Genomic DNA, 46822 nt, shown 5'->3' on the forward strand with positions numbered 1-46822 from the left:
GCTCGGACGCCGCGCGCAGCACCCGCTCCTTCGTGGCCTCCGAGACGGGGCCGGAGCCGCTGAAGACCAGCGAGGCGGTGGAGGGGGACACTCCGGCCCCGTCTCGGAGGCCACGAAGGAGCGGGTGCTGCGCGCGCAGGTAGTCGAGCGCGGGATCACGCTCGAGCCCGGCGCCGCGCTCGCCCTGGCCGTCGCGGCGCTCGGCGCCATGGCGCTCCTCCTCGGACTCGCCCGCCTGCTCGACCGCCGCGCCGCTCGCGACGACGGCTGACCCCGGCGCGGGACGCCGGGTGCTCGCAACCCCCTGCCCCGCATCCGCCGAGAGGCGCAGACTCGTCCCGGGCGATCGCCCGCCACCCCCTGGAGACGAGACCATGCCCTTCTGCGCCCTTGAGAGCCTCCGCTGATGGAGCTGGGCATCGCCGCGATCGTCGGCGTCTCGGTCCTCGTCGCGGTCGCCGTCTTCTCGCGGCGCCTCGGCGTCGCCGCCCCGATCGTCCTCGTGCTCGCCGGCGTCGGCCTCTCGTACATCCCCGGGGTGCCGGAGGTGGTCGTCCCGCACGAGTGGGTGCTCGACGGCGTGCTGCCGCCACTGCTGTACGCGGCGGCGCTCAGCGTCCCGTTCATCGACTTCCGCCGGAATCTGACCACCATCACCGGCCTGTCGGTCGTGCTGGTGCTGATCTCGGCGGCCGGCGTCGGCGCGCTCCTCTTCCTCCTCCTCCCCGAGCTCGGGCTGGGCCTGGCGATCGCCGTGGGCGCGATCATCAGCCCGCCCGACGCCGTCGCCGCGACCTCGGTCGGCCGGCGGCTCGGCCTCCCGCCGCGGCTGCTCACCCTGCTCGAGGGCGAGGGGCTGATCAACGACGCGACCGCGCTGGTCCTCCTCCGCTCGGCCCTCGCCGCCGCCGCGGGGACGCTCGCGACGCCGTGGGCCGCGATCGGCGACTTCCTCTACGCGGTCGTCGTGGCCGTCGTGGTCGGGTTCGTGGCCAGCGTCGTCACCGTCTTCGTCCGCTCGCGGCTCGAGGACCCGGTGCTCAACACCGTCCTCTCCTTCATCGTCCCCTTCGTCGCGTTCATCCCCGCTGAGGGCCTGGGCGCCTCGGGCGTGCTCGCCGTGGTCGTCGCGGGCCTGCACACCGGGCACGCCTCCTCCCGCGCCTTCACCGCCCAGTCGCGGGTGAACGACCGGGTCAACTGGCGTACCGTGCAGTTCCTGCTCGAGAACGGCGTGTTCCTGCTGATCGGTCTCGAGATCCGCTCGCTGATCCACGACGCCGACAGCGCGCGCCTCTCGGTGCCCGGAGCGGTCGGGATCGGGCTGATCGCGGTGGTCGGGCTGATCGTCGTGCGCTTCCTCTGGGTCGGGCCGGTCCTCCTCGGCGAGCGCTGGCAGACCCGCTGGGCCGAGCGCCGGGCCCGCGAGCAGAAGGAGCTGCTCGAGTCGCCCGAGGCGCAGGAGCTGCCGAAGGAGGAGCGCGGCCGGGCGAAGCGGCGCTACCTGCTGCGGCGCAGCGACTACCGGCACTTCAGCCGCAACGGCATCGGCTGGCGCGGCGGTCTGGTGCTCGGCTGGTCCGGGATGCGCGGAGTGGTGACCCTCGCGGCCGCGCAGTCGCTGCCCGAGGACATCCCGTACCGTCCGCAGCTCGTGCTGATCGCCTTCACCGTGGCCGTCGCGACCCTGCTGATCCAGGGCAGCACGCTGCCGCTGCTGATCCGGGCGCTGGGCATCCGCGGGATCGACGTGCCCGAGGACCAGCGCGCGCTCGCGGGTCTGCTCGACGAGATCACCGAGAAGGGCCTCTCGGTGCTGGAGCGCCCGGGCGACGCCGTCGAGGGCGCCGACGGCGTCGCTCCGGACGTCCTGGAGCGGGTGCGGCAGACGTCGTTCCTCCGCTCCGAGGCCGCCTGGGAGCGCTCGCGCGGCACGGAGAGGTCGGTCGCGGACACTCCGCACCGCCTCTACCGGGCCCTGCGGCTCGCCGTGGTCGCCGCCGAGCGGGAGGCCCTGCTCGACGCGCGCTCGCGCCGCGCCTACCCGCAGCGCATCCTCCGCGACGCCCAGTCGCTGCTCGACCTCGAGGAGACGCGGCTGCGGGTCCGGCGGGGCTCCGAGTCCTGAGGGCTCGGGATCGTGACGATCGCTCCCGGGGATGCCCGCGCTGATCCGCGCCCTGTGGAGGAGCGCCGAACTCCTCGAGTGCGCCATCCGGATCGACCCCTCGGACCACGGCCGTCCGGCCTCCCCGGCATAGCCCGCCGATGCGTCACCCCCCGTTAAGCCCGCGCTCCCCGCTTCCTCTGGCACTGCCGTCGCCCCGCCCGTAACCTGCGGATCGCCTGAGAATCGGAAGCTCGATTCGCCCGCACTCGAAGAGGGGTGGCGGGCCGGGGCGGATCCCCTCGGGGGATATCACGAGGGCCGATCCGCGCGCCAGCCCTCGCAGAGAGGGCAGACGGGGCGCTGAGAGGAACGCTATCCCGTGCGGCGCCGGAGCGCACGCACCACTTCGTTCGAGTGCTCTCAGGTCCAGTCGAGAGCGGAGCGCTCGGCCCAGTAGCGGGCCGGATCCACGGCGAGCGCCGGGAGGTCCGCGAGCTCCCGGGGCTGTGCGCGCAGGTTGGCCCGCAGCTGCTCCGGAGTCGCCGCGCCGCTCAGCACGACGTCGGCCCAGGGCTGCGCGAGGGCGGCCCCCAGGGCGACGACGTCCGGCGCGGCGCCGGCGTGCTCGATCGGGTGCGCCACGAGCCTCCCGTTGGCGAGGGCCTCCTTGACCACCACCAGCCAGCCGTCGTCGTGCGCGGCGGCGAGCGCCCGGCCCGCGGACTGCTCGAGCGGGTTCCAGGTGCTCTGGACCGCACTGAACGGCGACTCCGGGATCGCGCGGGCGAGCTCGATCACGCGCGCCTGCTCGGGTCCGCTCGTGGAGAGGCCGACGCGCACTCCGGAGCCGGCGAGGCCGCGCAGTCGGTCCAGCAGCGGGCGGTCGGTGAGGGCCGGGCTCTCGGGAGTGATCGAGTGGACGAGGTAGGAGTCGGGCGCCGAGCCGAGCGCGTCGAGCGTGAGCGGCCACTGGCGGTCGAGCATCGCGACCGAGTGCTCCTTGCGCTCGTGCACCGGCGCGTCCATCGCCCACCCGCCGACGTACTCGTAGCCCCACTTCGACTCGATCGTGAGCGCCGCCCGCCGCTCGGGGTGCCGGGCGAGCCAGCCGCCGAGGAACTCCTCCGCCCGCCCGTAGGAGCGCGCGGCGTCGAGGAAGCGGACGCCGGCGTCCCACGCCGCGTCGAGCAGCAGGTGCGTGCGCTCGCGCAGCGCGTCGACGCTCCGCTCGGCCGCGGGGCCGAGGTCGTCGTCGCGCCCTGCCGTGATGTACGCCGGCCGGCCCACGGCCGCCAGCCCGATCCCGAAGCGCTGCATCCCGCCCACGGTACGCCGGTCCCGGAGCTGCGGCGGCCGCTAGCGTCGAGCGGTGACCTCCGCCCTCGACCGCAGCATCCTCCGGCTCGCCGTCCCGGCGCTGGGCTCGCTGGTCGCCGAGCCGCTCTTCCTGCTCACCGACTCCGCCCTGGTCGGCCATCTCGGCGCCGTCCCGCTCGCCGGGCTCGCGCTGGGCGGCACGGTGCTGCAGACGATCGTCGGCCTGATGGTCTTCCTCGCGTACAGCACCACTCCGCGGGTCGGCCGGGCCCTCGGCGAGGGCGACGAGCGGAGGGCCGTGGCGGCCGGGATCGACGGCGGCTGGCTGGCCCTGCTCCTCGGCGCCGGCATCGCCGTGGTGGGCGCGCTCACCGCTCCGGCCGTCGTGGCGCTCTTCGGCGCGGAACCGGCGGTGGCCGAGGCGGGCGTGCGGTACCTGGCGGTGAGCATGGCCGGGATCCCCGCCATGCTCGGCGTCTTCGCGCTCACCGGGCTCCTCCGCGGCTTCCAGGACACCCGCACTCCGCTGGTGATCGCCGCCGGCGGATTCGCCCTCAACGCCGCTCTCAACGCCGTGCTGATCTACCCGGCCGGCCTGGGGATAACCGGCTCCGCACTGGGGACGGTGATCGCGCAGTGGGCCATGCTCGCGGCCTACGCGGGAGTCGCGCTGCGGCTCGCCCGGAGGGTCGGCGCGCCGCTGCGGCCGCACCTCGCGGGCCTGGCCTCGTCCGCGGGATCCGGCGGCTGGATGCTGCTGCGCACCGCGAGCCTCCGCGCGGCGATCCTGCTCGCGGTCGCGACCGCCACCTCGCTCGGGGCGGAGGAGCTGGGCGCCTTCCAGGTGGCGATGACGCTGTTCTCGACGGTCGCCTTCGCCCTCGACGCGGTGGCGATCGCCGCGCAGGCGCTGCTGGGCCGCCTCCTCGGCGCGGGCGACGCCGAGCAGGCCCGAGCCGTCACGAAACGCTGTGTGACCTGGGGAATCGGTGCAGGAGTAGTGCTCGGAGCGCTGGTCACCGGTCTGAGCGGTGTCCTGCCGTACGTCTTCTCGAGCGACCCGGAGGTGCTGCGGCTGCTGCCCGCGGCGATCGCCGTCGTGGGCCTCACCGCTCCGCTCGGCGGCTACGTCTTCGTGCTCGACGGCGTGCTGATCGGCGCCGGCGACGGCCGCTACCTGGCGCTCAGCGGCCTCGCGAACCTCGCCGTCTTCGTCCCGCTCGCCCTGCTCGCCCCCGCCGAATGGCGCCTCCTCGCGCTCTGGCTCGCCTTCGCCGTCGGCTTCCTCGGCGCCCGCGCGGTCACCCTCGGGCTCCGGGTCCGCAGCGACGTCTGGCTCCGCTGACCGCACTCCTCCCCTGTGGAGAAGCCTGTGGACAACTCCGGTCAGCGCGGCGGTGCGCTGGTGTTCCCGCGGTGGAAGACGGCGTGGAAGCAGACCGCCTCCGCCTCCTCGTCGGCCAGGAGCGCGACCGCGGCCCGTCCCGCCGCACGGCCCTTCTCGACCGCGGGCTGGGCCATCGTCGTGAGGTCGTACTCGGCCGCGAGACCGGGCACCTGCACGCCGTCGAAGCCGACCACCGAGAGGTCCTCGGGCACGCGCAGCCCGCGCTCCTCCGCCGCGAGGATCACGCCCGCGGCCAGCAGATCGCTCTGCGCGACGACCGCGGTCGGCGGCTCCGCCCCCTCGAGCAGCGTGCGGCCCGCGGCGACGCCCTCGTCGACGGAGCTCGCCGCGGCGGCGACGACCGACGCCTCCGGGAAGACGTCCTGCACGCCGAGGAGGCGGTCGACCGGAGTGATGCTGGGGCTCGAGCGCCAGCCGGCCGGGATCGCGCCGCGGCGGCGGTCCTTCGCGAACGGGAGCGCGACCACCGCGACCCGCTCGTGGCCGAGCTCGCGCAGGTGCTCCGCGATGGTCCGGCTGGCCTCGCGGTTGTCGAGCGAGATCACGGCGCCGCCCAGCTCCGAGAGGCCCTCGACCACGACGACCGGCACCCCCCGGCGGCGCAGCACGGCGACGGAGTCGTCGACCGACGGGCTGCAGCCGACCAGGATCATCGCGTCGACCGGGGCCGTCGCCAGCAGGCCCGCGCCGTCGCCGGTCTCGGTGAGCAGCAGGATCCCGGCGTCGACCCCGCCGAGCACGTCGGCGATCCCGTCGAGCATGGCGATCTTGATCGGGTCGCGGAACGCGTGCAGCATCCGCTCGTCCACGACGACCCCCACGATCCCCGAGCGGCCGCGGCGGAGCGAGCGCGCCCGCGGGTCGGGGCCGGCGTAGTCGAGCTCGGACGCCGCGCGCAGCACCCGCTCCTTCGTGGCCTCCGAGACGGGGCCGGAGCCGCTGAAGACCAGCGAGGCGGTGGAGGGGGACACTCCGGCCCGGCTCGCGACGCGGGCGAGCGTCGGCCGGGGGCTCTTGCGGGGTTCCACGTTCCTCCTCGTGGGGGCGGCGCGCTCGTCGTCGGTTGACCGTCCCCGGGGTTCCGGATAGCTTAGACCGGCTCGCTTCGAATCGATTCGACCGTGCCTCTCGATCCGGTGTCCGGATCCCGCCCGCACCAGGAGAACCGCCATGACCTCGACGTCCGCGCTCACGCGCCCGCAGCTGGTCGCCTGGCGCAACGCCGTCTTCACGATCTTCGTCCTCAGCGGGATCTCCATCGCCACCTGGGTCTCGCGCACCCCCGCCATCCGCGACGAGCTCCAGCTCTCGACCGCCGGAGTGGGCCTGCTGATCCTCTCGATGTCGATCGGCGCGATCGTCGGACTCGCGTTCTCGACGCCGGTCATGGGCGCGATCGGCGCCCGGCGCGGCATGGCGCTCGGCCTCACCGTCTCGGCGGCGGGCCTCGCGGTGCTGGGCGTCTCGGCCGACGTCATCGGCGTCCTCCCCGCGGCCTTCGCCGGCATGGCGATGCTCGGCTTCGGCAACGGAGCGGTCGACGTGATGATGAACGTCGAGGGAGCGGCCAACGAGAAGGCCTTCGGCAAGACGCTCCTGCCGCTGTTCCACGCCTTCTTCAGCCTCGGCACCGTGGCCGGCGCGCTGATCGGCGCGGGCGCCTCCGCCCTGGCCGTGCCCGTCGCCGTCCACCTCGGCGCGATCGCCGTGGTGATCGTTGTGACCGCGGTGATCGCGATCCGCTTCGTCCCGGTCCGCGAGGAGCTCGACACCTCCGGCGCGGCGACCACGGTGAAGCCGCCGGTCCGCGAGCGCGTCGCCGCCTCCCTCGGCGTCTGGCGCGACGGCCGCCTCGTCCTCATCGGCCTGATCATGCTGGGCATGGCCTTCGCCGAGGGCTCCGCGAACGACTGGCTGACCCTGGCGATGGTCGACGGCCACGGCACCGACAAGACGACCGCCGCCGTCGTGTTCGGCGTGTTCGTCGCCGCCATGACCGTCGGACGCGTGATCGGCGGGCCCGTGCTCGACCGCTTCGGCCGCGTCCCGGTGCTGCGCGCCTCCGCCGGGCTCGCGATCGTCGGCATCCTGCTGTTCATCCTCGCCCCGGTCGACGCGCTCGTCGTCGTCGGCGCGGTCGCCTGGGGTCTGGGCTGCTCGCTCGGCTTCCCGGTGGGCATGTCGGCCGCGGCGGAGGGGCCGCACTCGGCCGCCCGCGTCAGCGCGGTGGCGATGCTCGGCTACGTCGCGTTCCTGGTCGGACCGCCGGCGATCGGCTTCCTCGGCGAGCACTACGGACTGCTGAACGCCCTCTTCCTGGTGCTGGCCCTGGTGGTCGTGGCCGGGCTCGCCTCCCCCGCCGCCCGCAGCCGGCGGAGCTGACCGCCCCGCTCCACGCGCCTCCGCAAGCCCCCGTGGGGCCCGGGCGCCCCGGCGCGCCTCCCCCTAGGCTTCCCAGGACGGCGGTGGAGGGGGAGCGGATGCGGTACCGAGCGCGCGACGGCGCCCTGCTCCACGTCGACGAGCACGGAGCCGGTCAGGGGCGGCCCCTGGTAGTCGTCCCCGGTGAGCCGGAGCGCCACCCCTCCTACCTCGGCTCGTTCGCCTCGATCGCCTGCACGCGCCGCGTCCTCGTGCTGCACCCGCGCGGAGTGGGCGGCTCCGCGGAGCTGCCTCCCGCTCCCCCGGCCACGACGGCCGCCGACGTGGAGGACCTCCGCCGCCACCTCGGCGTCGACGAGCTCGATCTCGCCGCGCACGACTCCGGCTGCCGCGCCGTCCTGCTCGCCGCCGTGGGCGCGCCCGAGCGCGTCGCCCACCTGCTCCTGATCGCCCCCGGCACCGCCTGGCTCGGGATCGACGACCGGGCTGCCGGTCCCACGACTCCCGCCGGCTCCGACGACACCGCGGCGATCCGCGACGCTCTGCAGCGCCTCGACTGCCCCGCGGTCGTCCTCGGCGGCGAGGACGATCCGGTGACGGGCGTCGCCGCTCTGGAGGCGCTCACCGCGCTCCTGCCGCAGGCGAGCCTGGCCGTCATCGAGTCGAGCGGCCACCACCCGTGGGCGGAGGCGCCGGCCGAGTTCGCGGTCGCGCTGCGCGCCTCGCTCTCGGTGCCGCCGCCCGCTCCTCCGCTCGGCCGCCGGCCTCCCGTCGCCGCGCGCTGAGCCGGGAGCCCGCCGGAGCCGCGCCGTCTATCCTCGACGGGTGCGTCTCGTCATCGCGCGCTGCTCCGTCGACTACACCGGCCGTCTCAGCGCCCACCTCCCGCTCGCCACCCGCCTCCTGCTCGTCAAGGCCGACGGGAGCGTCCTCATCCACTCCGACGGCGGCTCCTACAAGCCGCTGAACTGGATGAGCCCGCCCTGCACGCTGATCACGGGCGAGCCCGACGAGGAGGCGCGCGCCGCGGGAGTGACGCAACAGTGGACCGTCGCGCACCGCAAGACCGGCGACGCTCTCGTCGTCTCGATCCACGAGGTGCTGCACGATTCGGCGCACGAGCTCGGCGTCGATCCGGGACTCGTGAAGGACGGAGTGGAGTCGCATCTCCAGCGCCTTCTCGCTGAGCAGATCGGCCTCCTCGGAGAGGGGCACACTCTCGTCCGGCGCGAGTACATGACCGCGATCGGCCCGGTCGACATCCTCGCCCGCGATTCCTCGGGAGCCGCCGTCGCCGTCGAGATCAAGCGCCGCGGCGAGATCGACGGAGTGGAGCAGCTCACCCGCTATCTCGAGCTGATGAATCGCGATCCGCACCTCTTCCCGGTGACGGGAGTCTTCGCCGCTCAGGAGATCAAGCCGCAGGCGCGGACTCTCGCCGAGGACCGCGGAATCCGCTGCGTGGTGCTCGACTACGAGGCCATGCGCGGCACCGACGACTCCCACACCCGCCTGTTCTGACAGGCGCGGCGACAGGCACGGCGAAGGCCCCCGCGATCGGATCACGGGGGCCTTCCGCTCACCGGGCGCGAGGCCCGGGAATGCGGCGTCTCACCGGGCCGAGAGCCCGGCGGCCGCTACTTGTGGGCGGCCTGGTAGGCGGCCTGGACCTCGGAGGGGATGCGTCCGCGGTCGGAGACGGGGTGGCCGTTGGCGTTCGCCCACTCGCGGATGGCCTTGAGCTGCTTGGGGTCGCTCTTGGAGGCGGTCGCGACGCTCGTGGCGGCCGCGGGGCGCGAGCCGACACGGCGGGCGCTCGAGACGAACTTCTCGAGCGCCGAGTGGAGCTCGGCGATGTTGTCGGGGCCGAGATCGATCTCGTAGTTGGCGCCCTCGATGCTGAAGCGGACGGTACCGCCGTCACCGGAATCGATAAGGGTTCCGTCGATATCGTCGACAAGCGTGATCTTCTGGGCCACTTTTCCTCCTGGAGTTCGCGGGACCGGACTGTCTCGACCCGGACCGGGAGAGACATTACCCCCTTTCACAATCGAGTGCGCCATGAATGGCGCCATTCGTCCCTTTCTCGCGCCATGTCGAGGGGAATGTTCAGGATAAGCGGAGGCAATCACGGCTGAATCGAGCTGTTCGCCACCAGCCGTCGAATAGAGGACACGGTGTCCGCAGACGGCCGTAACGATTCCGGACACCGATCGCGCGCATTCCCGGGAACCGGTCCCGGCGATTCCGATCACGCCCCGGTCTTCGTTAGCGTGGAGCCATGGCACGACGAGGCGGACCCCCTGCACGCCCGGCGCGACCCGGTCCGTACCGCAATGCGGAGGCTCGGGAAGCACTGGAGGCGCTCGTCGCCGCTCCCACCGCCGAGGCCGTCGACCGGCTGCTCGAGGCCTGCCTCGACGGCTCCCTCGTGGTCGACGTCACGGGCTCCCAGCCCGGAGGCGTGCCGCACGTCCGCACCGTCGCGACGACCACCGGGGAGCAGGTCCTGCCGCTGTTCACCTCCACGGACGAGGTGCGCACCGCGGTCCCCCGGCAGCAGCATCCGCGGGTGCAGATGCTGGTCCTCCCCGGACGCGAGGCCTTCGCGCTGATCCGCACCGCCGACTTCGTCGCCGTGCAGCTCGACCCCGGCTCGATCGCCCAGGTCGTCACCCGTTCGTTCGTCGAACGGGCTCTGGACGCCGAACGGCCGTAGAGTGTGGCCCCCGGCGGGGCAGCGCCGGCGTCACCCCGTCCTCCGAGGTCAGGAGCCCGCCATGTCCGACACGACCCTCGCCGCCACCGGCCTCGACGCGCGAGCCGGCACCTGGTCCTGCATCCTGTTCGACCTCGACGGCACGATCACCGACTCGGCCCCCGGCATCACCGGCACCCTCGTCGAGACCTTCGTCGAGCTGGGCCGCCCCGTGCCCGCTCCGGCCGAGCTGCTGGCCTACGTCGGCCCTCCGCTGCTCGAGGCGTTCCGCGAGCTCGGCGGGATGACCGTCGAGGAGGCGCAGGCCGCGCTCGTGGTCTACCGCCGCCGCTACAACGCGGGCGGGCTGTTCGACTCCTCGGTCTACCCGGGGCTGCCCGAGGTGCTCGCGCGCATCGCCGAGGCCGGCGTGCCGCTCTCGCTCGCGACCTCCAAGCCGGAGTCGGCGGCCACGCGCATCCTCGAGCACTACGGACTGGCGCAGTACTTCACGGTGATCTGCGGCGCCTCCGAGGACGAGGTCCGCAGCGCCAAGGCCGACGTCGTGGAGGAGGCGCTGCGCCGGCTCCGCGAGCTCGGCGTCGACCTCTCGGCGCCGGTGATGGTGGGCGACCGCGAGCACGACGTGCAGGGCGCCGCCGCCCACGGCGTGCCGACGATCATGGTCGAGTGGGGCTACGGATCGCCGCTCGAGGCGGTCGGGACGATCGCGCTGGTGTCCGGCGCCGAGGAGCTCGCGGACCTCCTGCTCCCGTGACCTGCGTACGATGAGGGCATGACTGGTCTGGGCGTCGTCCTCTCGTTCGTGCTGTTCCTCGGCGGGATCCTCGTTCTCGGCAACTCGTTCCTGCTGCCCGACATCGCCGGATTCCTCTTCGTCGGCGGCATCCTGATGATCTCGGGATCGCTCGCCGTCGCGTTCCACGTCCTGCCGAAGTCGCAGTAGCCGGGTCGCTCCGGGCGGCCGCCTCCGCGGCTCGCCGCTCCGCTCAGCCCAGCGTGCTCGCGTCGAGGTTGATGACTGCATTGATGTAGACCGCCTCGCCGGCTCCGGCGATCGTCGGGTTCATCCGGAGCAGCTGCTGCACCGGGATCCCGAAGCGCTGCGCGATGTCGAAGAACGTGTCGCCCTGCACCACGGTGTAGCTCACGATGTCCCCCTCCCCGTCGCGGGTCGGCTCGCCGTTCGCCCCGGGAACCGCGCCGTTGTCGACCGCGAAGGCGGTCTCGGGGATGTCCGGTGTCGCGTTCGGCGTGAAGGTGACCGTCGCCTCGGGGACCGGCGCGAAGACCGTGGCCGTCGCCTGCGGGAGCGCCGCCGTGACGGTCGGGTCCGGTACCGGAGTCGGCGTCGCCGTGGCGAACACGGTGACCGTCACCGTCGGAGCCGGAGCGGGCGCCGAGCACCCCGCGAGCGCGAGCACACCGGCCAGTGCCGTTGCTCCGATGACCGTCCTGCGCATGTCCCCCGCCCTCCGCACGCCCCGCGGCGCCCGCTCCACCCTAGGAGACGGGGCGGCCGGGGGCACGTGCGCTGTCGCAGGAGGCCGGTGCTGCTGATCCACCGTCGTGCAGGGAGCTCCGCGGTCGCCGGGGCCGGGTCGGCCTCACCGGGACCGGGTCAGGACGGGGGCTCGGTGAGCAGGCGCAGCCCGCCGCCGCTGTTCGCCGCGTCCATCAGGAGCTCGACCCAGGTCGGGTTGATCGTCGGCTGCCGGCTCCCCGCGAAGTGGAACTGCAGGGCGATGTTCGGGTTCATCCAGAAGGAGTGGCGGCCCCGCGCGCCCTCGGGCATCGAGTCGAGGGTGAGGCTGAAGCGCTCGTCGCGGCGGAACTTCGCGTAGATCACGATCTGGAGGTGGGCCAGGGTCCGGTCCTCGATCTCGATGACGGCGGGAGGAGTGCCGTAGAGGAATTGACCCATGCCGCCAGACTATAGGCCCCTCGGCTTATTACTAGTCCGTCTAGCTATTTGGCTGCGGAGGGTTCCGCGTCGTCCGCTTCGTCCGTATCGTGCCCGTCGCCGTGCTCCGAGTCGATCTCGTCGACGGCCGCGCTCATCCGGCGGAGGAAGTTGACGACGACCTCGGCCTCGGGTGCGTCCAGGTCCTCGGCGATCTCGAGCATCCGGCGGTGCATCTCCTGGAGCGTGGCGCGCACCTCGTCGTCGCTGTCGACGGTCGCCTCCACGACGATCCCGCGCCGGTCGGTCGGGTTGGGCTTGCGCACGAGGTGGCCGCTGCGGACCAGGCGGTCGATGAGGACCGTGGTCGACGCGGACGAGATGGAGAGGTGCGAGGCCAGGTCCTTGCCGGTCACCAGCTCGCCCTTGCGCTGCTGGCGGAGCAGGTACTGGATGGCGATCAGGTCCGTCTCGCCCATCGCCATCCGCTCGCGCGTGCGGCGGCGCATCGAGACCTCGGAGACGCGGTACGTGCGCATGGCGCTCAGCACCTCGACAGCGCGGCGGGTGGACGACTCGTCCGGGTACCAGTACCCGGCGCCGCTCCGCAGGCTCGTGTCGCTCATCCGAACATCCTAGACCGGCTGATCACCAGGCCGTCTAGCGAGTCGCCCGCGCCTACGCTGGACCGGTGACCGCCACCCTCGTCGCCAAGGGCCTCTCCGGAGGCTATGCGCACCGCACCCTGTTCGACGGACTCGACCTGACGGTCGCCCCCGGGGACGTGGTGGGCGTCGTCGGGGCGAACGGAGCCGGCAAGTCGACGCTCCTGCGCATCCTCGCGGGCGAGACGGCTCCGCTCGAGGGCTCCGTCGTGCTCTCGCCGGGCGACGCCTTCGTCGGCTGGCTGCCGCAGGAGCACGAGCGCCGCGAGGGCGAGACCGTCGCCGGCTACATCGCGCGCCGCACCGGCTGCGCCGAGGCCTCCGCCGAGCTCGACGCCGCCGCCGCCGCCCTGGCCGACCCCGATCCCGACGGCTCGATCGCGGACCGGTACGCCCTCGCTCTCGACCGCTGGCTCGCGAGCGGCGCGGCCGACCTCGACGAGCGCACCCCGGTCGTCCTGGCCGACCTGGGCCTGTCGCTCGGCGCCGCGGCCGCCTCCTCGACGATGACCTCCCTCTCCGGCGGGCAGGCGGCGCGGGTCGGCCTCGCGGCACTGCTGCTCTCGCGCTTCGACGTGGTGCTGCTCGACGAGCCGACCAACGACCTCGACCTCGACGGCCTGGAGCGCCTGGAGGCCTTCGTCCGCGGGCTCCGCGGCGGCGCGGTCCTCGTGAGCCACGATCGCGAGTTCCTCGCCCGCAGCGTCACCCGCGTGCTCGAGCTCGATCTCGCGCAGGGCACCAACCGGGTCTACGGAGGCGGCTACGACGCGTTCCTGGAGGAGCGCGAGACCGCGCGCCGCCAGCGCCGCGAGAAGTACGAGGACTTCGCCGAGCAGAAGGCCGACCTGGTCTCCCGCGCCCGCACCCAGCGGGAGTGGTCGAGCCAGGGCGTGCGCAACGCGATGAAGAAGGCCCCCGACAACGACAAGATCCGCCGCAAGGCCTCGGCGGAGTCGAGCGAGAAGCAGGCGCAGAAGGTGCGCCAGATGGAGAGCCGGATCGCGCGGCTCGAGGAGGTCGAGGAGCCGCGCAAGGAGTGGCAGCTCGCCTTCACGATCGGCAGCGCCCCGCGCTCGAGCTCGGTCGTCTCGACGCTGAACGGCGCGGTCGCCCGCCGCGGCGCCTTCACGCTCGGGCCGGTGTCGCTCCAGGTCGACGCGGGCGACCGGATCGGCATCACCGGGCCCAACGGCGCCGGCAAGTCGACGCTGCTGTCGCTCCTCCTCGGCCGCGCCGAGCCGGAGGAGGGCGGCGCCTCCCTCGGAGCGAGCGTGGCGATCGGCGAGATCGATCAGGCCCGCGGGATGCTCGCCGCTGAGGTGCCGCTCGCGGACGCGTTCGAGGCGCTGGTGCCCGAGTGGCCGACCGCCGAGGTCCGCACCCTGCTGGCGAAATTCGGGCTGAAGGCCGACCACGTCGGCCGCCGCGTCGGCGAGCTCTCGCCGGGCGAGCGGACGCGGGCCGCCCTGGCGCTCCTCCAGGCCCGCGGCACGAACCTCCTGGTGCTCGACGAGCCGACCAACCACCTCGACCTCGTCGCCATCGAGCAGCTGGAGGAGGCGCTCGAGGCGTACGAGGGCACGCTGCTGCTGGTCACCCACGACCGGCGGATGCTCGAGACGGTGCAGCTGACGCGGCACTGGCACGTCGAGGCGGGCGTCGTCACGGAGGCGTGACGCCCGCCGCCGCGTCAGTCCCCGGAGGCCCGCGCCGCCTCGTCCTCGCGCCAGCCGGCCTCCTTCTGCACGTACTCGTTGTCGGCGAACTCCGCGAAGTCGCTCTCGTCGGTGATCCGGCGCACCTCGAGGCGGTTGCCGGGCACCAGCGGGCAGCGCAGCGCCCACTCGCGGGCCTGCTCCTTCGAGTCGACCCCGATGATCCAGAAGCCGTTGAAGAGCGACTCGGTCGGGCCGTAGGCGCCGTCGACGACGGTCGGCGGCTCGGAGGAGAAGTCGACCACGAAGCCGGAGGAGGCGATGTCGTCGGCCAGGCCGTCGCCCGAGAGCAGCACGCCCGCCTCGATCATCGCCTCGTTGTACTGCCCCATCCGGGTGATGATCTCGTCGAACGGGATCGAGGCGTATGCCTCCTTCGCCGCATCGGTCGCGCGCATGATCAGCATGTACTTCATCGGGTCTCCCTGGGGTCGGTGCGCGGGGGCGCAGGGCCTACTCTGGCCCATCCGGGGTGCCGGCGGAACGGTGGGTCCCGAGCGTCTGCGCCACGGGGGCGAGCGCGGAGCGACGGACCTTGCCCGCGTCGCTCCGAACGGGCTCGTGCACGATCCGGAGGGCCCGGAGGCGCCGCTCAGCGCCCAGCTCGGCGTTCGCCCGAGCGAGCAGACCGGCCGGGTCCACGCCCGCGTCGCCCACGTCGACGACCGCCTCCACCGCCTGCCCCAGCTCCGTGTCCGGCACGCCGAAGGCGACCGCCCCGCGGACTCCGGGCAGGGCCTCCAGCACCCGCTCGACCTCGGCCGGCCAGACGCTCGCTCCGCCCCGGAGGATCAGATCGTCGGCGCGGTCGACCACCCAGAGCCACCCGTCCCCGTCGACGCGGCCGACGTCGCCGAGGGTGTCCCAGCCCTCCTCCGTCCGCCGCGAGCCCGCGCCGAGGTAGCGGTAGGCGGGGGCCTCGCCGCGGTGCAGCCAGATGCGGCCGAGCTCGCCGGTCGGAGCCTCCGTGCCGTCCTCCCGCAGGATGCGCAGGGTCGTCCCGCTGATCGGCCGTCCGACACTGCCCGGGTGCTCCAGCCACTCCCGGCCCGTGATCATCGTCAGTCCGTTCGACTCGCTGCCCGCATAGACCTCGACCACCCGCTCCGGGCCGAGCCAGCCGATCAGCGCCCGCTTGTCGGCGGGCGCGCAGGGCGCTCCGAGGTGCAGCACCGTCGCGAGCGAGGACACGTCCGCCCCCGACCGCTCGGGCGCAGCCAGCAGGCGGCGGATCGTGGTCGGGACGAGCAGGGTCCAGGTGACGCGGTGCTCCTCGATCGCCGCGAGGACCCGGGCGGCGTCGAACCGCGGCAGCAGCACCAGGCGCTGCCCGGTCATCAGCCCGCGGAAGGCGTAGGTGAAGGTCGCCGAGTGCATCAGCGGGCCGCTCACCAGCTGCACGCCCTCGCGCGGCAGGAACGGCGCGACCGGCGCGTCCGGATCCAGCAGCGCCGGGCCCGCGGCCAGCACCACCTTCGGCCGCCCCGTGCTGCCGGAGGAGGTGGGCGCCTTCCAGGACGAGGCCCACCGGTCCTCGAGCGAGCCGGCCGGCACCTCCGGCCCGGGCCGCCAGTCGCCCGCGCGCCACGGGACAGCGGAGGAGGAGGGCGCGCCGATGACGAGCGCCGGCCGCGCGATCCGCTCCACCTCGGCGCGCTCCGCCGCCGACAGCCCGGTCGAGACCGGCTGCGGCACGGCGCCCGCCTTCCAGACCGCCGCGCAGACGACGAGCGCGTCCAGCGCGTTCGAGAGCGAGACGGTGACGAGGTCGTCGGTCCGGACGCCGAGATCACGGTAGGCGCGGGCGAGGCGGGTGCTCTCGCGGTCGAGCTCCCCCGCCGTCAGCGCGCCCTCGTCGGCCACGGCGACGATCCGGTCGGGATCGGCGTCGGCGAGACCGGTGACGATGCGCGAGATCGACCGGCGGGTCACCGGCGGCGCCCGATCGTGTCCAGGCGGCAGGACGGAGTCATCCGGGCACGCCTGCTCGCGCGGATCCCGGCCCGTCCGGAGGAGTTCCTCCTGAGCTCTGAACCGAGCCGTCGAGCACCCGCTCGTAGAACCGCAGATGCGCGGCCGCGACGTCGTCCCAGGAGTGCGAGGCGGCCAGGGCCCGGCCGTCCGGCGAGGGCAGCGTCAGGGCCTCCTCCAGCGCGTCGGCGAAGGAGGCGGGGTCCCGCCCGTAGCGGACCGCGTCCCCGAACACCTCGTGGATCACCGGCAGCTCCCGCGCCACGACCGGCACCCCCGCGGCGAGCGCCTCCATCGCCGCCAGCCCGAACCCCTCCTTCACCGAGACGAAGCCCAGCGCGGAGGCGCCGGCGACGAGCGGAGCGAGCCTCTCCTCCGGAACGGTGCCGAGGATCACCGGAGCGATCCCGAGCTCGGCCGCCCTCCGGTCGAAGGCGGCCCGGTACTCGCGGTAGTCGAACAGGGTCTCGCCGCCGCCGAACACCAGCGCGACGTCGTGGCCGCGCTCGCGCAGCAGAGCCCACGCCTCGAGCAGCTCGATGCTGCCCTTCCGCGGCTCGATGCCGCCGAGGGCGAGGAGGTACGGGCCGAGCTCGGCCCGCCACCCCCCGGTCAGCGGATCGTCGACGGCGGCCGCGAACCGCGCCGCGTCGACACCGTTCGGGATCACGTCGGGCAGCAGCCCCCAGCCGGCGCGCACCTCCTCGGCGACCGCAGCGGACACGCACAGCCGGGTCAGGGGGAGCCGGACGGCGCGGTCGTGGCAGGCGCGCAGCTCCGGGGTGGTGAAGTCGTCCAGGTGGTGGATCGTGCGGATCGGCGCGAGTCCGGCGGCGAGCGCCGCGTTGGCCGAGATGCAGTCCTGCGCGTGGACGACCGGGGCGTCCTCGCCCCGCAGGGCCTCGGCCATCGCGGCGATGGACCGGACGATGCGGGCGCCGACCGGCTCGCCCTCGCGGTGCGGAAAGGGCACCACCCGCACGGTCACGCACGGATCGACGGGGCGGAAGAAGGAGTCGTCGCCGCCCCGGGCGAGCGTGCGCACCGTGACGTCGTGTCCGGCGCGCGCGAGCGCCTCGGCGAGGGCGAGGGTGTGCACCACCCCGCCGCGCGGCCGGGTGGAGTAGGTCAGCAGGCAGATCCGCATCTCAGCTCCGGTAGGCGTGCTCCGCGCGGTCGCGGAGGTGGTGCATCGTGCGGCGGGCGCGGGCGACGGAGCCGGCGACGTCAGCGGAGGCGAGCGCGAGCCCGCCCTTCGCCCAGGTCTTCGCGATGATCTCTCCCGCCGGATCCACGACCTTCGCCTGCCCGAGGAACCGCAGGCCGCCGAGCACGCCGGTCTGGTTCGAGGAGACGAGGTAGACCTGGTTCTCGGCGGCGCGGGCGCAGTCGTAGAGATCGAACAGGTGGGCCTGGCGGTCGTTGCGGATCCGATCGGAGCGGTCGGTCACGCTCGCGGGCCACGCGCTGAGGCAGGCCAGCACCTCCGCGCCGTCGAGGGCCAGCGAGCGCGAGGACTCCGGGAAGGTCTTGTCGAAGTCGATCAGCATCCCCATCCTCCCGATCGGCGAGTCGAAGGCGGCGAAGCCGCGACCCGGCAGGTACGCCTCGGACTCGCCCAGCGGCAGGTGGACCTTGCGGTGCGTGCCGATCAAGCGCCCGCCGTGCACGCAGACCGCGGTGTCGTAGCGGACCTCGCGACCGCCCTCGAGCGCGCGCTCCGCGATCCCGAAGCACACGGTGAGATCGCCCGCCAGCTCGGCCACGCGGGCGACCTCCGGCCCATCGAGCTCGAGGCTCGGCGGCAGGTCCGGCCCGGGGTGCTGGAGGTCGAGCAGGTAGCCGCCGAGGGTCGCGTCCGGGAGCACGAGCAGGTCGACCGAGCGCTCGCGGGCGTGAGCGATGATGCCGGCGAGCTTGGCGAGGGTGCGGTCGATGTCGCGACCGAAGTGCGCTGCGACCGCACCCATCACCGTCTCCGTCATGCGAGGAGGCTATCCGGCGAGATCCGGCTCGCGCTCCCGAGCGAAGCGCCCCGCCTCGCGCACTCGCCGGACCTCCTCCGCCAGGTGCCCCGCATCGCGGGCGATCGCCTCGAAGCGGCCGGACCCCCAGGTGTGCAGCCACGGCAGCCCGAGGAACGACAGGCCCGGCACGCTCGTCACTCCGCGCTGGTGGGTGGGATGGCCGGCGCCGTCGAACACGCCGATCTCGACCCAGCGATAGTCGGAGCGGAACCCGACCGCCCAGACGACGCTGCCGATGCGCGCGAGGTCGAGCCCGGTCGCCTCGGACTCCGGCCGCCAGACCGGACGGCAGCGGTCCTCCTCGGGAGCGTCGATGCCGTGCGCCGCGATGTAGCGGTCGATGTCGTCCTTGATCGACTCCGCGACCGAGTCCGCGTAGTCGAGCGACGCCTCCGCCGTGGGGGCGAAGCGCAGCCGGGACCCCTCCACCCCGGCCAGTCGGCCGTAGAGGTGCATCCCGTCGCGGGCGAAGGCGCGCAGGTCGATGTCCCGCCCGCCCCCGCGCCCCGTCACGTAGTGGTTGGTCGACTCCCGCTTGGTGAGCCCGCCGACCTGCGCGTGGACGGGCACGTCGTACACGCCCATGTCCTGGAGCCAGGCGACGCAGTCGCGGCCCCGGTAGAAGCGCGCCACCCGCGGCGCGCTGCCGAGGGCGAGGTGGACCTCGCGCCCGGCGAGGAAGAGGTCCTCGGCGATCTGCGCGCCCGACTGCCCGGAGCCGACGACGAGCACGCCGCCGGGCGGGAGCGCCTCCGGCGAGCGGTAGTCGGCGGAGTGGAGCTGCAGCACGTCCGACGGCAGCCGCGCGGCGACGGCGGGGAGGACCGGGCGGTGGTAGCCGCCGGTCGCCACGACGACCTGGTCGGCCGTGATCGCGCCCGCGCTCGTGATCAGCTCGAACCCTCCCCCGGCGCGCTCGCGGAGCCGGCTCACCTCCACGCCCTCGACCACGGGGGCGTCGAAGCTCTGCGCGTAGCGGCGCACCCACGCGTGCACCTCGTCGCGCGTCATGAATCCGTCCGGGTCCGGCCCGTCGTAGGGGTACCCGGGGAGGCGGCACTGCCAGTTCGGCGTGACGAGGGTGAAGGCGTCCCAGCGGCGGTCGATCCAGTCGTGGCCGATGGTCGCGCGCTCGAGCACGACGTGCTCGATGCCGTCGTCGACCAGGTGCCGGCTGATCGAGAGCCCGGCCTGCCCGCCTCCGACCACCGCGACCTCGACGTGGCGCCCGGGCTCGATAGCGGCGCTCACGGCCGCACCCGCTGCCCGGCCGGAGCGGGCGGCTCCATCGCGAGCACCCTGACCGTGCCGCCCTCGAAGCGCTGCGCCGTGCGGAGGATGTCGGACTCCTGCTGCATCGCGGAGGTGCAGGCGAACCCGAACCGCTCCCGCACCCGGTCCGACGCGATGCGCAGCGCCTCACTCGAACGGGCGACGAAGTCCTCGAGCGAGTAGGCGGTCCCGGTCCCGAGGAACTCGTGCACGACCAGGCTCGGCGAGTAGCAGCGCTCCTCCGAGCCGTCCGGCCAGCGGACGTGGAAGGTCATCTCAGGCATGGACGAGTCCTCCGTTCCAGACCCGGTCGATGTCGTAGGCGCCGGGCCGCCGGTCGCGCAGGTGGAACATCCCGTCGCGCATCGCCTCGAAGGCGCCGCGCACGTCGATGTCGGCGACGGCCATGCCTGCTCCGAGCAGCGTCGTCGCGAGCACGTTGCCGCCGGGATCGACGACCTTCGCGTTCCCGACGTAGCGGAGCGAGCCGAAGGTCCCCGACTGGTTCGAGGCGAGCCAGAACACCTGGTTGTCGAGGGCGCGGGCGATGTCGAACTGATTGAACCGGTACGTCCAGCGGTCCTCCTGCAGGTTCTCGGCCGTCGCCGTCCGAGCGGCCGGCCACGCCGAGAGCGAGGCGATGATCTCGGCGCCGTCCAGCGCCATCGACCGCGCCGCCTCGGGGAACGCCTTGTCATAGCAGATCTGCAGGCCCACCCGGCCGACCGGCGTCTCGAAGGTGCCGTAGCCCGGGCCCGGCGAGTACGAGAGGTGCTCGCCCAGCGGCTGGTGCACCTTCCGGTAGCTGCCGTAGACCTGCCCGCCGTCCAGGAGCGCGGCCGCGTTGTAGCGGGTCTCGCCGTCGTCGTCGAGCTCGCAGAAGCCGATCGCCACCACCAGGTCGCCGACGATCTCCTGCACCCGCCGCAGCTCCGGCCCGTCCAGGCGCACCGCCGGCGGGAGGGAGCGGCGGGTGGTGGCGACCGTGTCGCCGTGGTTGCCGAGCGAGGAGAGGTAGCCGCCGATCGCGGCCTCGGGGAGCACCAGGAAGCGCACTCCCCTCTCGCGGGCCTCCTCGGCCAGGGAGGCGATGAGCGCGTAGTTCTGATCCAGGTCGCGGGTGAAGTTCGCCGCGACCGATCCGACGAGAGTCATCGCGATCGCCTACAGGTTGTAGGTGGAGTTGATGATCGCGCCCTTGCGGGCGTAGTGGATGAGCGCGTCCTGCACGTCGAGCGGGTGGCAGGGGATGCAGCCCTCGATCAGGTCCTCCTCGCGGAGGCCGTGGAGCGCCATGCCGAACCGGCAGACGAAGACGCGGTTCCCCTCCTGGATGAAGGTCTCGATGGCGTTGTTGAGGTTCTGCTCGCCGGGGAATCCGGAGTCGCCGACCGTCGGGAAGCCGCGGGTGGCCATCGCGTTGATGGTGCCGGGCCCGTAGAAGTAGAGCGCGGACTCGTAGCCCTTCCGCGCCGCGCGGGTGGCCTGGAGCACTGCGACGAAGCTGACCGAGGACTCGTGGGCGATGCCGTGCACGAGGGTCAGGTACGACTCCCCGGGCTCGGCCTGGTAGTCGGGGAAGACCTTGGTGGAGCCGTAGAGGTTGCTGCCCTTCGGGAGCGCCGGGTGGGCGATCTCGGAGCGCGACATCTCGATGTTGGCGCTGACCTGGTCTTCGATCTCCTGGGAGACGGACATGGTTCCTCCTGGTGTCGGTCCGCCGAAGCGGCGTGCGAGTGCATGGCTCCGGCGGGATGCGCTGAGACGACGCGGGACGACGTCCGCCGGGGTGGAGCAGTGGTGCGGAGTGGAACGCGTCCAGTCAACGGCCGGGATGTTTCGGAGTGGTTTCCACCGGAAGAAGCTCCCGTGACGGCGGATCCGTAACGAGACCGCGTTCCTCCCGTCACGAGGGCGAAACACGAGGCGCCTTGACTGGGGGGTGAGACGACCGCACCGACATCCCGGCCGCCGCTGTGCGCGGCCCGTCCGGCCCGCTCCGCGGTGCCACGAAGGAGTCCTCGTGACCGATCTCCGCAGTCCCTCCCCCGCGTCCTCGCCGCCGGCAACCAGTGCGGCGCACCCGGCCGCCGGCCCGCACCCGGTCGGCGGGGCGCACTCCCCGGGCGGGGCGCACTCGACCGGGATCCGCCGCACCGGCCCCTCCGCCCTCCGCACTCGCGTCGACATCGCCCTGCAGGGCATCCGCGTCGAGGCACCGGTGCACCGCGAGGCCGGCGCCGGCCCGAGCGACGACGGGCACGTGATGCTCGGCGGCCTGGGCGCCGCGATCCCGGTGAACCCCGACAGCCCCTACGTGGTGAGCGGGAACCGCCTCCTGCTCGAGGGCGCCGACATCGGCCTGGACGTGACTCCCGTCCGCCGCCCGCGCTTCTACGATCTCGACACCGCCGACGGCGTCTCCTACGAGAAGATCGCCCGGCTGCACGGCCGTGACATCCTCGCGACCACCGTCGTCCAGACCTGCATGCGCTACGACGAGGCGGAGCGCTGCCGCTTCTGCGCGATCGAGGCCTCGCTCGAAGCCGGTGCGACCATCGCGGTCAAGACCCCGGCCCAGCTCGCCGAGGTCGCGGAGGCGGCGGTCCGCCTCGACGGCGTGCGCCAGATGGTGATGACCACCGGCACCTCCAAGGGCCGCGACCGCGGAGCGGCCCACCTCGCGCGCTGCGTCCGCGCGGTGCTCGCGGCGGTCCCCGGGCTGCCGATCCAGGTGCAGTGCGAGCCGCCCTCCGACGTCTCGGCGCTGCAGGCGCTGAAGGACGCGGGCGCCGTCTCGATCGGCATCCACGTGGAGTCGATGGACGACGCGGTGCGGCAGCGCTGGACCCCGGGCAAGGCGCGGGTCAGCCTGGACGAGTACCGCTGGGCGTGGCGCGAGGCAGTGCGGATCTTCGGCCGCAACCAGGTCTCGACCTACCTCCTGGTGGGCCTCGGCGAGGACCCGGACGAGCTGGTCACGAGCGCCCGCGAGCTGATCGGGATGGGGGTCTACCCCTTCGTGGTGCCCTTCCGTCCGCTGCGCGGGACCCTGGCGACCGAGGTCGACCACGTGCTCCCGCCGGCCGGGTCACTGCTGGAGCGGGTCAGCGCCGAGGTCGCCGCGCTCCTGATCGAGGCCGGGATGCTGAGCAGCGGCCAGAGTGCGGGCTGCGCGGCGTGCGGGGCCTGCGGCGTCCTGAAGACGGCCGGCGCCTGATGGTGGAGCTCTCGATCCTCGAGGGTGTTCGGGTCGCGCCTGCGTTCACGGTGGTGCGGGCGGAGGAGCGCGAGCTCGCCGCGCACCGGGCCCTGCGGCGCGAGGTCTTCGTCGCCGAGCAGGGGCTGTTCGCGGGCGACGACCACGACGACGCCGACGACGATCCGCGCTCGGTGGTGCTCGTCGCGGTGGCTCCGGACGGCGCGGTGCTCGGCGGGGTCCGGATCGCGCCTGTCGGCGGCGGACGCGATCTGGGCTGGTGGACCGGCAGCCGCCTGGTGGTGGCGCGCGAGGCGCGGGGCGGCTCCGGGATCGGTGCCGCCCTCGTGCGCGCGGCCTGCGCGGAGGCGGAGGCGCGCGGAGTGCTCCGCTTCGAGGCCTCGGTGCAGCTGCGCAACGAGGTGCTGTTCCGGCGGCTCGGCTGGCGGAGGATCGGCACGAGCACCGTCGCCCGAGTCGAGCACGCCCGGATGCGCTGGCCGGTCGACCGGCTCGACCGGGCGGCCACCGCGGCCAAGGCGGCCCTCGGCGCCCTTCTGGCTCCGCTGGCGGCCGAGGGGGGCCTCGGTGGGGCCGGCTTCGTCGGCGACGACGGAGCACCGGTCCCGGGCAGCGACCTGATCGCCGTCTGCGACGCGATCGTCCCGTCCATGGTGGAGCGCCACCCGGAGTGGGCGGGGTGGTGCTCGGTGCTGGTCAACGTCAACGACCTCACCGCGATGGGCGCGACCGGCATCGGGCTGATGGACGCGATCGGCGCTCGCGACGCGGCCGCCGCCGCGCGCATCGTGAGCGGTCTGCGGGCCGCCTCCGCAGCCTGGGGCGTCCCCGTGCTCGGCGGGCACACCCAGCTCGGAGTGCCGGCGGCCCTGAGCGTCACCGGTCTCGGCCGTACCGCGGCGCCGGTGCCGGGCGCCGCCGCTCCGGGCGACGAGCTCTCGCTGACGGCCGACCTCGGCGGCGGCTGGCGGCCCGGCTTCGCGGGCGCCCAGTGGGACTCGACGTCGTCCCGGCGCGCGGAGGAGCTCCGGGCGATGGCCGCCTCCGTCGGACTCGCGCGGCCGAGGGCGGCGAAGGACGTGAGCATGGCCGGGCTGGTGGGGACGGTCGGCATGCTCGCCGAGGCCAGCGGAGGAGGAGCGGTGATCGACCTCGCGGCGGTCCCCGTCCCCGAGGCGGCCGGCACCGCCGACTGGCTCGGCTGCTTCCCCGGCTTCGCGATGATCACCGCCGACCGGCGGGGGGAGTCGAGGATGGGCACACCCTGGACCGCGACGGCCGCGGTGGGGAGCGTCGTCACGGAGCCGGGCGTGCGGCTGCGCTGGCCGGACGGCGAGGAGACGACGGCGATCGCCGGTGCGGTGACGGGGCTCGGCGCAGCGGGCTGACGGGCCGGGCCGGAGGCGCATCGTCCTCGGCGCGGCCGTGAGACGCAACCCCCGCGCAGACCCTCGCCGAGCGGCGGAGAATGGCGACGGCCCGTTGCTCGACGGGCGCTCATCGACGGAAGGAACGACCCCATGGTGGATCTCGGAGGACTCGCGGACAAGGCGAAGAACGCCGTGAACAGCGACAAGGGCGAGGAGCTGACCGACAAGGGACTCGACAAGGCGGGCGACGCCGCCGACTCCGCGACCGGCGGGAAGTTCGCCGGCCAGGTCGACAAGGCCCAGGAGGCCGGCGACCAGCACGTCGGCAACGACTGACCGCCGGGCGGCCCTTCCGCGCTGTCGCGGAGGGCCGCCCGTCCGTCAGTCCCGGTCGCCGAGCCCGCGCAGCAGCGCCCGCACCACGGCGACGGAGCGATCGGCCGCGTCGTCGACGTGCGCCTCGAACTCGCCGGGGGCGCAGAGGTCCGAGATCCCGCGGACCGAGACGAACGGCAGCCCGTGCACGTGCGCCGTCTGCGCGAGGGCGACGGACTCCATGTCGGTGGCGAGCGCGCCGGGGAAGTCGTTCCGCACGCGGTCCACGCGGGCGCTCGAGACGAAGACGTCGCTCGAGACGATCAGGCCGCGGCGCACCGGCGGCCCCTCCAGCAGCTCGAGCTCCGCGGCGAGCGCCGCGTCGTCCCCGGAGTAGCGGGCGGGCATCCCCGGGACCTGCCCGAGCGCGTAGCCGAACGCCCGCGCATCGGCGTCGGTCTGCACGTACTCGGCGCCGATCACGACCTCGCCCACGCGGACGTCGGCGCCCAGGCCGCCGGCGGTCCCCGCGCTCACCACGAGCGGCCGCTCGCCGGCCGCCCGAAGGATCGCTGCGGTGAGACCGCCGGCCGCGTTGACGAGGCCGATACCGGTGCGGACGAGCAGCACCGCGCGGGAGTCGAGCTCGAGCTCCCACTGCAGCGCGTTGCCGACGGCGCGCGGCTCGGAGGCGCTGGTCGCGGCGGCGAGGAACGGCGCGGCCTCCTCGTCCATCGCGACCAGGACGATCGCCGTGCTCACGCGGTGACCGTCTCCCACTCCGAGCGGTGCGCGAGGAACGTGCGCGCCGCCTCCTGCGCCCCCTCGAGGGAGTGGTTGGCGCCCCAGCCGCACTGGGTCTCGTTGGCGGCGGGGACCTCGTCGGCCTCGGTGATGTCCTGGAGCGTCGCCTCGACCAGTCCGAGCACCTCGGAGAGCTCGGGCTCGCCCGAGAGGAGCAGGTAGAAGCCGGTCTGGCAGCCCATCGGCGAGAAGTCGATCACGCGGTCGGAGTGGTTGCGCGACTTCTCGGCGAACAGGTGCTCGAGCGAGTGCACGGTGGACATCTCGAGGTGCCCGCGGTTGGGCTGGGTGAAGCGCACGTCGTACTTGACGAGGTGGTCGCCTCCGGGCAGCGTCTTCGCGTCGGCCAGGCGCACGTACGGCGCGGCGACGGTGCGGTGGTCGAGGTTGAACGACTCGACGTTCATGCGCGGCTGATCCACGGTGGTCTCCTTCGCTGGGGGTCCCTCCATTGTCCTCCGCTCCGCGGAGCAGAGGCGGACCCCGGCGGATCCCGCTGCTTCTCCTCCGGGGCTGCGCCCGGATGCGAGGACGGAACGGAGATCCCCGATCGACCGGGCGGAGGGTGGCCGGAGCGGGGCGGCCGTACGCGGGCGGGTAGCCGAGGGCCATCGCGCCGTCGTTCGCCGTCGTCTTCCCGGTCGTCGTTCCTCCTCCTCGGCGTGCGGGGCGGCGTCCTCGGTCCACTCGACCACGGACTGGTCGGGCACGGAGAGCCAGCGTGCCGTCGCGCCCGACGCGGCGGGGACCCGGGCCCCTGAGCGGTGGAGAACGGGCCGCTCCGATCCCTGGGGAGGAGCCTCGGCCGCTCCTCAGAACAGGTCCGAGAAGCCCATCGCGACGAGGTTCGCGTGCGAGGTCCGCAGGCAGTCGAGCGCGCTCCGCCCGTAGCGCTCGTCCTGCTCGACGAGGAGATGGTCGACGCCGAGCGCGAGGCTCGTCCCGATGATCCCCGGGAAGTCGAGGTTTCCCTCCCCCACCTCGGCGAACTGCACGTTCGAGGTGAAGGCGTGCACGGACCACCCGCCGGACATGTCGGCGGGCGGCCCGACCCGGTAGTCCTTCAGGTGCACCAGGGCGACGCGCTCCCCGTACCGGCGCAGCGTCGTCACGGGATCGAGCCCGCCCCGCTGCACCCAGTGCACGTCGAGCTCGAGCCCCAGCAGCGGAGCCCGGTCGGCGACGACGTCGAGCAGGAGGCGGCCGCCGTGCCGCGCGAACTCGTGGTGGTGGTTGTGGAGCAGCAGCCGCAGCCCGTCGTCGCGGAGCCTCGCCGCGGCGGCCTGGCAGCGGTCGGCGAAGTCGAGCAGAGCGGCCGGCGAGGCCGCCGCGGAGGCGGGCAGCATGCCGATCCGGACCGTGCGCGTGCCGAGCGCGCGGGCGTCGGCGACGATCCCGGCGAGCCCGCCCTCGAGCGCGGCGCCCGGGGAGTCCCCCGGTGCCAGGCCCGCCGAGATCGCCGCGATCTCGACGCCGAGCTCGTCCCGCGCCCGCTGCAGCTCGGCCATGGTGGCCGCCGTCAGCGGGATCTGCGAGATCTCCACCGACCGGTAGCCGATCGCTCGGACCTCCCGGAGCGTCGCGAAGGCGCCCGCCGAGGCGAACGCGTCCTTCAGCATCATCGCCTGCACGCCGATCCTGGTCACGGCAGTCCTCCCGGTCGCGGTGGGGGCCGGCGTCTCCGCGGCCCGGAACGCCCCCGACGGTAGAGGCGCGCCTCCGATCTTGTCAATCGGTTGCCAATACGCGTATGGTCGTGGCACGGCGGCGCTCCTGCCCGCCGGTTCCCGACGACGAGAACGAGGCACGCACCGTGACCACCGCACCCGTGACGACCGCACCCGCGACGACCGCACCCGAGAACCCCGCGCCCTGGACCCTCTCCGGCTTCGGCGACGAGATCGACCCCGACCCGGTCGTCCAGGTCGCCGTCCTCCGAGCGCTCGGCGCGCACAGCATCGAGGTGCGAAGCGCCTGGGGCCGGAACGTCGTCGACCTCGACGACGAGCGCCTCGCCCGCCTCGCCGCCGTGCTCGAGCGCGGCGGCCAGTCCGTCTCGGCCGTCGCCTCGCCCATCGGCAAGGTCGACGTCGCCCTCGATCCCGAGCTCGAGGTCGCGCGCCTCGACCGCGTGATCCGCGCCGCGCACGCCCTCGGCACGCCGAGCATCCGCGTCTTCTCGTTCTACCGGGGCGAGGGAGTGCCGGTCGAGAGCATCCGCGACGACGTCCTGCTGCGCTTGCGCATGCTCGCCGACCGCGCCGAGCGCGAGGGCGTGGTGCTGCTGCACGAGAACGAGAAGGACATCTACGGCGACGTCCCCGAGCGGATCCTCGACCTGGTCGAGTCCGTCGGCTCGCCCGCCCTGCGCCTCGCCTGGGACAACGCGAACTTCGTGCAGTGCGGGGTGCGGCCCTTCGACGACGGCTGGACGGCGCTGCGGCCCTACGTCGACTACCTGCAGGTGAAGGACGCGGTGGCCGCGACCGGCACCGTGGTGCCCGCCGGCGAGGGCGACGGCCAGCTGCGCGAGACGCTCACCGCCCTGCGCGACGACGGCTGGACGGGCGTCGCCTCGCTGGAGCCGCACCTCGCGATCACGGACGCCCTCGGCGGATTCTCCGGCCCCGAGTCGTTCGGAGTGGCCGCTCGGGCCTTCCGGGGGCTCGCCTCCTCGCTCGGGATCGACCTGCGATGACCGTCCGCGCGGCGGTGATCGGCTGCGGCGACATCTCCTCCGTCCACCTCGCGGCGATCGGCACAGCGCCCGGCGCGGAGCTGGTGGCGGTCTGCGACACCGACCCGGGCCGGCTCGCCGCGGCCGCCGAGAGGCACGCGGTGCCGGGCTTCCCCGAGGCGGTCCGGATGCTCGACTCCGTCCGCCCCGACGTCGTGCACGTCTGCACTCCGCACAGCACGCACGCCGCGCTGGCGGTCGCGGCCCTGGACCGCGGCGTCGCGGTGCTCCTCGAGAAGCCGCTCGCCTCCTCCGTCGCCGAGGGCGAGCAGGTGATCGCCGCGGCCGAGCGGGGCGGGGCGCGCATCGGCGTCTGCTTCCAGAACCGCTACAACCCGCCCGTGCAGCGCCTCCGCGAGCTGCTGGCGTCCGGCTCCCTGGGCGCCGTGACAGGTGCGGCCGCGACCGTGCTCTGGCACCGCACTCCCGGCTACTACCTCGACCGTCCCTGGCGCGGGATGCGGGCCGAGGGCGGCGGCGGGATGCTGATGAACCAGGCGATCCACACCGTCGACCTCCTGCAGTGGCTCCTCGGCGAGGTGGTCGCGGTGAGCGGCTCCGCCTCCACGCGCCTGCTGCCGATCGAGGTCGAGGACACCGCCGACCTGGTGCTCACCCACGCCTCCGGCGCGCGCAGCGTCCTCTACGCGACCGTGGCGAACGCGTGGGACGAGCCGGTCGAGCTCCGCCTGCGCACCGAGCGCGCCATCGTCTCGCTGCGCGGTGCCCTCACCGTGCGGCGCGACGACGGATCCGTCGAGGTCGTCCCGGACACGGAGCGCCGATCCGGCGGGCGCTCGTACTGGGGCGCCTCGCACGAGCTGCTCGTGCACGACTTCTACGCCCGCCTCGGCGAGGACGAGCCCTTCTGGATCTCGCCCCGCGAGGCGGCGAGGTCGCTCGCGATCGTCCAGGCCGCCTACGCCCCGAGCGCGCCCGCGCGGATCCCCCACTCCACCCCGAACGAAGGACTCCTCCCATGACCACCGTCCGCCTCGGCATCATCGGATTCGGCGCCCAGGGCTCCTCCTACGCCCGCTTCCTCGCCGACGGCAGAGTGCGCGACCTCGTCGTCACCGCCGTCGCCGACGTCGACCCCGCCCGGGAGGCGGCGGCCGCCGCGCTCGCGCCCGGAGCGTCCTTCCACGCCGACCACCGCTCCCTCCTCGCGAGCGGGGAGGTCGACGCCGTCGTCGTCTGCACTCCGCACTACCTCCACCCCGGGATCGGCATCGACGCTCTCGAGCACGGGCTGCACGTGCTGGTCGACAAGCCGGCGGGCGTCTACGCCGCGCAGGTGGCGGAGCTGAACGAGGCCGCCGCCGCCCATCCCGGGCAGCGCTTCGCGATCATGTTCAACCAGCGGGCTAACCCGCTCTACCGCCGGCTCAAGGAGGTCGTCGACGAGGGCGGGATCGGCCGGATCCTGCGCTCGAACTGGATCATCACGACCTGGTGGCGGCCGCAGGCCTACTTCGACCAGAGCGCGTGGCGCGCGACCTGGGGAGGCGAGGGCGGAGGCGTCCTGGTCAACCAGGCGCCCCACCAGCTCGACCTGTGGCAGTGGCTGTGCGGAGTGCCGGAGTCGGTGGTCGCGAAGGCCGGCTACGGGCGGTGCCGCGACATCGCGGTGGAGGACGAGGTGACGGTGCTCGCCGACTTCGGCGGGGGCACGACCGGTGTGCTGGTCACCACGACGCACGACCCGATCGGCACCGACCGCCTCGAGATCATCGGCGACCGCGGCCGGATCGTCGTCGACGACTCCCGGGTCGCGACGATCACCCGGCTGAACGCCCCCGAGCGCGAGGTCAGCGCCGCCCTCAGCGCCGAGGACGTGGGCCTCCTGCTCGGCGGTCGCTACGACACCGCGGACCTCTCCACGACGGAGCGGATCGAGTCGGCGTCGGTCTGGGGCGAGCAGCACACGGCCGTCCTGCAGGACTTCGCGGACAGCATCCTGCACGGCACGCCGCTGCTCGCACCCGGGGCGGAGGGGATCCTCGGGGTCCGGCTCGCCAACGCCATCCACTACTCGAGCTGGACGGGACGCGAGGTACCGCTCGACCTCGACGAGGGCGTGTTCCTGGCGGCGCTCAACGAGCGCATCCGCGAGGAGGGGGCGTTCCCGGAGCGGAGCTGACGGGGCGGAGCCGCGCGGACCCGCGCTGGACGGGGCCGGAGCGGTGGGCGGCCGGCCGGCGACGGCGGCCTCCCGGAGCGCGGGCTCCCCGATCCGGCCCGACCCGGACGCGAGCGACGGGCCGGGCGGGCTTCTCGGCCCTGTGGCAGCATGGGCGGCGGACGGCGCCCCGTCCGCCGCCGTGCCCCTCGAGAGAAGACCGCGATCGTGCCCAGCGAAGACGTGCCCACCGGCCCCTCCGCCGCGAGACGCCGCGGCCGCTCCGCGACGACGATCTACGACGTCGCCCGACTCGCCGGCGTCGCCCCCTCCACCGTCTCGCGCGGGCTGAGCACGCCCGGACGGCTGAACGCCGCGACCGAGCAGCGGATCCGCGCCGCCGCCAAGGAGCTGGGCTACCGGCTCAACCCGATGGCGCGCGCGCTGCCGACGGGCCGCACCTCGACCCTCGGGCTGCTGGTGGCCGACATCACCAACCCGGCCTTCTTCCCCGCCGTGCGCGGAGCGGAGCGGGCGGCGTCGCTCCGCGGCTTCACGATGATCCTCGCCGAGTCGCAGGAGTCCGGGGAGCGCGAGGCCGAGGCGGCCGACCGCATCGCCGCCTCCACCGACGGGCTCGTCCTCGTCAGCACCCGCCTCAGCGACGAGGAGATCATCGCGCTGGCCGGGCGCATCCCGGTCGTCGTCCTCAACCGCGTGGTCCCCGGCGTCGCGGGGATCGTGCCCGATCTCGCCCCCGGGATCGACGCCGCGCTCGACCACCTCGCGGCCCTCGGCCACCGCTCCCTCGCCTTCATCGCCGGTCCGCCCGACTCGTGGATGAGCGCCGCGCGATGGGAGCTCCTCCTCGACCGCGCTCCGCAGCGGGGCATGACGGTCGTCGAGATCGGGCCGGGCGTCTCGACCCTCGAGGGCGGGAGGAGCGCGCTCGCGAGGGTGACCGCCTCCGGCGTCGGCGCGGTGATCGCCTACAACGACCTGGTCGCCATCGGACTGATGCGCGCGGCTCAGGAGTCGGGCGTCGCGATCCCGGAGCAGCTCAGCATCATCGGCTTCGACGACATCTTCGGGAGCGACTTCACCTCGCCGCCGCTGTCGACCATCAGCGCACCGCTGGGCCGGATGGGCGAGCGGGCGGTCCGCCGGGTGCTCGGCGACGAGGAGCCTCCGGAGCGGGCCGACGACCTGCCGACGGAGTTCGTCCCGCGCGCCTCGACGGGACCCCGCCGCGACTCCTGACCCCGGTCCGCGCCCGGCGCGCCATCCGGTGCGACACCTCTGGCAATCGGTTGACACTCCTCGGCACCCATACTTGGATGGCCCTGTGCCGACGAAGCTGCTGAACGATCCCGACCGACTCCTGCCGATCGACCCGACGACCCGGGCGATCGCCCGCGATCTCCACGCGAGCGTCGCCGACCTGCCGATCCTCTCCCCGCACGGGCACGTGGATCCGCGCCTCCTGCTCGAGGACCGCCCGTTCGCCGACGCGGCCGAGCTCTTCCTCCGGCACGACCACTACGTCACCCGTCTGCTCCACTCCGCCGGGATCGACCTCGGCGATCTCGGCATCCCGGGAGGCGAGCGCCTCGCCGGCCCGGAGGAGGTGTGGCGCACGTTCTGCGCGCACTGGCGGATCTTCGCGGGAACCGCCTCGGGCTACTGGCTCCAGTCGATCCTCGCCGAGCAGTTCGGCATCACCGAGCAGCCCGACGCCTCCACCGCCGACGCCCTCTTCGCGGCGATCGGGGCCCGGCTGTCGTCCGCCGCCTTCCGCCCGCGGGCGCTCTTCGAGCGGTTCGGGATCGAGGTGCTGGCGACGACCGACGATCCGCTGGACGACCTGGCCGTCCATCGGGCTCTGGCGGAGGATCCGGCGTTCCCGGGCCGCGTGCTGCCGACCTTCCGCCCCGACGCCTACCTCGATCCCTCCACCCCCGGCTGGCCCGAGCGCGTCGCCGCCCTGGCCGCCGCCACCGGAACGAAGGAGTCCAGCTTCCCCGGATTCCTCGAGGCCCTCCGCGCCCGGCGCCGGTACTTCCTCGACCACGGCGCCGTCTCCGCCGACCACGGAGTGCTGGAGCCGCTGACCGTCGACCTCGACCCCGCCGAGGCGCAGTCCCTCTTCGCCCGCGCCCGCGCCGGCACGATCGACGCCGAGGGCAGCCGCGTCCTCGCCGCGCACCTGCTGCTGCAGTCCGCCCGCATGAGCGTCGACGACGGCCTGGTGATGACCGTCCACGCCGGCGTGCTGCGCAACCACGATCGGCCGACCTTCGAGCGCTTCGGTCCCGACACCGGCCACGACATCCCCGTCGCGACCCGGTTCGCCGAGCCCCTCCGCCCGCTGCTGCAGGAGCTCGGCAACGCACCGGGCTTCCACCTCGTCCTCTTCGGGATCGACGAGAGCACCCACTCGCGCGAGCTCGCTCCCCTCGCCGGCTACTACCCGTCGGTGTTCCTCGGAGCGCCGTGGTGGTTCCTCGACGCGCCCGACGCGGTGCTGCGCTTCCGCGCCGCCGTGACGGAGACCGCCGGCTTCTCGCGGAGCTCCGGCTTCATCGACGACACCCGCGCGTTCCTCTCCATCCCGGCCCGTCACGACATGGCGCGGAGGCTGGACGCCGCGTTCCTCGCGCGCCTGGTCGCCGAGGGGCGCATCGACTCCGAGACGGCGAGCGCCGTCATCCTGGACCTCGTCGACGCCCAGCCGCGGAAGGTCTTCAAGCTGTGAGCGGGCACGGCGGAGGAGGCTCACTCGATCGCGCATCCACGGGCCTGCCGGCGGCTCCCGTCCGCATCGTCCACCTCGGCCTCGGCGCCTTCCACCGAGCGCATCAGGCCTGGTACACGCACGCCGTCGACGACGAGCACGAGTGGGGAATCGCCGCATTCACCGGCCGGAGCCCCCGCGCGGCCGAGGAGCTCACCGCGCAGGACGGCCTGTTCACGCTGATCGAGCGCGGACCGGAGGGCGACTCGGCGACGGTCGTGGGCAGCATCGTCGAGGCGGTCGACGGCGCGGACGTCGCGCGTCTCGTCGAGCTCGTCGCGGCTCCGGCGACGGCGATCGTCACGCTGACGATCACGGAGGCCGGGTACCGTCTCGCCGCGGACGGCGGCCTCGACCTGGACGACCCCGCCGTCCGGAGCGACCTCGCCGCCTTCCGATCGGGAGGAGCGCCGACGACCGCGCTCGGCCGCCTCCTCCTCGGCCTCACCGCCCGGCGCGACGCCGGCTCCGGCCCGCTCGCCGTCGTCCCCTGCGACAACCTCTCCGGCAACGGCCCTCTCGTGCGCCGTGGGCTGCTCCTGCTCGCAGAGCGGCTCGACCCGTCGCTCGCCGACTGGATCGACCGCACCGTCTCGTTCGTGTCGACCTCCGTCGACCGGATCACTCCGGCCGCCACGGCGGCGGACCGGGAGGCGGCGGCCGAGCTCACCGGCATCAGCGACGCCGCGTCCGTCGTGACCGAGCCGTTCCGCGACTGGGTCCTCTGCGGCGGCTTCCCCGCCGGCCGGCCCGCCTGGGAGCGCGCCGGAGCCCGCTTCGTGGACGACATCGAGCCCTTCGAGCGGCGCAAGCTGCGACTCCTCAACGGCGCGCACACGCTCCTCGCCGCCACCGGCCGCCGGCGGGGTCTCGCCACCGTCGCGGAGGCGATCGCCGACCCCGCCTGCCGGAGCGCCGTCGAGGCGTTCTGGGCGGAGGCGGCGGCCGGCCTGCCCGCCGGTCTCGACGCGGACGCCTACTGCGCCGCCCTCCTCGGGCGCTTCGGCAACCCCCGGATCGAGCACCGGCTCGAGCAGATCGGCGCCGACGCGACCGCCAAGCTCCGCATCCGGATCGCGCCCGTGCTCCTCGCCGAGCGCGCGGGCGGACACGACGGAGCCGCCTCCCTCCGTGCCGTCGCCGACTGGATCGCACTGCTGCTCCAGGGTGAGCGCCTGCCCGACGCGCAGCGCCACGCCCTCGACCGCGCCCTCGGCTCCGCCCGGCCCGTCGAGGCGCTGCTGCGGCTCGTCGACCCGCGCCTCGCCGACGACCCGGCCCTCGTCGCCGCGGTCGCCGCTCAGGCGGCCTAGACCTCCACCCAGCCTCTCCGCGCGGCGCCTTCCGGCGCCGTCGGCAACCGATCGCCACCCTCGCACCGTCTCGACGCGGCGCGGATCCCGACGGGTCCGCGCCCGGGTAAAGGAGCCCGCATGACCCCCCGCACCACCGCGCCCGGAGCGCCCGCCGCTGAGAAGCTCTCGAAGCTGAGCATCGTGGGCTACGGCGCCGGCGACACGGCGAACAACCTCGCCTTCACCACCGCCACGATGTTCCTGCTCGTCTACTACACCGACGTCGCCGGGATCTCCGCGGCCGCGGCGGGCACGCTGCTGCTCGTCGTGCGGATCTTCGACGCGTTCGCCGACGTCTTCGCCGGCCGGGTCGTGGACCGCACCTACAGCAGGCGCTTCGGCAAGTTCCGGCCCTTCCTGATGTTCGGGTCGGTCCCGCTCCTGCTGCTCTCGGCCGCGACCTTCTCCGTCCCGCAGATCGGCGAGAGCGGAACCCTGCTCTACGCCTACCTGAGCTACGCCGCGCTCGGCCTCGCCTACAGCCTCGTCAACATCCCCTACGGCTCGCTCGCCGGAGCGATGACGCAGGTCGGCACCGAGCGCGCGAAGCTCGCCAGCGCCCGCGCCATCGGCGGCGCGATCGTGGGGGCCGGGCTCGGCACCTTCATGGCCCCGCTGGTCGTCCCCGGCGCCGATCTGCAGTCGCTCTTCTCGATCGTCACGCTGAGCTTCGTCGTCGTCGGCTCCGCGCTCTACCTCTTCACGATCCTGACCGCGAAGGAGCGCGTCCAGCGCGACGTCGCGCACGTCACGTTCCGTCAGAGCATGACGACCCTCCGCTCCAACCGGCCGCTGCTCTTCCTCTGCCTCAGCTCGTTCCTGTTCCTCACCGGGACCCTCGCGCTCCAGACCGTGCAGCTCTACTACCTGCGCGACGTGCTCGGATCGGTCCAGCTCTACGCCGCGATGTCGCTGATCCAGCTCGCCCTGACCTTCGGCCTGGCCGCCCTCGTCCCGACGATCGTGCGGCGGTTCGGCAAGCGCAACGCCTACATGGCCGGAGTCGCGGTCCTGATCAGCGGCGGAACGGTCGTCTTCCTCGCCCCGGGCGACGCGGTGGCGGTCGGCTTCGGCGGACTGGTCCTCGCCTACGTCGGCATCCAGCTCGTCAACATGCTCGTCTGGGCGATCGAGGCCGACACCGTCGAGTACGGGGAGTGGAAGACCGGCATCCGCTCCGAGGGCACGATCTACGCCCTGTTCTCCTTCACCCGCAAGACCGGCCAGGCGGTCGGAGGCGCCCTCGCCGCGTACGCGCTGGCCTGGGGCGGCTACGTGGCCGGGGCCGCGGAGCAGAGCGAGCACGCCGAGTGGGGCATCCGCGCCGCCGCCGGCCTCATCCCGGCCGTCGCGGCCCTGCTCGCGGTGCTGATCATGGCGTTCTACCCGCTGACCGACCGCCGGCACGCGCAGATCGTCGCCGAGATCGCCGAGCGCCGCGAGAGCACGGGTCAGGCCGCGCCCGTGGCGCCCGGCCTCTCGACCGCCGCGTTCTCGATGGACCGCGCTCCCGGCCGGAACCCCTGACCCGATCCCCCACCACGAAAGGCATCCCATGAAGATCGACAAGGCCGAGGTCGTCGTCACCAGTCCCGACCGCAACTTCGTCACCCTCAAGCTCACGACCGACGACGGGCTGACCGGCCTCGGCGACGCGACCCTCAACGGCCGCGAGCTCGCCGTGGTCTCCTATCTCGCCGACCACGTCGTGCCGCTGCTCCTCGGCCGCGACGCCTCGCGCATCGAGGACACCTGGCAGTTCCTCTACCGGTCGTCCTACTGGCGCCGCGGGCCGGTCACGATGGCGGCGATCGCGGCGGTCGACACCGCCCTCTGGGACATCAAGGGCAAGGCCGCGGGCATGCCGCTCTACCAGCTGCTCGGAGGCGCGTCCCGCACCGGCCTGCTCGCCTACGGCCACGCGTCCGGGCGGACGGACGCGGAGCTGTTCGACAGCATCCGCGAGCACCAGGAGCAGGGGTACCGCGCGATCCGCGTGCAGACCGCGGTGCCGGGACTGACCTCGATCTACGGCATCGCCTCCAACGCCGTCCTCGAAGGCAACGCCGGCGTGCGCTACGACCACGAGCCGGCGCAGCGAGGCGGCCTGCCGACCGAGGAGGACTGGGACACCCGCGCCTACCTGCGCCACGTCCCCCGCGTCTTCGAGGCCGTCCGCAACGAGTTCGGGCCGGAGCTCCCCCTCCTCCACGACGGCCACCACCGGATGACACCGATCCAGGCCGCGGCCCTCGGCAAGTCCCTCGAGCCGTACGACCTCTTCTGGCTCGAGGACTGCACGCCCGCCGAGAACCAGGAGGCCCTCCGCCTCGTCCGGCAGCACACCACCACGCCCCTGGCGATCGGCGAGGTCTTCAACACCGTCTGGGACTACCAGCTCCTGATCCGCGAGCAGCTGATCGACTACATCCGCAGCGCGGTCACGCACACCGGAGGCGTCTCCCACCTCCGGAGGATCCTCGACCACGCCGCGCAGTACCAGATCAAGTCCGGGATGCACGGACCCACCGACGTCTCCCCGGTGGGCATGGCGGCCGCGATGCACCTGGGCCTGGCGATCCACAACTTCGGGATCCAGGAGTACATGAAGCACGGCGAGCGGACCGACAGCGTCTTCCAGCAGTCGTTCACCTGGAGCGAGGGACGGCTGCACCCGGGCGACGCCCCCGGGCTGGGCGTCGAGCTCGACGTCGACGCCGCCGGGAAGTACCCCTACGTGCGCGCGTACCTGCCCTCCAACCGACTCGCCGACGGCACCGTCCACGACTGGTGACCTGCCCCCCTCCGCCGAGGCGATCCCGGACCGTCGCGGGAGCCACGACCGGCGGGCTCCCTCGACGGTCCGGGGTTCCCCCCGCCGAGCACAGGCCGGTCAGGGCACGAAGCGGTAGCCCATGCCCGCCTCGGTCAGCAGGTGCCGCGGATGCGCGGGGTCGGGCTCGAGCTTCTTGCGCAGCTGCGCGAGGTAGAGGCGCAGGTAGCCGGTGTCGGTGACGTGCGCGGGGCCCCAGATCTCGGCCAGCAGCGAGCGGCGGGTGACCAGCTTGCCCGCGTTGCGGATGAGGATCTCGAGCACCTGCCACTCGGTCGGGGTGAGCCGCACGGAGACGCCGTCCCGCGTCGCGCTCTTGGCCACCAGGTCCACGGTCACCTCGCCGATCACGACCAGCGGCTCGCCGTCGGCCGGCTGCACCCGCCGCGAGAGGGCCCGGATGCGCGCGAGCACCTCGTCCATCGAGAACGGCTTGGTCACGTAGTCGTCCGCGCCGGCGTCGAGCGCGCCCACCTTGTCGGCCGCGCCCGTCCGCCCCGACACCACCAGGATCGGCGCGCTCGTCCAGCCGCGCAGTCCGTGGATGACCTCCACCCCGTCGAGCCGGGGCATGCCGAGGTCGATCATGTAGAGGTCCGGATGCTCGTCCACCGCGCGGTTGATCGCCTCGGTGCCGTCGCCGGCCGTCACCACGTCGTATCCGCGGGCGGTGAGCGTGATGCGCAGGGCGCGCAGGATCTGCGGGTCGTCGTCGGCGATCAGGATCTTCATGCGGCTCCTCCGGAGTCCTCGTGCGGAGCGGTGCCCGACCCGCCGTCGTGCGGGGCGGCCGGAGCGACGTGAACCGCAGGAGCAGCGGCAGCAGTCTCCGGCGCCAGCGGCAGCGTCACCACCATCGTCAGCCCGCCCCCCGGAGTGTCCTCCGTCTCGAGCGTGCCGCCCATCCCCTCCGTGAACCCCTTCGAGAGCGCGAGGCCGAGGCCCAGGCCCGTCAGGTTGTCGTCGTCGCCGAGTCGCTGGAACGGCACGAAGATCTCGGCGCGGCGCTCCTCGGGCACCCCGGGGCCGTGGTCGACGATCCGCAGCTGCGCGCTCCCGCCGAAGGCGCTGGCGGCCACGCGCACCCGGGTGCCGGACGGCGCGTAGCGGACGGCGTTCGCGAGCAGGTTGACCACGACGCGCTGCAGCAGAACCGCGTCGGCGAGCAGCGCCGGGCCCTCCGGATCGAGGTCGAGGTCGACCTCGCCGGGACCGAGCCCGAGCTCGTCGAGCGCGGGGAGCACCACGTCGGCGGCGTCGAGCGGGGCGAGCGCCACGGCGAGCGCCCCAGCCTCCAGCCGCGTCACGTCGAGCAGGTCGGTGACCAGCGCGGCGAGCACGGTGAGGCTCTCGTCGGCGGTGGCGAGCAGCTCCTCCCGGTCGCGCTCGCTCCAGACCACTTCGGGCGAGCGCAGACCGCTGACCGCCGCGGTGGCCGCGGCGAGGGGCCGGCGCAGGTCGTGGCTGACGGCCGACAGCAGGGCGCTGCGCACCCGGTCGGTCTCGGCCAGCGGAGCGAGGGAGCTGGCCGTCTCGCTGAGGGCCGCGTTCTCGAGCACCGAGTCCAGCTGGGCGGCGACGACCTGGAGCAGTCGCCGCTCACTCCCCTCCAGCTCACGGCCGTGCAGCTCGAGCACCGCGCCCTCGCCCACCGCGATGCGCGCGGGATCGCCCTCCGGCTGCGGCTCGCCGTCCGCCGCGACGAGCTCGCCGCCTCGCAAAAGCCGCACGCCGGTCAGCCCGAACGCCTCGCGCGAGCGCTCGAGGATCGCCTGCAGCGCCCCCTGCCCGCGGATCACGCCGCCCGCGATCGTCGCCAGCAGCTCCGACTCCGCCCCCGACCGCTTGGCGGCCCGCGCCCTCCGGGCCGCGCGGTCGACCACGGCGCTGACGAGCGCCGCGTTCAGCACGTAGAGCACCAGCGCGAGCGCGTGCAGAGGCTCGTCGACGGTGATCGTGTAGAGGGGATCGACGAAGAAGAAGTCGAGGGTCAGCCCCGAGAGCACGGCCGCGAAGAGGGCCGGCCAGAGCCCGCCGACCAGCGCGACCACCACCACCAGCAGCTGGTACGAGAGCACGTCGCTCGTGATCGACTCGTCGCTGCGGAGGCTCGAGAGCAGCCAGGTCACCAGCGGGCCGCCCACGAGGGCGAGGGCCAGTCCCAGGAGGCGGCGCCGCAGCGTCAGGGCCCCGTCGAGCCTCGGCAGCACCGCGGTGCGCCCGGCGGCGGAGTGGCTGACGATGTGCACGTCGATGTTGCCGGACTCGCGGATCACCGTCGACGCGGTGCCGGGCGTCAGCGCCGAGGCGAGGCGGCTCCGCCTGCTCACGCCGATCACCAGCTGCGTCGCGTTCACCGAGCGGGCGAACTCGACCAGCGTCCGCGGCACGTCCTCGCCTACCACCTGGTGGTAGCTGCCGCCGAGCTTCTCGACCAGCACCCGCTGCGCCTCGAGCACGTGCGGCCGGGGAGTGCGGAGGCCGTCGGGGGTCACCACGTGCACGGCGAGCAGGTCGCCCCCGGAGGCACGGGCCGCGATCCGCGCGCCGCGCCGCAGCAGGGTCTCCCCCTCCGGCCCGCCGGTGAGGGTCACGACCACGCGCTCGCGCGCCTCCCAGGTGCTGTCGATGCCGTGCTCGACGCGGTAGTCGCGGAGCGCGCTGTCGACCTCGTCGGCGAGCCAGAGCAGCGCGAGCTCGCGCAGGGCGGTCAGGTTGCCGAGCCGGAAGTAGTTGGACAGCGCGGCGTCGATGCGCTCGGGCGGGTAGACGCGGCCGTCGGCGAGGCGGTCGCGCAGCGCCTGGGGCGCCAGGTCGACGACCTCGATCTGATCGGCGGCGCGGAGGACCGCGTCCGGGATCGTCTCGCGCTGCGGCGCTCCGGTGATCGCGTGCACCACGTCGTTGAGCGACTCGATGTGCTGGATGTTCACGGTCGAGAAGACGGTGATGCCGGCGTCGAGGAGCGTCCGCACGTCCTCCCAGCGCTTCTCGTGCCGGGAGCCGGGGGCGTTGGTGTGCGCGAGCTCGTCGACCAGCGCGACGTCGGGCCGGCGGGCCAGCACCGCGTCGAGGTCCATCTCGTCGAGCAGCACGCCGCGATGCTCGACGGCCCTCCTCGGCACGACCTCCAGCCCCTCGACCATCGCGGCGGTGGCGGAGCGGCCGTGCGTCTCGACCACGGCCACCACGACGTCGCGACCCTCGGCGGCGAGCCGGCGGCCCTCCTCGAGCATTGTGTAGGTCTTGCCCACTCCGGGCGCGGCTCCGAGGAGCACGCGCAGGCGGCCCTTCGTCATGCTCCCGGCCTCCCCTCGTGCTCGCGGCTCCGGGGTGTCCCGGGCTCGCGGGTCCGGCGTCGATCCGCTCGATCGGACGGTCCCGACGAGCCGATCGCGATTCTACGAGCCGGAGGCGCCACCGGAGCGGTCACAGCCGCGCGAGAGCGGCGTTGAGCTCGAGCACGTCCACCGTCGGCTCGCCGAGGTACCCGAGCTCGCGGCCCGCGGTGTGCTCGTCGACCAGCGCGCGCACGGCGCTCACGTCGAGCCCGCGGGCGGCGGCGACGCGGGGCGCCTGCAGCTGCGCGTAGGCGGGGCTGATCGCGGGGTCGAGCCCCGAGGCGGAGGCGGTCAGCGCATCGGCCGGCACCGCGGCCGGGTCGACGCCCTCGAAGGCGGCGATCGCGGCCCGGCGCTCCTCGACGGACGCGACCAGGTCGGCGTTCTCGGGGCCGAGGTTGCTGCCGGTCGAGGCCGCGGCGTCGTAGCCCGCGGCGGAGGGACGCGACTGGAACCACTCCGGCAGGGGCGCTCCGTCGGCGTCCGTGAACGACTGGCCGATCAGCGACGAGCCGATCACCGCGCCGTCCTGGCGCAGCAGCGAGCCGTTCGCCTGGGCGGGCAGGGCGAGCTGCCCGATCCCGAGCACCGCGAGCGGGTACGCCGCTCCCAGCAGCACGGTGAGCACGATCATCGCGCGCAGCGCGACACCGTAGGGACGGAACATGGTCTCTTCTCTCTGTCTTCGGTGGTCGGGACGGGCGGGTCAGAAGCCGGGGATCGCGGCGACGATCAGGTCGACGAGCTTGATCCCGAGGAACGGAGCGATCACTCCGCCCAGCCCGTAGACCAGGAGGTTGCGGCTGAGGATGCGCGAGGCGGCGACCGGGCGGTACGCCACTCCGCGCAGCGCGAGCGGGATCAGCACGACGATCACCAGCGCGTTGAACACGATCGCCGAGAGGATCGCCGAGGCCGGCGAGTGCAGCTGCATCACGTTCAGCACCGCGAGCCCGGGGAAGACCCCCGCGAACATCGCCGGGATGATCGCGAAGTACTTCGCCACGTCGTTCGCGATCGAGAACGTGGTGAGCGCGCCGCGGGTGATCAGCAGCTGCTTGCCGATCCGCACGATGTCGATGAGCTTGGTGGGGTCGGAGTCGAGGTCGACCATGTTGCCCGCCTCCTTCGCCGCCGAGGTGCCGGTGTTCATCGCCACGCCCACGTCGGCCTGCGCGAGGGCCGGGGCGTCGTTGGTGCCGTCGCCGGTCATCGCGACCAGCGCGCCGCCCTCCTGCTCGCGCCGGATCAGGGCGAGCTTGTCCTCGGGGGTCGCCTCGGCGAGGTAGTCGTCGACTCCCGCCTCCGCCGCGATCGCCTTCGCGGTCAGCGGGTTGTCACCCGTGATCATCACGGTGCGGATGCCCATCGCGCGCAGCTCCGAGAAGCGCTCGGCGAGCCCGTCCTTCACCACGTCCTTCAGGTGCACGACGCCGAGCAGGCGGGCGCCGTGGGCGTCCTTCACCGCGACGACCAGGGGCGTGCCGCCGCTCTCCGAGACACCGTCGACGAGCACCGTGAGGCGCGCCGCGACCGCGGACGGCAGCGGCCCCTCCTCCTCCACCCAGGCGCGCACGGCCGAGCCGGCGCCCTTGCGGATGGAGGAGCCGTCGGGGAGGTCGAGCCCGCTCATCCGGGTCTGCGCGGTGAACGGCACCACGGCGGCCTGAGCGGGCTCGACGGCGGGGCGGCCCGAGCCGCCCGCGAGGTCGACGATCGACTTCCCCTCGGGCGTCGGGTCGCTGAGCGAGGAAGAGGCGGCCGCGTCGACGAGGGCGGCCTGCGCCACTCCGTCGAGGGGGAGGAACGCCACCGCGCGGCGGTTGCCGTAGGTGATGGTCCCCGTCTTGTCGAGCAGGAGCGTCGTGACGTCGCCCGCCGCCTCCACCGCCCGGCCGGACATCGCGAGCACGTTGCGCTGCACGAGCCGGTCCATGCCGGCGATGCCGATGGCCGAGAGGAGGGCGCCGATGGTGGTCGGGATGAGGCAGACGAGCAGGGCGACCAGCACCGGGACGCTCACGGAGGCTCCCGCGAACGACGCGATCGGGTTCAGGGTCAGCACGACCACGACGAACACGATCGAGAGGCTCGCCAGGAGGATGTCGAGCGCGATCTCGTTCGGCGTCTTCTGCCTCGACGCGCCCTCGACCAGGCCGATCATCCGGTCGACGAAGGTCTCGCCCGGCCGCGAGGTGATGCGCACCACGATCCGGTCCGAGAGCACTCGCGTGCCGCCCGTCACCGCGCTGCGGTCGCCCCCGCTCTCGCGGACGACCGGCGCCGACTCGCCCGTGATCGCCGACTCGTCGATGGAGGCGATGCCCCAGACGATGTCGCCGTCGCCGGGGACGAGGTCGCCCGCCTCCGCCACGACCACGTCGCCCAGCTGCAGCTCGGCCGAGGAGACCTCGACCAGGCGGGCCGACAGGGCGGAGGGGTCCGCGGCGTCGTAGTCGGCCACGCGCCGGGCCGGAGTGCTGGTCCGGGTGGCGCGCAGGCTCTCGGCCTGCGCCTTGCCGCGGCCCTCGGCCACCGACTCCGCGAGGTTCGCGAACACCACGGTGAGCCAGAGCCAGATCGCGATGCCGCCCGTGAAGGTGACGGGCACCGTCGATCCGCCCGACTCCTCCGGCCCCCCGAGGAACGGCTCGGCGATCGCCAGCACCGTGGTCAGCACGGCGCCGACCTCGACGATGAACATCACGGGGTTGCGCCACATCAGGCGCGGATCGAGCTTGCGCAGCGCTCCGGGGAGGGCAGCGGCGAGCTGGCGCGGCCCGAGGGCGGCGCGGGTGGGGCGCGCGGGTTCCGCGGGGGCCTCGGTGAGTGCAGTGGTCATCGGAGTCGCAGTCCTTCCGCCAGGGGGCCCAGCGCGAGTACGGGGAAGTAGGTGAGCGCGGTCACGACGACCGTGACGCCCACGAGGAGGCCGACGAACTGCGGCCGGTGGGTGGGCAGCGTGCCGGCGCTGGAGGGCACCGGCGACTGCGCTGCGAGCGAGCCGGCCAGGGCGAGCACCAGCAGGATCGGGAGGAAGCGGCCGAGGAGCATCGCGACGCCGAGCGCCGTGTTGAGCCAGGGCGTGTTCGCCGTCAGCCCCGCGAACGCCGAGCCGTTGTTGTTGGACGCGGAGGTGAAGGCGTAGAGCACCTCCGAGAGCCCGTGCAGCCCGGGGTTCAGGATCGAGGTGCTCTCCACGTCCTCCCGCACCGCCGGGATCGCGAAGCTCAGGGCCGTGCCGGCCAGCACGAGCGTCGGCGTCACGAGGATGTAGAGGCTCGCGAGCTTGATCTCGCGCGGGCCGAGCTTCTTGCCCAGGTACTCGGGCGTCCGGCCGACCAGCAGCCCGCCGACGAACACGGCCAGCACCGCGAGCACGAGCATCCCGTAGAGGCCCGAGCCGACGCCGCCGGGGGCGACCTCGCCGAGCATCATGTTGAGCATCGGCAGCATGCCGCCGAGCGCGGTGAAGGAGTCGTGCATCGCGTTGACGGCGCCGGTCGAGGTGAGCGTCGAGGCGGTCGCGTAGAGGGCGGAGCCGGCGATGCCGAAGCGCGTCTCCTTGCCCTCCATCGCGGCTCCGGCGGCCTGCGCCGCGGATCCTCCGCCCGCCGCCTCCAGCGCGGTGAGGGCCGCGAGCGACACGACGAAGATCGTCGCCATCGCCGCGAGGATCGCGCGGCCCTGCCGCACGTCGCCGACCATCCGGCCGAAGGTGCGCGGCAGCGAGAACGGGATCGCGAGGATCAGCACGATCTGCAGCAGCGACACCCACGCCGAGGGGTTCTCGAACGGATGCGCGGAGTTGGCGTTGAAGTAGCCGCCGCCGTTGGTGCCGAGCAGCTTGATCGCCTCCTGCGAGGCCACCGCGCCGCCCGGGATGCTCTGCTCGCCGCCGGTGAGCGTGGTCACCGTCAGCGGGCCGTTCAGGTTCTGGATCACGCCGCCCGCGATCATCACGACCGCCGCCACCACCGCGAGGGGCAGCAGGAGGCGCAGCGTGCCGCGCACGAGGTCGACCCAGAAGTTGCCGAGCGTTCCGGAGGAGCGGCGCGCGAATCCGCGGATCAGCGCCACCGCCACGGCCAGGCCCACGGCCGCCGAGACGAAGTTCTGCACGGCGAGGCCGCCGAGCTGCACCGCGAAGCCGAGGGTCGCCTCCGGGGAGTAGGACTGCCAGTTGGTGTTGGTGACGAACGAGACGGCGGTGTTGAACGCCAGCCCCTCCGGCACCGCGGGCAGCCCGAGGGAGCCGGGCAGGACCGCCTGGAGGCGCTGCATCCCGTAGAGCAGGAGCACGCCGACGAGCGAGAAGGCCAGCACGGCCCGGAGGTAGGCGCGCCAGCTCTGCTCGCCCGCGGAGTCGACGCCGATGAGGCGGTAGACGCCGCGCTCGAGGGCGAGGTCGCGCGTCGAGGTGTAGACGCGGAACATGTGGTCGCCGAGGGGGCGGTGGAGGAGGGCGACGGCCAGGCCGACGGTCGCGACCTGGAGGACGGCGAGGAGCGGATCCATCAGAAGCGCTCCGGTCGGATCAGGGCCGCGACGAGGTAGACGACGGCGGCGAGCGCCAGCACGGCCGCGAGGGCGTCGAAGACGATCACCGGCCCGCCTCCTTCTCGCGGGTCCCGCGGGTCGCCGAGGGGGGCGGTCCGCCCAGCCGCTCGACCCCCTTCGCGGCGAGAGCGATGAGCGAGAAGAGGGCGAGCACGCCGAGGAGGTAGGCGAGGTCGAGCACGGAGGACTCCATCCGGGGAGCGGACGACGCCCGGGACCGGACGCCTGCCGGGAAGCGGCACAGGAAGCGATGCAACACCTCGCGGGGGCCCCTCGGAGCGGTCCTCACGGTTCCCCTACGGCCCGGCCCGGAGTCCTCGCGTTTCCCTCACGCGGACGGCGGCGGGCGCCCGGCGGAGGGGCGCGAGCCGGGCGGGAGCCGAGCGGTGAGAGCGTTCTCTCCCAGCAACGGCGGGGGTCGACGTCCCGAAGATCACATTTCGGCATCGCCTGGACAAATTCGCCGCCCGCGCTTTACTCCCCCCGATCGAAGGAATATGTTCTCTCCGTGGACAAAGCCCCTCGGGGCTCTCCCGCCCTCCCGGGCGACGACACGACGACGTGCGCCACACGTGCACGCCTCTTGTCGTCCTCTCCCTCGGACACTGCTTTCAGAGAGGAATGCACTCCATGAAGTTCTCCCGCGGCATCACCACGCTGGCCGCCGCCGGCATCATCTCCCTCGGCCTCGCGGCCTGTTCCGCGAGCCCCGCCAACTCCGGAGGCGCCGCTGCCGGCGCCGGCGCGGAAGGCGACTGCACCGTCGGCATCTCGATGCCCACGCGCAGCCTCGAGCGCTGGATCAACGACGGCGAAGGCCTCCAGTCGCAGCTCGAGGGCGACGGCTGCACCGTCGACCTCCAGTACGCCGACAACAAGACCGATCAGCAGATCTCGCAGATCCAGAACCAGATCGCCGGCGGCTCCAAGATCCTGGTCATCGCCGCGATCGACGGCGAGGCGCTCGCGCCCGTCCTCGCCGAGGCGAAGAAGCAGAACGCCACCGTCATCGCCTACGACCGTCTCATCAACGGCACCGCGGACGTCGACTACTACGCGACCTTCGACAACTACAAGGTCGGCCAGCTCCAGGGCCAGTACATCGAGTCGACCCTCGACCTGAAGAACGCCGCGGGTCCCTTCACCCTCGAGCCCTTCGCCGGCAGCCCCGACGACAACAACGCGAAGTTCTTCTTCTCCGGCGCGTGGGACGTCCTGCAGCCCTACATCGAGAGCGGCAAGCTCACCGTCCCCTCGGGCAAGTCGCCCGCGTCGGACGACGACTGGGCCTCGATCGGCATCCAGGGCTGGGCCTCCGACAAGGCGCAGTCCGAGATGGACAACCGCCTCTCGTCCTTCTACACCGACGGCCAGAAGGTCGACGTCGTGCTCTCCCCCAACGACAGCCTGGCCATCGGCATCGAGGCCTCGCTGAAGTCGGCCGGCTACACCCCCGGCGCCGACTACCCGGTCATCACCGGCCAGGACGCCGACAAGGCCAACGTCAAGGCGATCCTCGCCGACGAGCAGTCCATGACGGTCTGGAAGGACACCCGCACCCTCGGCGACCGCGTCTTCCAGATGGTGCAGTCGATCGTCGCGGGCGAGGAGCCCGAGGTCAACGACACCGAGACCTACGACAACGGCGAGAAGGTCGTCCCGTCCTACCTGCTGGAGCCGCAGGTCGTCACGAAGGACGACGTGCAGTCGGTCCTCGTCGACTCCGGCTTCCTCAAGGCCGGCGACGTCGGACTCTGATCCGTCGGGCGGGGGGGGAGGAGCGATCCTCCCCCCCCGCCCGACGGATCAGAGTCATACGTCGCCGGCCCCCAGCAAACCCCAGCCCACGACGACCGACTGCCGAGCCTCTCTCGGTCCC

At 73.5% G+C, this 46822-nt stretch carries 47 protein-coding genes; 22 read left to right on the plus strand and 25 right to left on the minus strand.

Annotation, left to right across the window (positions count from 1 at the left end; genetic code table 11):
• A partial coding sequence (locus tag C5D04_RS18195; protein ID WP_181137693.1) for a LacI family DNA-binding transcriptional regulator occupies window positions 1–91 on the minus strand: 91 nt, incomplete at its 3' end.
• 33 nt (window positions 92–124) lie between these two features.
• Here C5D04_RS18195 and C5D04_RS18200 point away from each other — a divergent pair.
• Both C5D04_RS18200 and C5D04_RS09615 read left to right on the plus strand, forming a co-directional pair.
• Window positions 125–271, plus strand: a complete 147-nt coding sequence (locus C5D04_RS18200; RefSeq protein ID WP_181127689.1) for a hypothetical protein — start codon at window positions 125–127, stop codon at window positions 269–271.
• Between the two features lie 135 nt (window positions 272–406).
• Window positions 407–2128: a sodium:proton antiporter gene (locus tag C5D04_RS09615; protein WP_104347650.1), complete on the plus strand. Its 1722-nt coding sequence runs from the start codon at window positions 407–409 to the stop codon at window positions 2126–2128.
• 402 nt (window positions 2129–2530) lie between these two features.
• Here C5D04_RS09615 and C5D04_RS09620 read toward each other — a convergent pair whose 3' ends face one another.
• Entirely contained in the window at window positions 2531–3427 is an 897-nt protein-coding gene (locus C5D04_RS09620) for an aldo/keto reductase (RefSeq protein WP_104233036.1), read from the minus strand.
• A 52-nt stretch (window positions 3428–3479) separates the two neighbouring features.
• Between C5D04_RS09620 and C5D04_RS09625 the strand changes: the two genes are divergently transcribed.
• Window positions 3480–4772 (plus strand): MATE family efflux transporter, encoded by a 1293-nt coding sequence (locus C5D04_RS09625; protein ID WP_104347651.1) that lies wholly within the window; start codon window positions 3480–3482, stop codon window positions 4770–4772.
• 41 nt (window positions 4773–4813) lie between these two features.
• Here the strand turns inward: C5D04_RS09625 and C5D04_RS09630 are convergent, their stop codons facing one another.
• Window positions 4814–5863 (minus strand): LacI family DNA-binding transcriptional regulator, encoded by a 1050-nt coding sequence (locus C5D04_RS09630; RefSeq protein WP_258065379.1) that lies wholly within the window; start codon window positions 5861–5863, stop codon window positions 4814–4816.
• A gap of 142 nt (window positions 5864–6005) precedes the next feature.
• Between C5D04_RS09630 and C5D04_RS09635 the strand changes: the two genes are divergently transcribed.
• From C5D04_RS09635 to nucS, 3 genes are all read left to right on the plus strand, one after another.
• Window positions 6006–7217: a sugar MFS transporter gene (locus C5D04_RS09635; RefSeq protein WP_104233017.1), complete on the plus strand. Its 1212-nt coding sequence runs from the start codon at window positions 6006–6008 to the stop codon at window positions 7215–7217.
• 98 nt (window positions 7218–7315) lie between these two features.
• Window positions 7316–8002, plus strand: a complete 687-nt coding sequence (locus C5D04_RS09640; protein ID WP_104325516.1) for an alpha/beta fold hydrolase — start codon at window positions 7316–7318, stop codon at window positions 8000–8002.
• 40 nt (window positions 8003–8042) lie between these two features.
• Entirely contained in the window at window positions 8043–8738 is a 696-nt protein-coding gene (nucS, locus tag C5D04_RS09645) for an endonuclease NucS (RefSeq protein WP_104222623.1), read from the plus strand.
• A 116-nt stretch (window positions 8739–8854) separates the two neighbouring features.
• On the opposite strand, the gene C5D04_RS09650 is transcribed toward nucS, so the two are convergent.
• On the minus strand, window positions 8855–9196 hold the full coding sequence (locus C5D04_RS09650; RefSeq protein ID WP_104222624.1) for an Lsr2 family protein: 342 nt from the start codon (window positions 9194–9196) through the stop codon (window positions 8855–8857).
• A 302-nt stretch (window positions 9197–9498) separates the two neighbouring features.
• Between C5D04_RS09650 and C5D04_RS09655 the strand changes: the two genes are divergently transcribed.
• The 3 genes from C5D04_RS09655 to C5D04_RS18205 all read left to right on the plus strand — a co-directional run bounded on the left by C5D04_RS09655 (window position 9499) and on the right by C5D04_RS18205 (window position 10882).
• Entirely contained in the window at window positions 9499–9936 is a 438-nt protein-coding gene (locus tag C5D04_RS09655; RefSeq protein ID WP_104222625.1) for an SseB family protein, read from the plus strand.
• A gap of 61 nt (window positions 9937–9997) precedes the next feature.
• Entirely contained in the window at window positions 9998–10693 is a 696-nt protein-coding gene (locus C5D04_RS09660) for an HAD hydrolase-like protein (protein WP_104222626.1), read from the plus strand.
• A gap of 18 nt (window positions 10694–10711) precedes the next feature.
• Window positions 10712–10882, plus strand: coding sequence for a hypothetical protein (locus tag C5D04_RS18205; RefSeq protein ID WP_159911733.1), 171 nt, complete (start codon window positions 10712–10714; stop codon window positions 10880–10882).
• 43 nt (window positions 10883–10925) lie between these two features.
• On the opposite strand, the gene C5D04_RS09665 is transcribed toward C5D04_RS18205, so the two are convergent.
• The 3 genes from C5D04_RS09665 to C5D04_RS09675 form a co-directional block, all read right to left on the minus strand.
• The gene (locus tag C5D04_RS09665) at window positions 10926–11399 is read right to left on the minus strand and encodes a LysM domain-containing protein (protein ID WP_104222627.1); all 474 of its coding nucleotides are present in this window, start codon (window positions 11397–11399) and stop codon (window positions 10926–10928) included.
• Window positions 11400–11557: 158 nt separating this feature from the next.
• Window positions 11558–11860: a hypothetical protein gene (locus tag C5D04_RS09670; protein ID WP_068250131.1), complete on the minus strand. Its 303-nt coding sequence runs from the start codon at window positions 11858–11860 to the stop codon at window positions 11558–11560.
• Window positions 11861–11904: 44 nt separating this feature from the next.
• Window positions 11905–12465, minus strand: coding sequence for a MarR family winged helix-turn-helix transcriptional regulator (locus C5D04_RS09675; RefSeq protein ID WP_104295062.1), 561 nt, complete (start codon window positions 12463–12465; stop codon window positions 11905–11907).
• A gap of 65 nt (window positions 12466–12530) precedes the next feature.
• On the opposite strand from C5D04_RS09675, the gene C5D04_RS09680 reads away from it, so the two are divergent.
• Window positions 12531–14183, plus strand: coding sequence for an ABC-F family ATP-binding cassette domain-containing protein (locus C5D04_RS09680; RefSeq protein WP_104308167.1), 1653 nt, complete (start codon window positions 12531–12533; stop codon window positions 14181–14183).
• A gap of 14 nt (window positions 14184–14197) precedes the next feature.
• On the opposite strand, the gene C5D04_RS09685 is transcribed toward C5D04_RS09680, so the two are convergent.
• The 8 genes from C5D04_RS09685 to C5D04_RS09720 are packed head-to-tail and all read right to left on the minus strand — an operon-like array spanning window position 14198 to window position 21190.
• A complete protein-coding gene (locus C5D04_RS09685; RefSeq protein WP_104295064.1) occupies window positions 14198–14638 on the minus strand; it encodes a YciI family protein in 441 nt (146 codons plus the stop codon).
• Between the two features lie 37 nt (window positions 14639–14675).
• A complete protein-coding gene (locus C5D04_RS09690) occupies window positions 14676–16154 on the minus strand; it encodes an AMP-binding protein (RefSeq protein WP_104295065.1) in 1479 nt (492 codons plus the stop codon).
• 37 nt (window positions 16155–16191) lie between these two features.
• The gene (locus tag C5D04_RS09695) at window positions 16192–17340 is read right to left on the minus strand and encodes an MSMEG_0565 family glycosyltransferase (protein ID WP_104222632.1); all 1149 of its coding nucleotides are present in this window, start codon (window positions 17338–17340) and stop codon (window positions 16192–16194) included.
• Between the two features lies 1 nt (window position 17341).
• A complete protein-coding gene (locus C5D04_RS09700) occupies window positions 17342–18178 on the minus strand; it encodes a carbon-nitrogen hydrolase family protein (protein ID WP_104250272.1) in 837 nt (278 codons plus the stop codon).
• A gap of 9 nt (window positions 18179–18187) precedes the next feature.
• Window positions 18188–19471 carry an MSMEG_0569 family flavin-dependent oxidoreductase gene (locus C5D04_RS09705; protein WP_219812201.1) on the minus strand — a complete coding sequence of 428 codons (1284 nt, stop codon included), beginning with the start codon at window positions 19469–19471 and terminating at the stop codon, window positions 18188–18190.
• Window positions 19468–19776, minus strand: coding sequence for an MSMEG_0570 family nitrogen starvation response protein (locus C5D04_RS09710; RefSeq protein ID WP_104222634.1), 309 nt, complete (start codon window positions 19774–19776; stop codon window positions 19468–19470). Before C5D04_RS09710 ends, C5D04_RS09705 begins: the two co-directional genes overlap by 4 nt.
• The gene (locus tag C5D04_RS09715; RefSeq protein ID WP_104347652.1) at window positions 19769–20647 is read right to left on the minus strand and encodes a carbon-nitrogen hydrolase family protein; all 879 of its coding nucleotides are present in this window, start codon (window positions 20645–20647) and stop codon (window positions 19769–19771) included. The genes C5D04_RS09710 and C5D04_RS09715 overlap by 8 nt, the downstream gene beginning before the upstream one ends.
• Window positions 20648–20656: 9 nt before the next feature.
• Window positions 20657–21190, minus strand: coding sequence for an MSMEG_0572/Sll0783 family nitrogen starvation response protein (locus C5D04_RS09720; RefSeq protein ID WP_104222636.1), 534 nt, complete (start codon window positions 21188–21190; stop codon window positions 20657–20659).
• Between the two features lie 325 nt (window positions 21191–21515).
• Between C5D04_RS09720 and C5D04_RS09725 the strand changes: the two genes are divergently transcribed.
• The 3 genes from C5D04_RS09725 to C5D04_RS09735 all read left to right on the plus strand — a co-directional run bounded on the left by C5D04_RS09725 (window position 21516) and on the right by C5D04_RS09735 (window position 24418).
• Window positions 21516–22712 (plus strand): MSMEG_0568 family radical SAM protein, encoded by a 1197-nt coding sequence (locus C5D04_RS09725; protein WP_258068881.1) that lies wholly within the window; start codon window positions 21516–21518, stop codon window positions 22710–22712.
• Window positions 22712–24100, plus strand: a complete 1389-nt coding sequence (locus C5D04_RS09730) for an MSMEG_0567/sll0787 family protein (RefSeq protein ID WP_104250269.1) — start codon at window positions 22712–22714, stop codon at window positions 24098–24100. Before C5D04_RS09725 ends, C5D04_RS09730 begins: the two co-directional genes overlap by 1 nt.
• A gap of 132 nt (window positions 24101–24232) precedes the next feature.
• Window positions 24233–24418, plus strand: coding sequence for an antitoxin (locus tag C5D04_RS09735; protein WP_104222638.1), 186 nt, complete (start codon window positions 24233–24235; stop codon window positions 24416–24418).
• A 45-nt stretch (window positions 24419–24463) separates the two neighbouring features.
• Here C5D04_RS09735 and mtnN read toward each other — a convergent pair whose 3' ends face one another.
• From mtnN to C5D04_RS09750, 3 genes are all read right to left on the minus strand, one after another.
• Window positions 24464–25159 (minus strand): 5'-methylthioadenosine/S-adenosylhomocysteine nucleosidase, encoded by a 696-nt coding sequence (gene mtnN, locus C5D04_RS09740; RefSeq protein WP_258068882.1) that lies wholly within the window; start codon window positions 25157–25159, stop codon window positions 24464–24466.
• Window positions 25156–25608, minus strand: coding sequence for an S-ribosylhomocysteine lyase (locus C5D04_RS09745; RefSeq protein ID WP_104347658.1), 453 nt, complete (start codon window positions 25606–25608; stop codon window positions 25156–25158). Before C5D04_RS09745 ends, mtnN begins: the two co-directional genes overlap by 4 nt.
• 405 nt (window positions 25609–26013) lie before the next feature.
• Window positions 26014–26847 (minus strand): sugar phosphate isomerase/epimerase, encoded by an 834-nt coding sequence (locus tag C5D04_RS09750; RefSeq protein WP_258059781.1) that lies wholly within the window; start codon window positions 26845–26847, stop codon window positions 26014–26016.
• A gap of 167 nt (window positions 26848–27014) precedes the next feature.
• Between C5D04_RS09750 and C5D04_RS09755 the strand changes: the two genes are divergently transcribed.
• From C5D04_RS09755 to manD, 8 genes are all read left to right on the plus strand, one after another.
• Window positions 27015–27899 (plus strand): sugar phosphate isomerase/epimerase, encoded by an 885-nt coding sequence (locus C5D04_RS09755; protein ID WP_258068883.1) that lies wholly within the window; start codon window positions 27015–27017, stop codon window positions 27897–27899.
• Window positions 27896–28921 (plus strand): Gfo/Idh/MocA family protein, encoded by a 1026-nt coding sequence (locus C5D04_RS09760; RefSeq protein ID WP_104325512.1) that lies wholly within the window; start codon window positions 27896–27898, stop codon window positions 28919–28921. The genes C5D04_RS09755 and C5D04_RS09760 overlap by 4 nt, the downstream gene beginning before the upstream one ends.
• Window positions 28918–30081, plus strand: coding sequence for a Gfo/Idh/MocA family protein (locus tag C5D04_RS09765; RefSeq protein ID WP_104347654.1), 1164 nt, complete (start codon window positions 28918–28920; stop codon window positions 30079–30081). Before C5D04_RS09760 ends, C5D04_RS09765 begins: the two co-directional genes overlap by 4 nt.
• A 207-nt stretch (window positions 30082–30288) precedes the next feature.
• Entirely contained in the window at window positions 30289–31320 is a 1032-nt protein-coding gene (locus tag C5D04_RS09770; protein WP_181072728.1) for a LacI family DNA-binding transcriptional regulator, read from the plus strand.
• Window positions 31321–31405: 85 nt separating this feature from the next.
• Window positions 31406–32815, plus strand: coding sequence for a glucuronate isomerase (uxaC, locus tag C5D04_RS09775; protein ID WP_104325510.1), 1410 nt, complete (start codon window positions 31406–31408; stop codon window positions 32813–32815).
• On the plus strand, window positions 32812–34167 hold the full coding sequence (locus tag C5D04_RS09780) for a mannitol dehydrogenase family protein (protein WP_258068884.1): 1356 nt from the start codon (window positions 32812–32814) through the stop codon (window positions 34165–34167). Before uxaC ends, C5D04_RS09780 begins: the two co-directional genes overlap by 4 nt.
• A 120-nt stretch (window positions 34168–34287) precedes the next feature.
• Complete coding sequence (uidB, locus tag C5D04_RS09785; RefSeq protein WP_104225767.1) at window positions 34288–35736, plus strand: glucuronide transporter; 1449 nt, start codon at window positions 34288–34290, stop codon at window positions 35734–35736.
• Between the two features lie 28 nt (window positions 35737–35764).
• Window positions 35765–37003, plus strand: coding sequence for a D-mannonate dehydratase ManD (manD, locus tag C5D04_RS09790; RefSeq protein ID WP_104347655.1), 1239 nt, complete (start codon window positions 35765–35767; stop codon window positions 37001–37003).
• Window positions 37004–37102: 99 nt separating this feature from the next.
• Here manD and C5D04_RS09795 read toward each other — a convergent pair whose 3' ends face one another.
• The 7 genes from C5D04_RS09795 to C5D04_RS18210 form a co-directional block, all read right to left on the minus strand.
• On the minus strand, window positions 37103–37774 hold the full coding sequence (locus tag C5D04_RS09795; RefSeq protein ID WP_104222647.1) for a response regulator: 672 nt from the start codon (window positions 37772–37774) through the stop codon (window positions 37103–37105).
• Window positions 37771–40341, minus strand: coding sequence for an ATP-binding protein (locus tag C5D04_RS09800; RefSeq protein ID WP_104266577.1), 2571 nt, complete (start codon window positions 40339–40341; stop codon window positions 37771–37773). Before C5D04_RS09800 ends, C5D04_RS09795 begins: the two co-directional genes overlap by 4 nt.
• Before the next feature lie 130 nt (window positions 40342–40471).
• On the minus strand, window positions 40472–41050 hold the full coding sequence (kdpC, locus tag C5D04_RS09805; protein ID WP_104222649.1) for a K(+)-transporting ATPase subunit C: 579 nt from the start codon (window positions 41048–41050) through the stop codon (window positions 40472–40474).
• A gap of 39 nt (window positions 41051–41089) precedes the next feature.
• On the minus strand, window positions 41090–43225 hold the full coding sequence (kdpB, locus tag C5D04_RS09810; protein WP_104347656.1) for a potassium-transporting ATPase subunit KdpB: 2136 nt from the start codon (window positions 43223–43225) through the stop codon (window positions 41090–41092).
• The gene (gene kdpA / locus C5D04_RS09815; RefSeq protein ID WP_104222651.1) at window positions 43222–44901 is read right to left on the minus strand and encodes a potassium-transporting ATPase subunit KdpA; all 1680 of its coding nucleotides are present in this window, start codon (window positions 44899–44901) and stop codon (window positions 43222–43224) included. The genes kdpB and kdpA overlap by 4 nt, the downstream gene beginning before the upstream one ends.
• Window positions 44901–44990, minus strand: a complete 90-nt coding sequence (gene kdpF / locus C5D04_RS09820) for a K(+)-transporting ATPase subunit F (RefSeq protein ID WP_068209492.1) — start codon at window positions 44988–44990, stop codon at window positions 44901–44903. Before kdpF ends, kdpA begins: the two co-directional genes overlap by 1 nt.
• Window positions 44987–45136, minus strand: a complete 150-nt coding sequence (locus C5D04_RS18210; RefSeq protein WP_167299012.1) for a hypothetical protein — start codon at window positions 45134–45136, stop codon at window positions 44987–44989. The genes kdpF and C5D04_RS18210 overlap by 4 nt, the downstream gene beginning before the upstream one ends.
• A 437-nt stretch (window positions 45137–45573) precedes the next feature.
• Here C5D04_RS18210 and chvE point away from each other — a divergent pair, with 437 nt between their 5' ends.
• Window positions 45574–46701: a multiple monosaccharide ABC transporter substrate-binding protein gene (gene chvE / locus C5D04_RS09825; protein ID WP_374954380.1), complete on the plus strand. Its 1128-nt coding sequence runs from the start codon at window positions 45574–45576 to the stop codon at window positions 46699–46701.
• Window positions 46702–46822: the final 121 nt, after the last annotated feature.

The organism is Rathayibacter sp. AY1D2 (genome assembly GCF_002932695.1).
Lineage (GTDB): Bacteria > Actinomycetota > Actinomycetes > Actinomycetales > Microbacteriaceae > Rathayibacter.

Bases quoted from the DNA above. Each gene is read 5' to 3' on its own strand.
- kdpB (WP_104347656.1), bottom strand. From the start codon at position 43,225: ATGACCACTGCACTCACCGAGGCCCCCGCGGAACCCGCGCGCCCCACC.
- manD (WP_104347655.1), top strand. From the start codon at position 35,765: ATGAAGATCGACAAGGCCGAGGTCGTCGTCACCAGTCCCGACCGCAAC.
- C5D04_RS09640 (WP_104325516.1), top strand. From the start codon at position 7,316: ATGCGGTACCGAGCGCGCGACGGCGCCCTGCTCCACGTCGACGAGCAC.
- C5D04_RS09660 (WP_104222626.1), top strand. From the start codon at position 9,998: ATGTCCGACACGACCCTCGCCGCCACCGGCCTCGACGCGCGAGCCGGC.
- C5D04_RS09730 (WP_104250269.1), top strand. From the start codon at position 22,712: ATGGTGGAGCTCTCGATCCTCGAGGGTGTTCGGGTCGCGCCTGCGTTC.
- C5D04_RS09745 (WP_104347658.1), bottom strand. From the start codon at position 25,608: ATGAACGTCGAGTCGTTCAACCTCGACCACCGCACCGTCGCCGCGCCG.
- C5D04_RS09720 (WP_104222636.1), bottom strand. From the start codon at position 21,190: ATGTCCGTCTCCCAGGAGATCGAAGACCAGGTCAGCGCCAACATCGAG.
- C5D04_RS09695 (WP_104222632.1), bottom strand. From the start codon at position 17,340: ATGCGGATCTGCCTGCTGACCTACTCCACCCGGCCGCGCGGCGGGGTG.
- uidB (WP_104225767.1), top strand. From the start codon at position 34,288: ATGACCCCCCGCACCACCGCGCCCGGAGCGCCCGCCGCTGAGAAGCTC.
- C5D04_RS09765 (WP_104347654.1), top strand. From the start codon at position 28,918: ATGACCACCGTCCGCCTCGGCATCATCGGATTCGGCGCCCAGGGCTCC.
- C5D04_RS09735 (WP_104222638.1), top strand. From the start codon at position 24,233: ATGGTGGATCTCGGAGGACTCGCGGACAAGGCGAAGAACGCCGTGAAC.
- C5D04_RS09655 (WP_104222625.1), top strand. From the start codon at position 9,499: ATGGCACGACGAGGCGGACCCCCTGCACGCCCGGCGCGACCCGGTCCG.
- C5D04_RS09675 (WP_104295062.1), bottom strand. From the start codon at position 12,465: ATGAGCGACACGAGCCTGCGGAGCGGCGCCGGGTACTGGTACCCGGAC.
- C5D04_RS09760 (WP_104325512.1), top strand. From the start codon at position 27,896: ATGACCGTCCGCGCGGCGGTGATCGGCTGCGGCGACATCTCCTCCGTC.
- C5D04_RS09710 (WP_104222634.1), bottom strand. From the start codon at position 19,776: ATGCCTGAGATGACCTTCCACGTCCGCTGGCCGGACGGCTCGGAGGAG.
- kdpC (WP_104222649.1), bottom strand. From the start codon at position 41,050: ATGTTCCGTCCCTACGGTGTCGCGCTGCGCGCGATGATCGTGCTCACC.
- C5D04_RS18210 (WP_167299012.1), bottom strand. From the start codon at position 45,136: ATGGAGTCCTCCGTGCTCGACCTCGCCTACCTCCTCGGCGTGCTCGCC.
- C5D04_RS09670 (WP_068250131.1), bottom strand. From the start codon at position 11,860: ATGGGTCAATTCCTCTACGGCACTCCTCCCGCCGTCATCGAGATCGAG.
- C5D04_RS09635 (WP_104233017.1), top strand. From the start codon at position 6,006: ATGACCTCGACGTCCGCGCTCACGCGCCCGCAGCTGGTCGCCTGGCGC.
- C5D04_RS09795 (WP_104222647.1), bottom strand. From the start codon at position 37,774: ATGAAGATCCTGATCGCCGACGACGACCCGCAGATCCTGCGCGCCCTG.
- C5D04_RS09665 (WP_104222627.1), bottom strand. From the start codon at position 11,399: ATGCGCAGGACGGTCATCGGAGCAACGGCACTGGCCGGTGTGCTCGCG.
- C5D04_RS18205 (WP_159911733.1), top strand. From the start codon at position 10,712: ATGACTGGTCTGGGCGTCGTCCTCTCGTTCGTGCTGTTCCTCGGCGGG.
- chvE (WP_374954380.1), top strand. From the start codon at position 45,574: ATGAAGTTCTCCCGCGGCATCACCACGCTGGCCGCCGCCGGCATCATC.
- C5D04_RS09715 (WP_104347652.1), bottom strand. From the start codon at position 20,647: ATGACTCTCGTCGGATCGGTCGCGGCGAACTTCACCCGCGACCTGGAT.
- kdpA (WP_104222651.1), bottom strand. From the start codon at position 44,901: ATGGATCCGCTCCTCGCCGTCCTCCAGGTCGCGACCGTCGGCCTGGCC.
- C5D04_RS09685 (WP_104295064.1), bottom strand. From the start codon at position 14,638: ATGAAGTACATGCTGATCATGCGCGCGACCGATGCGGCGAAGGAGGCA.
- C5D04_RS09620 (WP_104233036.1), bottom strand. From the start codon at position 3,427: ATGCAGCGCTTCGGGATCGGGCTGGCGGCCGTGGGCCGGCCGGCGTAC.
- C5D04_RS09700 (WP_104250272.1), bottom strand. From the start codon at position 18,178: ATGACGGAGACGGTGATGGGTGCGGTCGCAGCGCACTTCGGTCGCGAC.
- C5D04_RS09615 (WP_104347650.1), top strand. From the start codon at position 407: ATGGAGCTGGGCATCGCCGCGATCGTCGGCGTCTCGGTCCTCGTCGCG.
- C5D04_RS09800 (WP_104266577.1), bottom strand. From the start codon at position 40,341: ATGACGAAGGGCCGCCTGCGCGTGCTCCTCGGAGCCGCGCCCGGAGTG.